The following is a 55,286-nucleotide window of genomic DNA, read 5'->3' as shown; positions in this document are numbered from 1 at the left end:
GTCTTCAGGACCGGCCCGTACGACACGCTCCCCAGCGGGCTCGTCCTGTACGCCGTCATGCGGATGACCGACGAGCAGATCAACGTGGACGCCCTCCTCACGGCCGCCCGGGACGGCGCCCTGCCCGGTCTCGCGGTCGCGCTGGTACCCGGCCTGATCGCCGCCCGCAGTGTGCTGCGCCCGGTACGGGAACTGCGCCGCGCGGCCAGGAGCATGGGCAGCGGCCGGCTCGACACCCGGATCGCGGTACGCGGCAACGACGAACTGGCGGACCTGGCCGACACCTTCAACGAGTCGGCGGCCCAACTGGAGGACTCGGTGCACGAACTGCGCGAGGCGGAGGCGCGCGCCCGCCGCTTCGCCTCCGACGTCTCGCACGAACTGCGCACCCCCCTCGCCGGAATGCTCGCCGTCACCGAGGTCCTGGACGAGGACGCGGACCACCTGGACTCCGACACCGCCCGCGCGGTCCGGCTGGTCAGCGCGGAGACCGGAAAGCTCGCCGTACTCGTCGAGGACCTGATGGAGATCTCCCGCTTCGACGCCCGCGCGGCCGAACTGAACGCCGACGAGGTCGATGTGGCCGAGACCATCCGCAAGACCCTCCAGAACCGGCACTGGACCGAGGACGACCGGGTCCACGCCGAACTCCCCACCGGCATCCGGGCCCGGCTCGACCCGCGCCGCTTCGACGTGGTGATCGCCAACCTGGTCGGCAACGCGCTGCGCCACGGCGGCGCGCCGGTCACGGTACGCCTGCGCACCGGCGAACGCCCGACAGGAACACCCGTACTGATAACGGAGGTCGCGGACCGGGGCCCCGGCATCCACCCCGATTCGATCCCCTACATCTTCGACCGCTTCTACAAGGCCGACGCGGCCCGTACCCGCTCGGCGGGCAGCGGCCTGGGACTGGCGATCACCCAGGAGAACGTACGCCTGCACGGCGGAACGATCCGCGCGGGGAACCTCCCCGAGGGCGGTGCGGTCTTCACCGTGGAGATCCCGCTCCACGCCGAGGAGGCCACCGCATGAGGCGCACGCGGCCACACCGACGCGCGGCGGCCCTCGCCGTCGCGGCCGCCGTACCGCTGCTGGGCGGCTGCGGCATCCAGGAGTCCGACGTCATCGAGGCGGGTGGCCCCGCGACCGTAGAGGCCTTCTACAACCGCAGTGAAGAGGTGATCCTCTTCTTCCGCACCCCCGACGGGCGCCTGAACCCCGTGATCCGGACGGTCGGTTCGTCACCCGGCTTCGGCGACGAATACACCGAACCGGGCCCCGCCGGCACAATCGGCCCCCCAACGACGGAAAAGGCCATCGCGGAACTGCTCACCGGCCCCCGCCCGAAAGACAGAGCCGCAGGCCTGACGACGGCCCTTCCCCCCACCCGCCCAGGCGCGACGATCAAGATCGACCCCACCTCCGGCTCCACGGTCACAACCCACCTCCCCTTCCCCCTGAAGGACCTGAACACCACTGCGCTACGCCAGCTGACCTGCACGATCGCCTACAGCAAGGACCCCGGCGGCCGCCTCACCGTGAAGCTGACAGGACAGGACGGAGGATCGCACTCAGACACCTGCGGCCTCCCCTCCGGCACACCTGGCTGACGAGCACCCGAACCAGCGCCCCGACCCCGGGAAGCAGTCCTCCACAGAGACCTCCACGACAGCCGCGTCCGTGACGCGCTCCAGGTCCACGATGTAAGGCCGGACGTCGGGAAGCGGGGTGCAGAAGGTGACGTTGGAGGTGAGGAGGCCCTCCTCGGTATCGGCGAAGGAGAGGGAGACATACGCCTTCACCTCGCCGTCACCGAACTCCTCCCGCGCTTCCCGGAGACAGGCGCACGCATACGCCAGACACCTCCGGACCAGCAGAGGCGTGCGCTCGCGCGGCGCGGCCGGGAGGTCGTAGTCGGTCATGCCCCTCCCGTTGACCGTCGTCTCCTCCGCGAGTCGGTCGAGGTACGTACCAGTGACTTCCGGCCGAAGCTCGGCCAGCACGCGGCCTCCGGCGGGAGTCACGGCCCACCCACGTCCGACGACTTCGCGAAAAGGGGGAGGGATGTCCTGATCGCTCAGTCCGGCGAAGTCTGTCGCCCGCAGGATTTCCCTCATCCAGGGATTGCTTCGCATACCTGTCCACCGCCGAGCTGGGCACGAATGGGGTGCGAGCGATGGGGCCATGGCTTCCACTCCAGAAAGGGAGAGGATTCAGTACAGCAGCTTCTGAAATGCATGCCGACGTATCTTACTACCCATCTCCGTTCTCGCTGGGGAGCCACGTGATGGACCATGAGGCCTCGTTGATGAATTCTCCCAAGTCGTCGCTGCTTTCCGCCCAATAGTCTCCGCATCCACGTGTGAAGTCCCGATCGTGCGCCAGCAGGATCAAGTAATTGGGGGGATCGTCCGGGAGTTCGTTGATTTTTACGAATCTGCCGCCCTCCTCTCCGCCCGAAATTGCACCAACCTTTCCGATCTGGATCATCAGTCTCTCCGATGGGTGAATGCGGTAGCGCTACTCGATGAGATCCAGGCGCGGGCCGATACCTGAGAGACCGTGTGCCTACGTAGCAGTTCGATGACGGCGTTCTTCAGTTCGTCGTCCGATAAATCTTCCGGCTCCTTGAACTGCGGGTCGATGGAATAGTCCTCCAGCAGCGAGAAGACACGATCGAGAAGAGTTTCCAACGGGTCGCGGACCCGCTCGCCCTGCTGCTGTGAACGGCGACGTGCATCCAGCCATCCGACGGCGAATTCTGCCCCCGTGCAGCGCCCGGCTGCTACATCTCTCATAAGTGCCAGCTGTTGTCCCGTGGCGGTGGCCTCAGGAACGTCCCTCGGGGACTTCCAGGCGATGTGTCCGGGAGGAAACGATCGCGCGGTCGACTCCAGAGCGGGCCATTTTCGTGCTGCTGCCCGTGCGTAACGGGCGAAGCGAGCCCGCGCTTGATCCACTCCCTCTGGCGCCGCTCCCGCGAGGAACACCGACGTGCCGGCGACCAAGGCGTAGCCCGGCCCGGAAAAGAGGACCGCGCCTTCCAGGTTCGCAGTGGCGAGCAGAAGAGGCGGGGGCAGTGCGACAAAGACGTGATCGGTCGGCGAAAGACTGTCTGCAGGGGCGGCTGCCCCGGCGGAGGGGCGCATCACCAGGACGGCGTCGGCTCCCGCGGTCCGGCATCCCTCGGTGATGCGCCTGCCGAGAGAGCCATCCGTGCGGTTGCCCGCCGGCACCGGGACGATCTTCTTCTCTCCTGCCGAGAGCCATTGTTCGCTGAAGGTGCCCTGCCCGTCGAGAACGGCCATGGCGTCCCCAACTCCACCCTCGTTCGACCCGATAATCATAGGAACCCTTTATGGGTGACGCTCTGAAATTGCTTGTCATTCTGCCAAGCGGTCGGCGTTCGTGTGCCATCAGTCCTCGTGCGGAGCCTCAAGCTTGTGCAGCCGTTCCCTGCCTCTGGGCCGCAGCGGCCGCATGCCTTCCGTCGCTCAGAGGGCATCTGCGGGTCGGTCGACCGTCGGCTCGCAATCGCCGGGGAGGTTGGCGACGATCGGGGCCACCGCCTCCTCCACTGATCGGGGTTCTCCCCGGATGGTGGGTAGTGGACGCACCTGCTGAAGTACAGGGTGCCGTGGCCGACCTTCGCGAAGATTTCCCGAAGCCGGAGGTCGTAATACGCGGTCCGGAGCATGGCGGAGTCGATCAGATAATCCCCCAGGCTGAAAGGCCCCCTCCACACCGCTGCGGCGATTTCTGTGGATGGCACCGGTTCTCCGTTGTTCGTCACCTGGAGCCTGGGCTCTCCCGTCGGGGGCACATGGCAGTGCGTGTGTCTTCGCCCATCTGGGCAGGTGCTGCGGTCACAGGTCGTCCGGGGTGCCGTCGACAGCAGGTCCGCAACCCTCGGGGAGCGTGGCGGCGATCAACTTGTATGCCTCGTCCATGGTGTCAACCTCGCCGAGGAGAGCCTTATCGGACTCGCGGCGCACCCGGTATCCGCCCCCACCTTGAGGGAAGGCTGTTCCGACATCACGGGACCAGGGATATCCGGTGCACCGGCTCAGATACAGGACACCGTGGCTGACCATAGGCCAGAGCACGCGCAGCGACGGGTGGCCATAAGCGGTTCGGGGAACGGCCGGATTGATGAGGTCCGTGCCGTAGGACAGGACAGCAGCCCACTCTGCTGCCACGACGTCAGCATCGTTTCGAGGCGCCTCATTGCTTGTCATGAAATGCTTCTACCTCAAATTTTCTGGGAGATTGGACAGGTCCGGCTTGATCTCAGGTATATCCGGCTTGGGCACGCTGACCTCCGTGTAGCCTCTGTTCTCCTCGTCCCGGGTGTACCAGTGGATCTCTTCCCACGGTCGACCTGGGCGTTCGTCGTCGGGGTCTCCCCAGGCGGCGGCTCCGTCGTAATTGCGTACGGCGTAGGCCACTTCGCTTGAGCTCGATCCGCTCGTCCAGGGTGGAGGCCCAGATGCGTCCGAACCACTGGCCGTAGCGATAACCGGAGAGATGGGTCCGGCGCAGGACGAGAGGAAGGACTCCGGGCAGGGCCAGGTCGCTCTGCGGCAGGGTCATCTCCCCGGTGGCGACGTCCACCGGGTCGTTCTCGCAGGTCTTCTTCTCCAGCGAGATGGCGTTACGTCGGGGCTCGTCCTTGGCGTTCTTCAGCGCGTCGGCCTTGGTGCGGGCGGAGTCCCGTGGCGCTTCGGGGCGAGGGCCGGGCTCCCCGTCCCCCTGACGCACCTTGATCCCCTTGGCCAGCCGTTCCTTGATGTCCAGGTCGATCTTCTTCTGGGTCTCGGCAGCGCCTCGCCGAGGTGATCGCCCATCGCCTTGTTGGCCTTGCCGAGAGCCTTCATCGCCTTGTCGATCACGGGGTCCAAGGCGCCGGCGATGTCGTCCCTGCCTCGGGTGCGCCCGTGGTGCGTCCTGGCCTTGGACAACTTGCCGGCGGTTTTGCCGTGCACGCCGACGCTGACCAGGTTCAGCTTGGTGCCGGCGCGCGTGTGCTCCGCGTGCTCGATGTGCACGCCCTTGCCGGCGGCGGGGCCCGGGCCGTCTGCCGAGGCGAGCTGGAGGGACTCCTTGGCCCCCGCCACTCCTTCGTTGAAGCCCTCCCTGCCTGACTGACCGACCTGGTTCATGTCGACGCCGTTCTGGAGTCCGAGCATGTTGGCGCCGATCTGCACCGCGAGGTCCGCAGCCATGTTCTCCAGCGCGGCGACGGCCGGTTCGGTCAGGGCGGAGACGATGTAGCCGACGACCTCTTCCAGGCATTCCTTGATGACCCGGCGGATGGCCTGCTGGGCAACTGCGATCGCGGCTCCGCCGATGAGCATGGACAGCCCGCCGGTCACTGGTATCAGCGCCATGGAGATGCCTGCCTTGCCGGCCACCACGCCCAGGTGGACGAGTGCCGCGTACTTCATGGCTTCGATCGCCGTGGCCGCGTTGTCCAGGGCACCGGCGATCGTGCGCGCACCACTGGCGAGGTCCTTCACGTGCTTGTTCTTGACCTTGCCCCAGTGCCCGTTGAGTGCGTCGAGGGCTTCACCGCTACCGGAAGACAGCAAACGTTGCACGTGTTGGTTGGCAAGGTGACCGTCGTCCTCGACGTCCTCAGCGAACTCCCGGAGGGCGTCGGCCATGTCCCGGTACGCGTCTTCGTCGACGTTCGGCCAGTTGATTCCGATGACGTCAAGCATGGTGTCGGCCCAATCGGGCACGGTTACAGCCATAGTTCGAAGTCCCCCCGCGCAAAGCTGCGTTCACTGAATGCAGATGCGAACAGGATCTCATTCCCGGGCTGCGTTACCGAGATCGTTCAGGTCGGCGTGACCTCTGGCGCGCGGTTCCCGACGCGAGATGAGGCGGCGCGGGGTGGCGAGGCGGTGGCAGGGGGTGACCCGCACCCTCCGCGGACCGCTGCTGGGGTTCCCCCGGTCGAGGTGGGCTGCCGGAGGGTCGCCGTGGGTGGCTGTCCGAGTCGTACGAGGGCCCCTGGCCTGGATCTGGTGCGCGACGCCTGGACCGGTCCGGACAACAAGTAAGGCCCGGGTCGATGACCTGGGCCTTAGTCGTGGAGCGGGTGACGAGAATCGAACTCGCGCTCTGAGCTTGGGAATCAACGGTTCTTGTGCTGCCGGAGGGGCTCTGAAGTGGGCTTTTGCAGCGGTCAGGTGGATGGGCCCCTGTCTCTGAGAGCCGTATCTGACCGCTGTTGTCCGCTCTGCTGGGCACGGGTGGGGCACGTCGACGACAGGTCGCCAGTCTGAGGTTCTGTGCTGGAGCGGGTGACGGAAAACGGAACGGGAGCCATCTGTGCTGCAGACGCTCCCTTGGCGCAGACGTCAGGCCCAGAAGGCTTCGGTGACGATGATCTGGGGATCGGCGTGGCGCCGCATGAAGGTGTAGATGAGCCAGCCGCGTCCGCCGGCCAGGTCCACGATGTGGGGGCCGCCGGGGCTTGTAGAGGCCAGAGGTCGGACGGTCATCCAGTGCGGGAGCGAGGCATCGGCGTCGATTCCCCGGAAGTACGGGTCTTCGGCCGTGATCAGTTCCGCACGGGCACTCATGACCAGGTCACCGCCTTCGGCGGGCATGTTCTGGAAATCGTGCTGCGCATGCTTCGTCCAGTCCATTTGCCAAGGCGGCCGGAGTGGTTCGTCGATCACTCTCCGGGCTTCCTCTCAGCGGCCTCGTGCCGTAGGCGGCTGTACTCCTCCAGAAGCCGGATGGACTCCTCGGGGTCCTCGGACTTGGCGGCGCGGGCTTCGAGGTCGCGAAGGTGCGAGTCGAGGACGGGATTCCGGGCGATGGCGTACTGCGTCCACCACAGGCGCATGAAGGCGGGCACAGGCGTGATGTTGAAGGCGTCGCCGATGACGCGTTTCCAGTGAGCCTCGAAGTCGGGGAGGAGGTGCGGAGCGTGTTCCTGAATGGCCAATCGGAGTGCTTGGGGCGTACGTTCGGGCATGGGAGGCAACCGCAGGGGTTCCCCCTCGTACCCATCGAAGTGGAGTGCGTGGGCGGGCATGGTTCGTGCTCCTTGGTGTGGAGGGTGGGTCAGGCCGCCTCGGGTCGGTCCTCGTGCGACTCGTGGCCGCGGGCCATCCGCTCGAACCATTCGGCCGGCACCAGGTAGGCGACTGTCTTTCCCTTGCGGGTGATGGCGGCGGCCTCGCCGGCGATCCGGGTCCGGTCCAGGATCTCGCCCATCGCCTTGCGCAGGTCGATGGTTGTGTACGTCTTCGTCTCCATATGCTGAAGGATATAGCAACTATCATAGTTGACATATTTGCCCGTGGGGTGCGACGGCGGGAGGAAGTCAACGAGCACGTCGGGTGCAGGGTGGGCGGGGTGCCTGATCGGGCTTGTGGCAACAAAGAAGCCCCGGGTTGCTGGCCTGGGGCTTCATGCAAGAGCGGGTGACGAGAATCGAACTCGCGCTCTGAGCTTGGGAATCAGCGGTGCTTGAGCCTCTGGAAGGGCTCTGACCTGCGCTTTCCTGCGAGGAAGCTGGGGTCGCCATGGTCTCTGGAGGCTGTACCTGACCGCTGTTGTCCGCTCTGCTGGGCACGGATGGGGCACGGCAGGGCGATACAGCGGACCCTGCCAGGGCGCGTGCTCGGGGTGGGCCGGTGTGTCAGAGAGCGATGATGCGGACCTGGTTTCCGCAGAGTTTGGTCATGTCGTCGCTGTCGTCGCTGTCGTCGCTGTCGTCGCTGTCGGAGGTCAGGAGGGCGACGGGTTTCGGCTGGCGGAGGGCGACCTCGGCGACTGTGGCGTCGATGGCGTACTTGTGCCCGTGCAGTCCGGCACCTTTGAGGAGTTCCGCTGCTGCTTTCGCCGCCTGCTCGGTGACGGGCTCCACCTTGACGCGGGACAGGGCCCAGTTCACGCGAGGCATGTTGGTGCGGGAGTGGCTGACTTCCACGATGGTGTTGGCCCCGATGACCAGGTCGGCTCCCATGTCGTGGAAGACCTGCAGCATCGCAAGAAGCTTGCGGTCCTGCGCGATCCAGGCGGAGAGCCCTTCCGAGTCCAGGACGACGGTTTCGATGCGTTCGCTCACGCGGCGTCCGCGTTCTTGGAGGTGCCGACGGCGCCAAAGATCTTCGAGTGAGCCTCGGCGAGCTCTTCCTCGGTGAAGCTTCCGTGCTCTTCTTCATGTCGCCGCAAGTCATCCCCGAGCAGCTGGTGCCGGATCTGGCGGGCCACGGCTTCCGCCACATAGCCGGAAACGTTGTCCGTGAGCTTGCGGAGCTCCGCCACCTGGTCGCTGGGGAGCGTAACGGTGATGCGAGTCGTTGAGGGCATAATCTCAGCATGCTGGAGTATGCGTTCTCTGGTTCGTGTTCCCTTGCTCCGGAAGGCCGGGACCCCATGCTCCGGGCGGGGAAGGATCCCCGAATTTGGCTGCCCGTGGAGGCCACGGTGTGTTGTCGCTGAGGGATAGGAGAAAAAGCCCCACCAGCTTACCGAGGCATCCATCACAGAGCGGGCGAGCAGACCCGAACCCACGTTCTGAGCGTGGGCATCACTTGGCGTTTGAGTGACCTGGTGGCCTATGGCTTAAGGAGGGTACGTGTGCAGGACTCCCGACGGTTACGCAGAGAGACGCAGTAGCACTTCTCTCAGGCTGGCAGGGTCTGACACGATGTGATCGACCACAGCCTGCCAAACCTCCGGTCGTTCGAGCTGCCGAATCACAACGTCGGCTGGCATGACACTGGCTTGGTTCGGGATTTATCTAGAGCCGATTGCGGATCGGTACTGGTGCGCGGTTACGCGCTTGCGGCCTTCGCCAGCCGCAGAGTCGACTGAACCAGAGTGCCAGTGCCACGTACTCCCGGGCGCGAGCTACTGAAAGCCCATAGCGAGTAGCGGCACGTTTGAAGGCGCCAGAGTGGTAAGCAGCCTCAGTGGGAAACTGGGCCAGCAGTGTGTCGCCCAGGGCGATCCGCCCGGCGGAGTCGAGATCGAAGCGGGACGGGCCGCGGAGTGTGTCGACTGGGCCACCGCCCGTCGGCCTGCGATCGGTGTCTTCGACGGCGACCGGCCCACCCGCGAGCGGTGGGTCCTGGCCCGCCGTGGCATCGCCCGCCCGGACACGGCATGTCACCCTCGCCATGCTTGCCCACGCGTTCCGGGCCACCGCGGCGGCCCGGACCCCGATCAGGGAAACCCGACGGGACCACCAGCACCATCCGCTTCACCGTCGCGGAAGTCCGCAGACTCCGGAACACCCTCCTTCCCCGCCGCGGACCCGTCACCCACGCCCTCAACTGGTCCCACTGGCGCAGACAACACCAAGTCACCGCCCGCCGTAGCCACTACCGAAGAAGAACCAGCTCAGGCAACGATTTCTCATTGGAGTACTAGCCGGACATCGCGATGTCCGTCACTTCTGCGGTGAGCTTGGAGCTGCTCTTGGCGGTGGACATGGCAACGGGTTGGTAGGAAAGGGAGGTCTGGTTGGTCAGCTCCATCGTCTGGATGACGGCCCCGTCCTCGCCCCCGCGCACCTCGTACGTGATCGAGTAGGTCTCGTCGGGGTCGAGCGGCAGCAGACCGAGGTAGGACAGGGTTGGCTCCACCGTGACGTTGCACCCGGCTGAGCCGAAACACTGCTTGGACTTGGTCTTCAGGTCGAGCAAGAAATCTGTACGGTCGGGAGCTGTGTTGTAGGTCTCTTCCGAGGGGGGCTCTTCGGTGGGTTCGTCTGCCACCTCCTCGACGGCCGTTGCCGTGGCCTCAGGAGCCGCCGGCGTCGGGCGGCCGCCGTTGTCCATAGCCAGGAAGAGTCCTGTACCAACCAGAGAGGACGCCAGGATCCCGACTGTCAACCCCTTCAGAAACGCGTGGCGATCCAAAGGCTTTGGAACCTTTGGGGAGGTATCAGGCATCGCAGGGGCGTCGGCGCTGATCTGTTCGTCCATGTGTGTTCTTCTCTTGTTTCCGTACATGCGGTCGGATACCACGAATGAGCCTGGTCCGACTGTATTTCAAACACCTGTGTTTGCACTGAAAGTTGGCCCTTCTCGCTACCTGTAACGGCCGACTGTGACGCGGACGAGAGGCCAGAGGCGATCGTCACCCAGCTCGCAGTTGTCGTGAGAGTGTCCACTCGCTGCGTCCGAGGCTCGGCAGCTCGACAAACTGGGCATGTTCGCCTCGAAGTGCACGAACGCGACCAGTGATGGCGTTCCACGGCAGATCTTCATCAGCGAGGCCGAGGCGCCGTCTCTCAAGGTCGCCGGGGACTCAACAGAGCTAGTTCGAGCCGCTTACAGGAAGGGCCGGGCCGGCCTTCTGGTGCGGATCTGGTGCGCGACGTCTGACGTGGTCCAGACAACAAGAAGGCCCCGGTTGCTGACCGGGGCCTTCATCAAAGAGCGGGTGACGAGAATCGAACTCGCGCTCTGAGCTTGGGAATCACCGTGTTTCTGGAGGTCCCTAGTGAGCTGACCAGCGGCAACAGGTACCAAGGCGAAGTCTGAAGCTCTCTCTGGCAGCCCCTGTTGACCGTGGTTTACCGCCCCGCCGGGCACGGATCGGGCACGAGGCTGACCACCGCTCATCCAAGCCGTCTGCTACCGCTGCCCTCGGGCCGGTGCGATGGCTGGGCAGGGGCTGGGTGACGCCTCCGCCGTTCGACGGAGGCGCGGTCGACTTGGTAGCGCTTGCGGGGGTGCAGGCGGCCCTTTGATCCGTAACTCCATCGGAGCGAGGTCGTGTCCTCGCCTGCTGGTCGGCCCTGGCTGTCAGTGGCAGGGAGTACCTTCCATTGCAGGCTAACGAGGGGGAGCTATGACGCATCCGAGCCTGACAGACAGGGAAGCCGTACTCCACGTCCTGAAGGTGTACCGCGAGGCTGGACGAGCGAGCTTCCTGCAAGATCAGGGTTTCAGTGAAGCAAGCCGATTCTATGTTCAGTTCGATGGTGGCCTGTATGACGCGAAGGCTATTGCCAATGCAGCCAACCGACATCAGCACGGAAGCCGTTCCCTCAGGGTTCTCAGTGGTGGGCTAGCGCACAGCAACCGAGTCTTGCAGCAACTGGGATTCACCATTGTTGATTCCAAACCAGCCACCGTCGATGGGGAATTGGCGTGGCGTCTCGCCGTATGGCGGCATTTGAACACGGCTCATGATGTTAGCCGCCTTCAGCCCCAGGTCCTCAGGGATTTTGGTGCTTACGGTGGCGGGCAGGGTATCTGGCTGGACTCTCGACGTACGGGGCTCATTCACTCAGGTGGTATCGCAATGGGTGTCTTGCATACAGGCGTGCACTATCCAGACGACCTCGGGGAACACGCAGTTCTCTACCACTATCCCAACACTGGCCGTCAGGTTGGGCGGGATGCTTCTGAAATTGCAGCGACAAAAGCAGCTGCGCTACTCAGGCTACCGATCTTCGTCATCGCCAAGCCGACACCAAGTTCCGCGGTGCGAAGCGTCCGCCTGGCATGGGTTGAAGGATGGGAGGATCAGAGTGAGCAGTTCCTTATCACGTACGGCGAGGAAGCCCCTCGGAGGGTTCTTGAGCGAGATGACTCGGATGGGGATCCTTTCGAGCCCATAGGGAACCGGCGTCGTCGTCGCCATCAGGAAGTGCAGGTGCGCCCCGACCAAGCTAGGTTTAAGCTGCGTGTTTTTCAAAGGTATGGGCCTAGGTGTCCACTGACAGGTATCTCGGTTCGGCCAATGATCGAGGCAGCACACCTGATCCCTGTTCAGTATGACGGGTCCGATGATCCTCGAAACGGTATCCCGATGAGCGCGGGACTTCATCGAGCTTTTGACGCTCACCTATTTGCCTTTGACCCCGATTCCCTTGAGGTGGTTATCCGGCCTGGAGGGCCATCGATCGCGGACCTGCGCATCGAAACACCCCACCTTCGTGATCTTGTGCGTAGGCCCCATCGGGAAGCTCTCGCTTGGAGGTACGAAAGCTGGTCAGCGAGGGTAGGGGTGACTTCGTAGGGTTACGCAAAATCTAATATTTCCATTGCCCTCTTGCAGTAACCAGCCACCCGAACCCGTTGGGTTGCGCTGCCGGATGCCCCTCCGGTGCCCTCCGTTGCTGTGTGTCTCGTAGACGGTTCAGGGCTCCCCGTTCGGGCATGGGTTCGATAAAGTGATACCCATCGAAGCGCCGAACCTTGCGAATGACGGTAGTTTGTCCATTTATGTACAGCTTTCGTCGCTCCCTCGGTGTGTCAACGTAGAAGTGGCTTGACGTACGGGACGTGCTACTCCGTGGGCGCCCGACTTTGCATGCGACCCTGACGAAGGCTTGGCCGACCAGCGCAGGGAGGTGTGGACAGTGAGTGATGCACTTGGCCTGCGCACTCCCACGCGGAAGGCTCATCGGGCACGAACTCGGGCAACTGACGGTATCCTGGTGGTCGTTGTGGCCAGCCGGCGTCAAGGAGACCGCGTGGGGGACCCTGCCACCTGGCAACAGGAGCAGATCAGCCTTGCCTATGTTCTGGCCGTGGCCACAGACGCGAACGCCACTGTCGCATCCTGGAATGTGGACAAGGATGGCGTCGATGCCACGCTGAAGCGGGATCACCGGCTCGTCGAGCTGCAGATGAAGTGCACCTTCGAGCCCCAGTACCTCGCCGATGACGAGACTCTCGCATACGACCTAGACGTCGCGACCTACGACAAGTTGCGAGGCCCGTACCGGACTGCTCCCGGTTACCTCGGCGTCGTGATCGTGCCTCGCGATGCCAGCACCTGGCTTACGCATGACCCGAAATCGCTATTGCTGCAGTGCTCAGGCGTCTACGTACAGGTGCAGGACCGGGATAAGGCTCGCGGCGAGGTCACGACGAGACTCCACCTCCCGAAGGCGCAGAGGCTAAACGCTGCCGGCCTCGACGTGATGTTTGATTTTGCTCATCAGAGACTTTTCGGAACGGATTCTGTGACCGGGGAGGGTATCGCGTGATTACCTCCGACGTTGGGCCCGAGGAGCTTTCCAGCTACCTAAGCCGTGCAGGTTGGGTCCGCGCCCGCTCTGGCGCCCTGGCTGAACTCTGGCAAGCGGGAGATGACGTGGGCGCGGCTGTGCTTGTTCCCAGGATCTCTGAAGCAGCCGACTTCAAGCGAACTGTCGAAATCCTGACAGCAGAGGTGGCCCGGCTGGAGCGGCGGGATCCAGTAGATGTCCTAAGGGATATCTCTAGGCAGTTCCTTGACGTGACTGACCTAAGAGCTCAAGACGACGATATCGATGAAGGTACGATCTCGTTGCAAGCTGGTCTTGGTCTCTTCAATGCTGCGAATCATCTGATGGTTTCTGCTGCAGCTGCGACCATTCATCGTCAAGGTTATTACGGAAGGGCAATTCCGAAAGCTGCGCACGCGCACGCTCGTCGACTCAGGTTGGGGCAAACGCGTCCAGGATCCTACGTATTGCCTGTGATCAGCAATGCTCGATTCGGTTCGACGGAGCGATACGGCGATGGCGTACCACGCCTAGATGTCCAATCCGAAGACACGTACTTCGATCGGCGAGTTCTCGCGACGCTGTCACGTTCTCTGGAAACGCTTGCCGAATTGACAATGCGTCGCGACCGAACGCCTACTCGTTCTGACATTCGAGACTCGGTAGGCGAGGGTGTTTCGAGTGAGCTTTGCGCTGCAGTTTTGGAGGTGATCGGAAAGGGGAAAGTTGAGACGTTTGATATTGCCTTCAATTGGGCCCCAGCGGCCCCCGTGCCGGATGATTTGCGGCGCCAAATCATCTTTTCGAGCGTAAATAGAGAAATACTAACGGAGGTTCAGAACGAGCTGAAGGAAGCAGATGAGCCATCCGAGACTGTTCTTTACGGAGTAATTAGGAGGATGTCCCTCAAGGCTAATGAGGAGAGTGGTCGTGTGACCCTCGAAACGCTCGTTGATGGTCGACCACGATCGGTTTCTTTCGACCTTGATCTAGTCACATATCGACGTGCCGCCCAATATCATGGAGAGCGTCGCCGAGTGGTCGTTACTGGCTTCCTCGATGCACCCCCGGGGCGGCCAGCGAAGATGACGGTTAGTACATTTGGTCCGGATCGTTCTATTGTCAGCTTTGATGAAATGGGATAGGTCTCGTTATCCTGTTTCATTTTGTGTACGACCTTCAAGGATTGGGTTGACGTGGGCAGCCGAGCTCTCGTTCAGTAATGCATCCAATCTGATCTGGCGCGCACCGACCTTCCCCACCACTCACCCCGGCTCCCATCCCGTCCGCCTTCGACCCACACGTCGTGGAGCGGTCGTGGTTCAGGGCGTCAAGGTGGAGCGCGCCACTGTACGAACGACCTTGACGCCCTGGGCCGCGACTGCTCGGCTCTGCCTGGGTCGAAGGTGGTCGGGATGGGAGCCCCACGACGCTCGCCCTACTCCGGCCGGCACTCGCGAACGGCGCCCCGTCCATCCCGGAGTCTGAGCGCCCCCGCCGGAGGCATCCTCTTGAAGCCGCGGGCTTGGTTCTCGACTCATGCCCCACGGGCCTATCCACTGCGGGCGCGCGTCGGCGGCGGCAGCGCCGAGCGGGCCGAAGGCAGGAGCGCGGGCGCAGCCAGAGCCGGGAAGCGCGCCCGGCGGAGCGAAGCGCAGCCGGGTGCCTTGATGAGGTAGAGAAACCTGTAACAACTCCAGGGAGGCGCAGAGCGTTAGGGTCCCGGCTGGGGGTGGATCGCCTGGGCGATGGATTGCATGGAGTCGGTTACCGCTTCTGCTTGGGCCTCGATGAAGAGCTGGTGCTTGTGCGGCTTGTTGGCGTACCCGATGGCCGTGCTGCCGATCGCGTGAGCGGCCTGGATGTCCGTCAGCGAGTCGCCAATTAGGGCGCACAGGGTCACGTCGACGTCCAAGGACTCGGCTGCCGTGATCAGGGAATGCGGGTTCGGCTTCATGAGCTCAGGATGCTGCTCAGGGCGCCCCACCACCGTGAGCACGTACTGCGACAGCTCATGCTGATCAAGAAACGTCCGGACGGACTCGGCAGAGTTATTGCTCACGACCGCGGCCCCCCTCCCTGACGCTCGCACCGCCTCCAGGGACGCAGCGGCTCCCGGAGTAGGGGCTCCCGCCATTCCTACCGCTTCGATCTCGGCTGCGGTGAGGGCTTTCTCGACTTCCAGACCCACGGCGTCATCGGCTTCGTGGGCCAGACGCAGGACTTCGAGAGGATCGTCGATTCCGGACAGCTTCTCTTCCAGCTCCGGGTTGCGCCTGGCTGCAAGTGCGGCAAGTTCCCTGGCGACTTGATCCGCCGGGCGGCCAGCGAACACGTCGCAGATGGGGCCGTCGAAGTCGAAAAGCACCACGGTAGTGCTGGCAAGCGCTGCGGCTAGGTCGTCAGTGTCCATCAAGGTCGAATCCCCTCGCGATGCTGTTCCACACGCTGTCGAACCACATGTCAGCCTGCTGGACCTGCTGCGTGCCGCTAGACGAGTCGCTGTCGTTGACGGAGTGATGGAAGAGGACAGTGTCCTTCCCCACCAGGTCGTAGATTTCGATGGGCTCGCCCTGCGCCACAACCTTGTTGGGCTTGATCGGGTAGTAGCCGAAGAAGGCGTCTGCTCCGTTGATCACGTACAGCTTGAAGAACTGAGTACCACTGTGGACTCGCACCTCAACGCTCGTCTCGGGGACCAAGCCCAGGTGGCTCAGCTCCGCCATTGAGTCACGGATGCTGCGGGCGTACCCGACCATGATGTCGTGCATGCGGGATCGGAGTCGTTCGTCATCGCCGCAGTCCTCACGGCGGACTGGAGCTGCCTGAGGGACAGCCATATCCGGAACTAGTATGCGGACCTTGATGCTTGCGGGCGTCAGCCTGCCGATCCGGATCTTGTCCAACGGCTCTTGCAGGGCTCCGTGCAGGGTTTCGCTGGAGAACCCGGCGAAGTCGATGGTGACGTCCGTGGCGGCAAAGGCCTGCTCTACGTAGGGACGTAGCCCCGCCGGCCGTTCCGTCCGGCTGCGGACGAAGACTCCGCTTCCTTTGCGGGAGACGACTAGCCCTTCGTCTTCGAGGTCCCGCAGTGCGCGTTGGATGGTCGCGCGCGCGAAGCCGTAGTGCTCCGTCAACTCTTTCTGCGATGGCAGCTTCTCCCCTGGTGCGATCTTCCTCGTCCGGACCGCTGCTCCGAGGCTGCTCGCAACCTGCTCGTAGGGCGGCCGGTCATCGTCTGGGTCGAGGGGATCGGGAACGAAGGTCATGGGGCGATGGTACGCGGCGACCCCGACATTAGGACAGCCAAGACAGTCAGGTGTTGACATGACTAGCCATGTTGCTTACGTTGGTCATGCAGCCAAGAAGGCTAGCCAAGTCAGTCACCTCTGTCTGAGGAGCAAGCTCATGCCGTCCTTCAAGATCGACACTTCTTCCGCTGTCGTGTTCGTGGCGACGCCTCCGACGCCGAAGCTCGTGAGCAAGCAGACCGGCGAGATTGCCATCGACCGTGAGACCGGGGCCCCGCTCGCGACGGTGGGTCTGCTGATCTCGGATGAGGGGGAGGGCAACCTGTACCAGGTGACCGTGCCGAGCACGGGTGTCCCGGAGGGCCTGACGCCGGGAACGGTGGTGCACGTGGTGGGTCTCAAGGCCCGGGACTGGGAGAACACGTTCAACGGTCAGACCCGGCACGGTATTTCGTTCCGCGCGGTGGCCATCACGGCGGGTGCCTGATCATGTCGGACCTGTCCACGGTGATCGAGGTTGCGGGGGCCTTATCGGCTGCCGGTGGCCTCGGTTACGCGAAGGCCCGGTCCCCGCGGGTGTTCTGGTCGCTGGTCGGTGCGCCGGTCGCGCGGGTGCGGTTCACGCTCACGTATCGGGCGACGATGGATGTGTGCGGGCTGACGGTCCAGCCGTCCCGCCTGCGGGCGTTCATGGTCCGCAACCTGGCCCGCCGCCAGGACGTCCAGCCGGTCCCCCCGCAGGTCCGCCGGGTCCGCTACTCCACCACCGGGATGCGGGCGATCCTCCGCCTTCCCGCCGGTCTGGAGCCCGCCGACGTGGCCGCCGCCTCGGAACGGTTGCGGCACGCCTGGGGTGTTCACTCGGTGCATGTGGTGGAGGTGAAGCCGGGGTTCGTGGAACTGCGGATGACCGGCTACGACGTGCTGCGCCGGGTGAAGATGCCCCGCCGCCTGCCCCGCAAGCTCCTGGCTGGCCCGCTGGTCGTGCCGGTGGCGCTGCGGGAGGACGGTACGGCCTTCGTCCGGGACTACCAGAAGATCCCGCACTCCCTGACGCTGGGTGCGAACCAGTCGGGCAAGTCGATGTATCAGCGCAACCTCGTCTCCGGCCTGGCCAAGCTCCCGGTCGGCCTGGTCGGCATCGACTGCAAGCGCGGGGTCGAGCAGCGTGGCTACGCGCCCCGTCTCTCCGCCCTCGCCATCACTCCCGACGAAGCGTCCGGGCTGCTGGAAGCCCTTGTGGGCGAGATGGAAGAGCGCTTCGACCTCCTCAGCGACCACGGCGTATCCGACCTGTGGGGGCTGCCTGCCGCGGTGCGGCCGGTGCCGCTGGTGGTCCTGGTGGACGAGGTCGCGGAACTGTTCCTCGTCTCGGCCAAGAAGGATGAGGACCGGCGGGACCGGATGGTGATGCACATGATCCGGCTCGCACAGATGGCCCGCGCGGTCGGCATCTATCTGGAGGTTTGTGGGCAGCGCTTCGGCTCCGACCTCGGCAAGGGCGCCACCATGCTCCGCGCCCAGCTCACCGGCCGCGTCGTCCACCGCGTCAACGACAAGCAGACCGCCGACATGGGCCTCGGGGACATCGCCCCCGACGCCGTGTTCGCCGTGACCACCATCGCCCCGGACCGCCCCGGTGTGGCGGTGGCTGGGGACTCCTCGGGCGGCTGGTCCCGGATCCGCACCCCCGCCATGACCCCGGCCGAAGCCGTCGCGGTCTGCCGGGAGTACGCGCACCTCACCCCGCACATTGCCGCTCTGGCACCGTTCCGGCCGGCCGTTTCCGCCGCCCCGGCCCCGGGCTCACCGCTCCTCAAGCCCCGCCCGGCAACCAGCTAACTCTCCACTCTGCAAGCCCAGTTGGCGTGACTGTCTCGCGCCAGGTCCCTACCCCGCCCATGCCCGGAACCGGAAGGAACCACCGCCATGGCCACCAAACGGACCACCACCAAACCCCCGAAGAACCCCGCCCCCGCCCCGGTCGAACCGGCGTCGTGCCAGCCGTGCGGCGGGACCGGAAACGTCGCGATCACGGTGCGGGTCGGTCGCAAGCGCCGCCCGGTCGGCCAGCAGGACGGGCTCTGCCTCAACTGCCTCGGCGAAGGCACCGCCCCCGACGCCTGACCCCCTCGCCCCGGTGCCGGGCGGTGAACCCTCGCGTCCCGCCCGGCCCCGGCCCCGCACCCTCGAAAGGAGGTGAACCCGTGTCCCGCATCCGAATCGACGCCGTACTCATCCAGGCCGTCATTGCCGGTGCCCTGTCTTTCGCTCACCTGCACGACCTGGCCGCAGCCGCCGGACAAGACGGCTGGAAAGCCTGGGCCTACCCCGTCAGCGTCGACCTGCTCCTCGTCGCTGCCTGGCGCCGCATGCGCACCACCGCGGACAACCGCGCCGCCTGGGCCTGGTTCATCATCGCCCTCGCCGCCTCGCTCGGCGCGAACGTCGCCACCGCCGGACTCCTCGACCTCGGCGACGTCCCGGCCTGGCTGCGCATCCTCGTCGCCGGATGGCCCGCCCTCGCCTTCCTCGGCGGAACCCTCCTCGTCCACAGCCCCGCCGCCGCGCCCACCGAGACCCAGCCCGTCACCGCGGCAACGCTGCCCGCCCCTTCCGAGCCCGAACCGGCCCCGGACGTGACAGTGGAGCGCCCCCCCGAACCGCCCCCCGAACTGCCCTCCGTGCCTGCTCCTGAGGAAGCCGCGGCACCTGCTCCGGCTCCGGTGACCGCTCCGACCGCGGCCGTTCCTCCGGCCCTTCTGGACCACGCCCGGAAGCTCGCCGACACCCACCACGCCACCACCGGAAGCCGGATCGACTCCGCCACCCTGCGCGCCCGCCTCGGCATCCCCGCACCCCTCGCAGACGCCATCACTGCCCAACTCACCTAACCCGTAAGGAGGTTCATGTCATGGCGCGCCCGAATCGCTTCACGAACGTGCTCCGCGTCGGCCCCGTTCAGGTCGGCACCCACCACGACGGCCGCGGCCGGACCAAGCACACCGCCGCCTGCACCGCCCCCGGCTGCAACTTCTCCGCCGACTACCTCAACCGCTCCGCCGCCGAACTCGCCGCCCGCACCCACCGCTGCAACCCCTGACAGGAGGCCTAACCGTGTTCACCCCGAAGATTCCGCCCCCGGACACCGCCCCCACCCCGGGCATGTCCCTCGTCCAGCCGCTCACCGGCATCACCCACGCCCCGGCCTGCACCTGCCACCACACCTCCGCCGCAGCCCAGGCGCCCGTCCCGGCTGCTCCGGTCTCCCGGCCGGCCGTTCAGCTCACCCCGGGATCGCTCCTGGTCGCCGCCGCGGGCGGCACCGCCATGGTCCTGATCATCGGCACGGTCCTCGTCTCCATGCTGCTCGCGACCGCGATCACCGCCGCGTCCGTCGCGATCTGCGCCGTGGTCCTGCGCTCGCTGCTCAACCGTCCGAACAACTGCTGACAGCACCCGGGGCGGCTTCCACCGCCAAGTTTCCGCCGCCCCGGGCGCCTACCACTTCCAGATCCAACGGACCCGAAAGGGAGCTCCCATCATGCCCCAGCACACCCCGCCCCGGCCGATCTGCGGCCACTGCGACGGCTTCCCCACCGTCACCATCACCACCGGCCAGACCACCCCCGACGGGCAGCGCAAGACCATCACCGCCCACTGCCCCGCCTGCCACGGCACCGGCCACACCCGGACCGTGTCCAAGGCGGTGGCCGCGTGAGGACCCTCACCGTCTCCGGGCACATCGACCCGAACACCGCCTTCCGCGTTCGCCCCTTCCCCAACCCGGCACACCCCTTCGTGAGCCTCGAAGTTGAGGGTGCTGACATCACGATCTCGCTGCTCGCCTCGACCGGCTCCGCTGAGGCCCTGCGCAGTCTCGCCGCCGCCGCGGCCGAAGCCGCCACCACCCTCGACGCCCTCACCGCGGACACCGGCACTCAGGCGGCCGACCATGGCTGACCTGACCCCCACCCCGGACCGCCCCGGCCTCCACGTCAGCAAGCCGTCCCCCAACACCCCCGCCACCGGCTCGGCCGTCTGCCACTGCGGAGCCTCCGCGACCGCGACCGGTGACAGCCAGGTTAAGGCCCTGGTTGAGGGCTACACCGCAAACCACGGGTCCGCGCACGGCCGGACGGGACGCTGACCATGACCACTACCGCTGCTGCGACTGCGGCGGGCCTGGACCCGGCCACCCTGGGCGATCTGCTCCGGGTGGCCGGGTCTCCCGGCTTCGACCGCCTCACCGAACAACTCCGCCGCACCGGCGGCTGCTCCCAGCCCATCCACCTCACCGGCGCCACCAAGACCATCGACAGGGCAACCGGCACCCTGCTGCACCACTACTCCACGGACACCGAGCCCGGCGGCCGGTTACGGATCGCCTGCGGCAACCGCCGCGCCTCCCGCTGCCCCGCCTGCGCCTGGACCTACGCAGGCGACACCTACCACCTCATCCGCGCCGGACTCACCGGCGACCCCGACAAAGGCACCCCTACGACCATCCGGGATCACCCCCGGGTCTTCGCCACCCTGACGGCCCCCTCGTTCGGTCCGGTCCACAACCGGCCCGGCAACCGCACCTGCCGCTGCGGCACCCCGCACCCCGAGGACGCCCCGGAACTGGGCACACCGCTCGACCCAGACACGTACGACTACGCGGGGGCAGTGCTGTGGAACAACCACGCCTCCGACCTCTGGCGCTACTTCACGATCTACCTCCGCCGCGAAATCGCCCGCAGCGCCGGACTCACCCAGAAAGCCGCCCGCGAACAGTCCAAAGTCTCCTTCGGCAAGGTCGCCGAGTACCAGAAGCGCGGAGCCGTCCACTTCCACGCGGTCATCCGCTTCGACGGACCCGAAGGCCCGGACACCCCGCCCCCGGCCTGGGCCACCCTCGACCTCCTGGACGACGCGATCCGCGCCGCCGCCGCCCGGGTCGAAGTGGTTGTGCCGGCCGTTCCGGAAGCCGGGATCAACGACGGCTGGACTCTTCGGTGGGGCACACAGCTCGACGTGCAGCCCATCGGCGCATTCGGCAACGGCGAAGACCTCACCGAACAGGCCGTCGCCTCCTACGTCGCCAAGTACGCCACCAAAGCCGCCGAGACCACCGGCACCGTCGATCACCGGATCGGCAACAAGGAAGCGCTCGTCCTCCTCGACGTGCCCGAGCACCCCCGGCGGCTGATCGAAGCGTGCCTGGACCTCCACCACGCCTACCCCGGACGCAAGCTCCGCGACTGGGCCCACATGCTCGGCTTCCGCGGCCACTTCTCCACCAAATCCCGCGCCTACTCCACCACCCTCGGCGCCCTCCGCCAGGTCCGCGCCGACTACCGCGCCGCCGAACAACGCGCCGCCCTCGGCCTCCCCGACCCCGACGACCACCCCGAGGCCACCACGCTCACGCTCGCGCACTGGGCTTACGCCGGAAACGGCCACACCCCCGGCGAATCCTGGCTCGCCGCCAACATCCACCGCGACATCCAACACAACCGCGAAACCGCCCGCGAACACCGCGCCGAACTCGAAGAGACAGGGGAATGCTGATCATGACGAACAGGCTGCTGACCGTTGAGCAGGTTGCCGAACTGCTCGGCACGACCGCTCGGTTCCCGCGCCGTTTGATCGCGGAAAGGCGCATTGAGTACGTGAAGGTGGGCCGACACGTCCGGATCGCGGAGCACGTGGTGGAGGCGTTCGTGGCCGCCCACACGGTCACGCCCGCGCGTCGTCTGCGGGGTGTCGCCTGATGGCGGGCAAGAAGCGGCAGTTCGGCCGTGTGCGCAAGCTCCCCTCGGGGCGGTATCAGGCTCGCTATCTGGGGCCGGACGGCATCGACCGCCCGGCGCCCGAGACGTTCCGGACCAAGCGGGATGCTGACGACTGGCTTGCCGACCGGCAGAGCGAGGTTCGGTCAGGAGACTGGCGCGACCCTGACGCCGGCAAGGTGAACTTTGCTGAGTACGCCCTTCGGTGGGTGGAGGAGCGTGACCTCGCCGCGACGACGGACGAGCTGTATCGCCGCCTGCTCCGGCTGCACCTCCTGCCGACCTTCGACGGGGTCGACCTCGACAAGATCACTCCGCCTGGCGTCCGGACCTGGCGCACCGAGAGGCTGAAGGTGACTGAGGCGCCGACAACGGTGGCCAAGTCGTACCGGCTCCTCAAGGCGATCATGGAGACCGCCGTGGACGATGAGCTGATCCGCCGCAATCCGTGCCGGATCAAGGGCGCGGGCAAGGAATCCGCGGAGGAGCGCCCGACGGCCACCGTCCCGCAGGTCGATGCCCTGGCCGACGCGATGGGTCCCCGGTGGCGGTTGATGGTCTACATCGCCGCTTACGGACCGGCCCGGCCCGAGGAACAGGCGGCGATGCGTCGGCCGGACGTGGACCTGGAGAACGTCGGCGTCTGGGTCCGTACGGCTGAACCTGAGCTGACCACGGGCCGTCGCGCTCCGGGAGACACCAAGTCGGCGGCCAGTCGGCGCTTCCTCGTGCTGCCGGCGTTCATGGCGACCGACCTGGAGCGCCATCTCGACTGGTACGCCGAGAAGAAGCCGGACGGGCTGCTGTTCGTGGGGGAGAGGGGCAAGCCGTTCCGCCGCTCCACCTTCGGCCGGAAGTGGCGCAAGGCGCGGGCCAAAGTCGGCTTGCCGGAGAACTTCCGCTTCTACGACCTCCGGCACACGGGGCACACCCTCTCGACCCGGTCCGGGGCGACCCTCAAGGACACGATGGTGCGGGCCGGCCAGTCCACCGAGCGGGCCGCGCTGATCTATCAGCACTCCGACACCGAGCGGCAGAAGGAGGTGGCCGACGGCATTGACGCTCACGTGCGCGCCGCACGACTCCGGGCACAGGAGGAGCAGGCCCAGCAGCGATCGGGCACGGAACGGGCACGCGACACCTGAGGTGGTCCAGACAACAAACAAGGCCCGGGTCGATGACCTGGGCCTTAGTCGTGGAGCGGGTGACGAGAATCGAACTCGCGCTCTGAGCTTGGGAAGCTCATGTTCTACCATTAAACTACACCCGCGAAGCGCGTCGATGATCGGCGCTGCATCGTCACACACTGTACCCCATGTCAGGCCCCCGGCGGATGAGCCGTGGGGCCTGTTCGGTGTGTGTCCCGTGCGGTGGGCCGAGTGGACGCGGTTGTGGTGGGCGGGAGTTGGGGGCGTAGCGTGAGTGGTCGGAGTGCCGCTTGTGGTGGCGTCCTGTTCATCCCCTAATGTGGCGGTCTCGTCCATATGCCGTTGGGGAAGGGACTTGATGGAGTCGATGGAGCGCACCGTCGTCCGCTGTGCCGAAGGGCACGTTTTTGCTACCTCGTCGTTCCCGATGCAGCAGCTCGGGGCCGACCGGATCGGGCCGGGGCGGTTGATCCGGTGCCCCCGGTGTGCACGGTTGCGGCAGGCCGTTCCTGTGGGGTTCGAGAAGCGGTAGTTGGGGACGTAGGGGCGGGGGCAGGGGTAGGGGGCCGTGCGGTGGTGGTGGCCGTTGCCTCTGCCTCTCCTCGCCCCTGCCCTCTGCCCTGCCCCCTGCCCTCTGCCTCTGCCCTACCCCCTGCCTCTGCTCTCCCAGGCTCCCCCCCCGCAGTCCGGTTTGCCCGGCCCCCGGGTGGTCCGGTTGGGGCGGGCTCGTGCCTTCTGCGTATCCTCGGGACGTGCTTCTCTCAGACAAGGACATCCGGGCCGAGATCGACGCCGGCCGAGTCCGCATTGATCCCTTCGACCCGTCGATGGTGCAGCCGTCGAGCATCGACGTGCGGCTGGACCGCTTCTTCCGGGTGTTCGAGAACCACCGGTACCCGCACATCGACCCCGCCGTCGAGCAGCCCGACCTGACGCGCACGGTCGAGCCGGAGGGGGACGAGGCGTTCATCCTGCACCCCGGGGAGTTCGTGCTGGCGTCCACGTACGAGGTGATCTCGCTCCCCGACGACCTGGCCTCGCGGCTGGAGGGGAAGAGTTCGCTCGGGCGGCTCGGGCTGGTGACGCACTCGACGGCCGGGTTCATCGATCCCGGGTTCTCCGGGCACGTGACCCTGGAGCTGTCGAACCTCGCGACCCTGCCCATAAAGCTCTGGCCGGGCATGAAGATCGGGCAGCTGTGCCTGTTCAGGCTGACCTCGCCCTCCGAGTTCCCGTACGGCTCCGAGCGGTACGAGTCGCGGTACCAGGGGCAGCGGGGTCCGACGGCCTCGCGGTCGTTCCAGAATTTCCATCGGACCCAGGTGTGATCGAACATGGCTAGTGACGTGCGGGAAAACCTCACATACGAGGGCTTCGGGCGGGCGGTGCGCGAGCTGGCGCAGGCCGTCGCCGACGACGGGTATGAGCCCGATGTCGTGCTGAGCATCGCTCGCGGTGGGGTCTTCGTCGCGGGCGGGCTCGCCTACGCGCTCGACTGCAAGAACATCCATCTGGTGAATGTGGAGTTCTACACGGGCGTCGGGACCACCCTGGAGATGCCCGTCATGCTGGCGCCCGTGCCCAACGCGATCGACTTCTCCGACAAGAAGGTTCTGATCGCCGACGACGTCGCCGACACCGGCAAGACGCTCAAGCTCGTCCACGACTTCTGCGTCGACCATGTCGCCGAGGTCCGCAGCGCCGTCATCTACGAGAAGTCCCACTCCCTCGTGAAGTGCGAGTACGTGTGGAAGAAGACCGATCAGTGGATCAACTTCCCCTGGAGCGTCGAGAAGCCCGTCGTGCGGCGGGCCGGGCAGGTTCTGGACGCGTAGCCCCGTACCGTACGGCGTCGGTAGGGATGTCGTACGGACGTCGTACGGACGTGGGTCGGCGCGCGCGTAGTACGTGAAAGGCCCCCGGGTGCGCAGGACGCGCGCCCGGGGGCCTTCTCGTGTGCTGTGCCCAGCCTCAGATCGTGCCCAGCTTGATGATCGACAGCAGCGCGATCAGCTGGATCCCCGACGCTCCCAGCGCCTTCGGCCACGGCAGGTCGTGCGACTTGCTCACCATCGACGTGAACAGCGCGCCGGCCGCCAGCCAGGTCAGCCAGCCCAGGATCTGGACCAGGGAGTTCTCGCCGCCGAGGAAGACGGCGAAGATCAGCCGCGGGGCGTCGGTGATCGACATGATCAGCATCGACAGGCCCACCGTCGGCTGCCACGAGCCCGTGCCGCCGAGCTGGCGGGCCAGGGTGTGGGTCACCGCGCCGAGGACCAGGCCGCCGATGACGAAGCCGACGCCGGTGAAGAGGACGTACGGGACGGCCGTCGCGACGGGGGCGCCGATCGCCTCGTCGCGCGCCTGGTCGAAGCCGAACAGGGCGAGCAGGCCGTAGAGGAACGTGACGATCAGCGCCGGGCCCCAGACGGGGTAGTCCCGCATCTGCCAGAACGTCGGGCCCGGGCGCGTGACGATGCCGGTCAGCAGCTGCTTCCAGGGCAGGCGCGGGCCGGCGGGCTGGGCGGGGGCGGAACCGGCGCGGTAGGTGTCGCCGTCGCCGTACGGGTCGTCGTTGATGCTGAACGCCTGTGTGTGACCCGGGTTGTTGGCGTACGGGTCATGGGGTGCGGGGTCGGCGTAGGGGTCGCCGAAGTACTCCGGCTCGCCGTGCCCGCCGCGGGTCCCGTGCGGGCCCTGTCCGTGCCCGCCGTGTCTGCCGTCGTGCCCGTTGCCCGCGTAGCCGCCGCCGGTGTACGGGGCGCCCTGGGGAGCTCCGTACGGCGGTGGCGCCGCGCCGTTGCCGTCGGCTCCTGCCGTCGGCCACGACGGAGCACCGTACGGCGGCTGTGGTGCTTGCCCTCCGTACGGCTGCTGCCGCTGCTGCTGCGGTTGTTGCGGGGTGCGGTTGTCCCGGCCGCGTCCGATCCTGAATCCAGCCACCCATCGAACGTACCTGGTCCTCGCAGGTGTGGTGCGGGGGGCGGGGGAACCCGGCCGCCATTGCGGCCGAGCTGTGACATCCCCTAGGGGGCGCCGGTAGGGGAGTTCAGGGGAGGAACACCGTTGTGGAGAAGGCCAGTACCGGGTCGTCCGTGGTGCCCGCCGCATACAGGGCGACCAGGTCCTGGCGTTCGCCGCGGTACGTCCGCACCACCGTGTCCGTCTTCTTGCCGCCGCCGTCACTGTCGCCGTCGGCACCGCCGAAGTCGCCGTGGGCGAGGAGCGCGGTGCGGGTGGCGCCCTTCGTGCGCAGAGGGGCCTCGGGGAGCTCCTCCGGCGCGAAGGTGTACGGGCCGCCGGGGCGCGCCGGGCCGTCCGCGGAGCCGAGCAGCAGGGTGCCCTTGGCCGCCTTTCCGGGCGTGCGCGGGCGTGCGGTGGCGACGAGGTCGTCGTAGCCGTCGCCGTCGGTGTCGGCCTCGGGCTCGGGGGCGTACAGGTACGGGCCGCCGTCCGGGAGCAGTTCCGCGCCGCTCGGGGCTCCGGCGCGGGTGAAGGGGCCGCGCAGGAAGGAGATCCGGCCGTCGCTCGCGGTGACCGCGAGGTCGGTGCTGCCGTCGCCGTCGAAGTCGCCGCAGACCGGGTGCTCGGGCCACTCCTTGCCGTACCGGGCCTGCGCCGGGATCCGCAGGGTGACTGCCTTGCCGGTGAGGCCCTCGGGGGAGCCGAAGAGGATCTGGAGGGGGACGGGCGGGGCGCCGACACCGTTGTACGGGGGGTCGGTGGAGACGACCAGGTCCGTGAAGCCGTCCCGGTCCAGGTCGCAGGCGGCCTCGGCGTCGAACGCGGCGGGGAGGGTGTCCCCGGACTTCGCCGCGTTCGCGCGGGCGTTCAGCAGCTGGCGTACGGCCGGGTCCAGGGGGCTGCCCTCGGTGCCGTACACGATGCCTATGCCTGCGTCGTCGCCGTGCAGGTCCTCGGGGGCCTTCACCAGGTCGTTGATGACGAGGTCCCGGTGGCCGTCGCCGTTGAAGTCGTACGGGACCCGGCTGCCCTCGCCGCGGGGGACGGGGGCGAGCGGGACCGGTGCGCGGTCGCCGTTCTTGGCGTCGGCGGTGGTGGCGGAGGCGGACGGGCCGGCGGCCGAGGAGCTGTCGCAGCCCGTGAGCACGAGCAGCAGACCGGCGCAGCCTGCGGCGAGGGCGGCTGCGGCCGTGGTGGTGGTCGTTGCCTGCGGGTGCGTGATGCGTGTGCGCACGGGCCCTCGTTCGTCGATCGGCGTATGGCGGCTGCTGCCGTCGGCGGGGTGCGTTTCCCGGTCCGGCGGTCGGTCTTCAGGGGCACATGATGCTCCAGATGCGTCCGCGCGTACATGTCGGAGCTCACATGCAGTCCGCGTCACCCACCCGTTCCCGTACGCACGGAAAACGTTCCGGTGCGCACGGAAAACGTTCCGGTGCGCACGGAAAACGTTCCGGTACGCACGGAAAAGCGGCCGGTCCTGCCCCCGAGGCAGGTCCGGCCGCTCTTCGCGTTGATGCGCTACGTCACTTTGCCGGTTCCGGCTCCGGTGCGTCCACCTGCTCCGGCTCGCCCGCCGGATCCGCGGGCGTCTTCACCGACTCCAGGAGGAGCTGGGAGACGTCCACGACCTGGATGGACTCCTTGGCCTGGCCGTCGTTCTTCTTGCCGTTGACGGAGTCGGTCAGCATGACGAGGCAGAACGGGCAGGCGGTGGAGACGATGTCCGGGTTGAGGGCGAGGGCTTCGTCGACGCGCTCGTTGTTGACGCGCTTGCCGATCCGTTCCTCCATCCACATCCGGGCGCCGCCGGCGCCGCAGCAGAAGCCGCGCTCCTTGTGGCGGTGCATCTCCTCGTTCCGCAGGCCCGGGACCTTCGCGATGATCTCGCGCGGCGGGGTGTAGATCTTGTTGTGACGGCCCAGGTAGCAGGGGTCGTGGTACGTGATCAGGCCCTCGACCGGGGTCACCGGGATCAGCTTGCCCTCGTCGATGAGGTGCTGGAGCAGCTGGGTGTGGTGGATGACCTCGTACTCGCCGCCGAGCTGCGGGTACTCGTTGGCGATGGTGTTGAAGCAGTGCGGGCAGGTCGCGACGATCTTCTTCGACGACTTGGGCTTCTTCGTCTCCGGCTCGACGTTGCCCTCGTCGTCGAAGGACTCGCCGTAGGCCATGTTCAGCATCGCGACGTTCTCCTGGCCGAGCTGCTGGAAGAGCGGCTCGTTGCCCAGGCGGCGGGCGGAGTCACCGGTGCACTTCTCGTCGCCGCCCATGATCGCGAACTTGACGCCCGCGATGTGGAGCAGCTCGGCGAAGGCCTTGGTGGTCTTCTTGGCCCGGTCCTCCAGGGCGCCGGCGCAGCCGACCCAGTAGAGGTAGTCGACCTCGGTGAGGTCCTCGATGTCCTTGCCGACGATCGGGACCTCGAAGTCGACCTCCTTGGTCCACTCGACGCGCGCCTTCTTGGCCAGCCCCCAGGGGTTGCCCTTCTTCTCCAGGTTCTTGAGCATCGTGCCCGCCTCGGACGGGAACGCGGACTCGATCATCACCTGGTAGCGGCGCATGTCGACGATGTGGTCGATGTGCTCGATGTCGACCGGGCACTGCTCGACGCAGGCGCCGCAGGTGGTGCAGGACCACAGGACGTCCGGGTCGATGACCCCGTTCTCCTCGGCGGTCCCGATCAGCGGGCGCTCGGCCTCGGCGAGGGCGGCCGCGGGGACGTCCTTGAGCTGCTCGGCGGTGGCCTTCTCGTTGCCCTCCATGTCCTTGCCGCCGCCGGCCAGGAGGTAGGGGGCCTTGGCGTGCGCGTGGTCGCGCAGCGACATGATCAGGAGCTTCGGGGAGAGCGGCTTGCCGGTGTTCCAGGCGGGGCACTGAGACTGGCAGCGGCCGCACTCGGTGCAGGTCGAGAAGTCGAGGATGCCCTTCCAGGAGAACTGCTCGACCTGGGAGACACCGAAGACCGCGTCCTCGGCCGGGTCCTCCCAGTCGATCTCCTTGCCGCCCGTCGTCATCGGCTGGAGCGCGCCGAGCGCGACCTCGCCGTCGGCGTTCCGCTTGAACCAGATGTTCGGGAAGCCGAGGAAACGGTGCCAGGCGACACCCATGTTCGTGTTCAGCCCGACCGTGATCGCCCAGATCATCGTCGTACCGAGCTTGATCATCGCGGCCAGGTAGACCAGGTTCTGCAGCGTCTCGACGCTCAGCCCCTTGAAGGCCAGGACCAGGGGGTACGAGGCGAAGTACGCGGGCCCGTAGCCGTCCACGTGGTGCAGCGCGCCCTCAAGACCGCGGAGCACCATGATCGCGGCGCCGATGATCAGGATGATCGCCTCGACGAAGTACGCCTGGCCCATCTTCGAGCCCGTGAAGCGCGACTTGCGCCCCGCCCGCGAGGGCAGGTTCAGCTGGCGGATCGCGATCAGGACGAGGATGCCGAGGGTCGTGCCGAGTGCGATGAACTCGATGTAGACCTCGTACGGCAGGAAGGTGCCGATGTACGGGAGCACCCAGTCGGCCTTGAACAGCTGGCCGTACGCCGTGACGATCGTCAGGCCCAGCGTCAGGAAGCCGACCGCGACGAACCAGTGGGCGACGCCCACGATTCCCCAGCGGTTCATGCGGGTATGGCCGACGAACTCCTTGATCAAGGTGATCGTCCGCTGCTTGGGGTCGTCGGTGCGGCTGCCGGCGGGTACCGCTTGTCCGAGACGGACGAAGCGGTAGATCTGCGCGACGGCTCGGGCGACGAGCGCAACGCCGACCACCGTCAGCACCAGCGACACGATGATCGCGGCGAGTTGCATGAGTAGGGCTCCTCGGGCCTGCGAGAGCGGGATCCAGTTACGACTGCCCACTACTACTAAGCAGTAACTTAATTAGTCTGTGCTGACACTATCCACTTAGTCCACCCGGCTGTAGCCGGGCAGGCGGTGATCTGTGTCGCTCAGGTGTGCCTTGGTTGACCGTGCCCTCCCGGTTGTCGTCCGCAGGGAGTTGCGTACGGCTTCCGTCAGAATCGCCAGGTCGAGCACGACTCCATGGTGCTCTGCGTAGTGCTGGTCCAGCAGGGCGGGGTCGTCCCACGGCATGCCGGAGCGGGCGCGCACCTGCGCCAGTCCGGTCAGTCCCGGCCGCAGCTCCTGCCGCCACTGCCGGGCCCCCGGCCATGCGGCGCGCGGGTCGCCCGGGGCCAGCGGGGCCGGTCCCACGAGGGAGAGGTCGCCCCGGACGACCTGGGGGAGCCGGGAGAGCAGGTCGAGCCGGAGCCGGCGGGTGCGCAGGGAGCGCAGCGTGAAGACCCGGCCGCCCAGACCCGTACGGGGAGTGCGCTCCCATACGTTGCCGGGGCCCCGCCGGACCGCGAGGGCGAGGGCCCCGAGGGCGACGGCGGGGGCGGTCGCGATCAGGAGGGCGGTGCCGAGGGTCAGGTCCAGCACCCGTTCGGCCGATGCGCGGGGGGCGAGGCGGTCCGCGAGGTGTCCGGCCCGGTCGGTGAGGCCGGCCAGGCGTGCGGCGGGGCGGGAGGGGAAGTGGCCTCTGGCGGTGCCGGTGGGGGGCTGGGGGTGGGGGTACGGCTGGGGTTGAGGCTGTCGCCGGGCCTGCACCTGCTGCATCTGCCGCACCTGCTGCATCTGGGCCTGCTCTGCTTGCATCTGCGGGGCCTGCTGCACGTGGTGCGTCTGCTGCCCCTGGGTCCGCTGGGGCTGCGGGGCCTGGGGCTGCTGGGGCTGCTGGAGCTGCTGGGGCTGCCGTGCTTGCGCCTGGCGCCTCTGTCTCTGCTGCTTCTTCCTCTGGTTCTTCTGCCGCACGCGCCGCTGTCTCGCGTTCCGCATCGCGCCCGCCCGGGGGTTCGGAGTCCGATGGAGTGGTGTGGAGTGGTGTGCCTGTACCAGCCGATCGATGACGTTTCTGACCGTCTCGCGGCATTTTGTGACAGAACGATCCCACGGTGGGATGGTGGGTTGGGCGGTGCGCGAGGGGTGTGGCGTACGTGGGTGTGCCCTGGGGGCGGGGGAGAAGCGCGACGGCGAAGGGTGTGTGCACTTAAGTTGAGTCGGCCCGACTCAGGTCTGTTGACTCTGGGGCGGGTGTCGTGCATTCTTGAGTCAGATCCACTCAAGTAGTCAGTTGGAGGAATTGAAATGGCACGTGCGGTCGGCATCGACCTGGGCACGACTAACTCCGTCGTCAGCGTTCTCGAAGGCGGCGAGCCCACCGTCATCACCAACGCCGAAGGCGCCAGGACCACGCCGTCCGTCGTCGCCTTCGCCAAGAACGGCGAGGTGCTCGTCGGCGAGGTGGCCAAGCGCCAGGCGGTCACCAACGTCGACAGGACCATCCGCTCCGTCAAGCGCCACATGGGCACTGACTGGAAGATCGAGATCGACGGCAAGGGCTTCAACCCGCAGCAGATGAGCGCCTTCATCCTGCAGAAGCTGAAGCGGGACGCCGAGTCCTACCTGGGCGAGAAGGTGGCCGACGCGGTCATCACCGTCCCGGCGTACTTCAACGACTCCGAGCGTCAGGCGACCAAGGAGGCCGGTGAGATCGCGGGCCTCAACGTCCTGCGTATCGTCAACGAGCCGACCGCCGCCGCCCTGGCGTACGGCCTGGACAAGGACGACCAGACGATCCTCGTCTTCGACCTCGGAGGCGGCACCTTCGACGTGTCGCTCCTGGAGATCGGTGACGGCGTCGTCGAGGTGAAGGCCACCAACGGTGACAACCACCTCGGTGGTGACGACTGGGACCAGCGCGTCGTCGACTACCTGGTGAAGCAGTTCGCCAACGGGCACGGCGTGGACCTGTCCAAGGACAAGATGGCTCTCCAGCGTCTCCGCGAGGCCGCGGAGAAGGCGAAGATCGAGCTCTCGTCCTCGACCGAGACCACGATCAACCTGCCCTACATCACGGCGTCCGCCGAGGGCCCGCTGCACCTGGACGAGAAGCTCACGCGCTCGCAGTTCCAGCAGCTGACCGCGGACCTCCTCGACCGCTGCAAGACCCCGTTCCACAACGTCATCAAGGACGCGGGCATCCAGCTCTCCGAGATCGACCACGTCGTTCTCGTCGGTGGCTCCACCCGTATGCCGGCCGTCGCCGAGCTCGTCAAGGAGCTGACCGGTGGCCAGGACGCCAACAAGGGTGTGAACCCGGACGAGGTCGTCGCCATCGGCGCCTCGCTCCAGGCCGGTGTCCTCAAGGGCGAGGTCAAGGACGTCCTGCTCCTCGACGTCACCCCGCTGTCCCTCGGTATCGAGACCAAGGGAGGGATCATGACGAAGCTCATCGAGCGCAACACCACGATCCCGACCAAGCGCTCCGAGATCTTCACGACGGCCGAGGACAACCAGCCGTCCGTGCAGATCCAGGTCTACCAGGGCGAGCGCGAGATCGCGGCGTACAACAAGAAGCTCGGGATGTTCGAGCTGACCGGTCTGCCGCCGGCCCCGCGCGGTGTGCCGCAGATCGAGGTCGCCTTCGACATCGACGCCAACGGCATCATGCACGTCGCTGCCAAGGACCTCGGCACCGGCAAGGAGCAGAAGATGACCGTCACCGGTGGCTCCTCGCTGCCGAAGGACGAGGTCAACCGGATGCGCGAAGAGGCCGAGAAGTACGCGGAGGAGGACCACGCCCGCCGCGAGGCCGCCGAGTCGCGCAACCAGGGCGAGCAGCTCGTCTACCAGACGGAGAAGTTCCTCAAGGACAACGAGGACAAGGTCCCCGGTGACGTGAAGACGGAGGTGGAGACCGCTGTCGGCGAGCTGAAGGAGAAGCTCAAGGGCGAGGACACCGCCGAGATCCGTACGGCCACCGAGAAGGTCGCGGCCGTCTCCCAGAAGCTGGGCCAGGCGATGTACGCCAACGCCCAGGCCGAGGGTGCGACGCCGGGTGCCGAGGCTCCGGGCGGCGCCCAGGGCAAGGCCGATGACGATGTCGTCGACGCCGAGATCGTGGACGACGAGAAGGACAGCAAGGGCGGTGCGGCGTGACCGAGGAGACTCCGGGCTTCGAGGAGAAGCCCGACGTCCCCTCCGGCGCCACCCCTGATGACGCCGAGCCGAAGGCTGCCGCACCCTCCGAGGAGGAGGCGGCGGCCCCGGCCGGGGACACCGACCCGACCGTCGGTCTGACCGCACAGCTGGACCAGGCCCGTATGGCGCTCAGCGAGCGCACCGCGGACCTCCAGCGGCTCCAGGCCGAGTACCAGAACTACCGCCGCCGCGTCGAGCGGGACCGGGTCACGGTCAAGGAGGTCGCCGTCGCGAACCTCCTGTCCGAGCTCCTTCCCGTGCTCGACGACGTCGGCCGCGCCAGGGAGCACGGCGAGCTCGTGGGCGGCTTCAAGTCGGTCGCCGAATCGCTGGAGACGGTTGTCGCGAAGCTGGGCCTCCAGCAGTTCGGCAAGGAGGGCGAGCCCTTCGACCCGACGATCCACGAGGCCCTGATGCACAGCTACGCGCCGGACGTCACCGAGACGACCTGCGTGGCGATCCTCCAGCCGGGGTATCGCATCGGCGAGCGCACCATCCGCCCCGCGCGGGTGGCCGTCGCCGAGCCGCAGCCGGGCGCCACGCCCGCGGCGGCCAAGGAAGAGAAGACAGACGACGAGGAGAGCGGTGGCACCGAGGAGGTCTGACGACACCACGTCCGACCACCAGGGTGCACACCGACCGGCCAGGCGGCCGGCCCACGGGCCGGCCGCCGCGCCGATCGTCCGGAAGGAGGGACGTCGATGAGCACGAAGGACTTCGTCGAGAAGGACTACTACAAGGTCCTCGGCGTCCCCAAGGACGCCACCGACGCCGAGATCAAGAAGGCGTACCGCAAGCTCGCCCGCGAGTTCCACCCGGACGCCAACAAGGGTGACGCCAAGGCGGAGGAGCGCTTCAAGGAGATCTCCGAGGCGAACGACGTCCTCGGCGACACCAAGCGGCGCAAGGAGTACGACGAGGCGCGCGCCCTCTTCGGCAACGGTGGCTTCCGCGCCGGCCCCGGCGGTGCGGGCGGCAACTTCAACTTCGACCTGGGCGACCTCTTCGGCGGGGGCGCACCGGGTGGCGGTCAGGCAGGCGGTGCGGGCGGCGGCTTCGGCGGCGGCGGGGGCGGTCTCGGCGACGTCTTCGGCGGACTGTTCAACCGCGGCGGCACGGGCACCCGCGTCCAGCCGCGGCGCGGCCAGGACATCGAGTCCGAGGTGACGCTCAGCTTCACCGAGGCGGTCGACGGGGCCACGGTCCCGCTGCGGATGTCCAGCCAGGCGCCCTGCAAGGCGTGTTCCGGCACCGGCGACAAGAACGGCACCCCCAGGGTCTGCCCGACCTGCGTCGGCACCGGCCAGGTCTCGCGCGGTACGGGCGGCGGCTTCTCGCTCACCGACCCCTGCGTGGACTGCAAGGGCCGGGGCCTCATCGCCCAGGACCCCTGCGAGGTCTGTCACGGCAGCGGCCGGGCGAAGTCGGCCCGCACCATGCAGGTCAGGATCCCGGCGGGCGTCTCGGACGGCCAGCGGATCCGGCTGCGCGGCAAGGGCGGCCCGGGCGAGCGCGGCGGTCCGGCCGGCGACCTCTACGTCGTCGTCCACGTCGGCGCCCACCCGGTCTTCGGCCGCAAGGGCGACAACCTCACGGTCACCGTGCCCGTCACCTTCCCGGAGGCGACGCTCGGCGGCGAGGTCAAGGTCCCCACGCTCGGCGGACCCCCGGTCACCCTGAAACTCCCCGCCGGCACCCCCAACGGGCGTACGATGCGCGCCCGGGGCAAGGGCGCGGTCCGCAAGGACGGCACCCGCGGCGACCTGCTGGTCACCGTGGAGGTGGCGGTCCCCACGGACCTCGGCCAGGAGGCCAGGGACGCGCTGGAGACCTACCGCAAGGCGACCGCGGACGAGGACCCGCGGGCGGAACTGTTCCAGGCCGCGAAGGGAGCTTGAGATGGACGGCCGTCGACGCAATCCGTACCAGCTGACCGATGAATCGCCGGTGTACGTGATCTCGATCGCGGCCCAGCTCTCGGGTCTCCACCCGCAGACGCTGCGCCAGTACGACCGTCTCGGCCTGGTCTCCCCGGACCGTACGGCCGGCCGCGGCCGCCGCTACTCGGCCCGTGACATCGAGCTGCTGCGCACCGTGCAGCAGCTGTCGCAGGACGAGGGCATCAACCTGGCAGGCATCAAGCGCATCATCGAGCTGGAGAACCAGGTCGCAGCCCTCCAGCAGCGCGTCTCCGAGCTCTCGGCGGCGGTGGACGGCGCGGCGGTGGCCATGCAGCAGCGCGAGGCCCAGGTGCACGCCTCGTACCGGCGCGATCTGGTGCCGTACCAGGATGTGCAGCAGACCAGTGCGCTGGTGGTCTGGCGGCCGAAGCCGAAGAGGCCGCCGACGGAGTAGCCGGATTCTGTGGTTCCGCGGGGCCGGGAGAGCGTTCATCCGCTCTCCCGGCCCCGTTGCGCGTGCCTGGGCCCCGGGGTCCCCGGGTTCCTGCTGACCGCCGCGTCGAGGGGCTCGACGGCGGCCCCCTCCCGCCACTCGCCGCTCCCCGCTGAGGGGGCGGTGCGATGCCGGGCGGTCTACGTCGGGGGTTCGTGCGGGCTGGTGATGCCGGATCGGGCGAGGAGGGTGCCGAGGTGGGTGCGGCTGGTGGCTCCGAGGGTCTGCATGAGTTTGGCGATGTGGGAGCGGCAGGTGCGGACGCTGATGCCCATCTTGCGGGCGACGACTTCGTCGACGTGGCCTTCGGTGAGGAGGCGGGCGATGCTGTGCTGGACGGCGGTGAGGGGGGTGCCGGGCAGGGCGGTCCGCAGTGGTTCGCCGAAGGGGGTGGCTCCGGCCCAGAGGACGTCGTACACGTGGATGAGGTAGCGGACGAGGGCGGGGTGCGTGATGCGGAGGGCCACGTCGCGTTGGGGCGAGGTCGGGATGTAGGCGATCCGGTCGAAGATGAAGAGGCGCTCGGCCGACTGCTCCATGGTGCGGATCTGCAGACCCTCGTACGGCAACCGGTCCACGTAGTGGTTCAGGGCCGGGCTGTAGCGCGCGGAGTGCTGGTAGAGGTGGCGTACGGAGACACCGCGCTGCAGGGGCGGCAACGCGTTCTTCCGCGCCCGTTCGAGGAGTTCGGCGGGGCGCTTGCTGCCCGGGTGCAGGGTCAGGATGTGTTCTTTCGCCCTGCGTCCGGCCTCCTCGATGGAGGACTGGATGGCGGGCTTTCCGCTGATGACGGTGATACCGGGTTCGGACGGGTCCGCGACGGCCGGGGGCGCCGCGGCGGGCGGTTCCAGCGAACCCAGCGCGTTGATCAGCGCGGTGGAGGAGGCCAGCCGCTCGAAGACGTCGTGGGCGAGCGGGCTCAACAGCTTGGTGAGTGCGGTGGTCGCCGGTACGGGCAGCAGCCGGCCGTCGTCGTGCGGGTCGGGGTGCAGCAGCGCCAGGCGCAGGAGGCAGGGCGCGTGAGCCAGCTCAGTCCTGGGGATTCCGCCTTCCCGGACGGCTGTCGCGTAGAACTGGACCGCAGGTTCGCAGAGCTCTTCCGCCGGGTGGGTTGTATGGCTCGACGCAGCCGGTCCCGTCTCCACCGTCATCTGCTTACCCCTCCGCCCCCGCGTGTCCCGCCCAGAGGCTAGTGCCCTACCGGGCAACGTCTGCTTTGTCGACGACGGTACGTAGGCGCTCACCGTCGGGAGCTTCAGGCGTCGCGTAGTGATTCACGTACTCCTGCAGTCGCGGTTCCAGCCGTTGCAGATCAGGGTCGTTGACCGCATGCCAGATGCGGTTCTCGATCCAGAACCGGTGGGCGAACTCCTCGAACGACGGTGCACACCACAGGATCGCGCTCCTCTGCTCCTGCGCATCGGCGAGATCGGGCTGTATCTCTTCCCCGTTGCGCTGCGCCTCGTACTCGAATTCGTAGTCGACGTCGGAGTGCACCACGAACGCCTCGCTCATGGGACGGAGGTAGAGGTACCAGATGACGCAGTCCTGCTGATCCCGGAAGAACCGCACCAGGAAGGCGCCAGGCTCGACCGGGCTCGGGAGCGGCGGCGAAAGATTCGTCCAACAACCGGTCACCGAGACCTCGTCCAGCGAGCCGTACAGATTCTCGCTGGTCTGGAACGTGACGAAATCCCGCGGCAAGGTGAGTCCCGTGGCGGAGAGTTCCTTCGCCAGGCCGTTGAGCTTCCTGACCTGCCGCGGGATGGGATCGCCGGCGCCGCCGAGCCACGTGAAGGCGCCTGTGAACTGGTCGGAGTCCAGCGGCGGCAGACTGTCGAGGGAGTAGCGCTCGTAGGTGTGACGGCAGGCCCGGTACGTGCCGAGGTCGGTGGCGCACCAAGCGGTGTCGAAGCCGGCCGAGGACAGGGCGGACCCTGACTGCTCACTCATCGGAACCCCCGGTTGATCACTGCGAGCGGAGTTGTCGGCGTCAGCATCGCATCGGCCACTGACAACGCCCGGGAGTGGCCGAGCGGTTTACGCCGGGGGTTCGTGCGGGCTGGTGCTGGTGATGCCGGATCGGGCGAGGAGGGTGCCGAGGTGGGTGCGGCTGGTGGCTCCGAGGGTCTGCATGAGTTTGGCTATGTGGGAGCGGCAGGTGCGGACGCTGATGCCCATCTTGCGGGCGACGACGTCGTCGACGTGGCCTTCGGTGAGGAGGCGGGCGATGCTGTGCTGGACGGCGGTGAGGGGGGTGCCGGGCGCTGTCGTCGGGAGCTGCTGCGTGTACGGGGTGGCCTGGGCCCAGAGGACCTCGTAGACGTGGACCAGGTAGCGCACTAGGGCGGGGTGGCGGATCTCCAGGGCGGTGTCGTTGCCGGGGGCGGCGGGGATGTACGCGACCTTCCGGTCGAAGACGATCAGGCGGTCGATGGCCTGTTCCATGGTGCGTACTTCCAGGTGGCCCGGGGGCAGTTGGTCCAGGTACTCCGTGAAGCGCGCGTTGTAGCGCACGGGGTGCTGGTAGAGGTGGCGCATACGGCCGCCGGCCGCGATCACCGCCCGGGCGTTCGTCAGCCCCTGCCGCATGTTGTGGGCCAGGCGGTTGCCGCCGGGCTGCGCGGTGAGGACTTCGTTCCTGGCGGCCCGGGAGGCGTCCCGGAGGGCCGAGATGACGCGCTCCTGCCCTTCGATGACGGTGATCGCGGGGGGCGGCTCACTACCGGCGATCGAGGTCAGCGGCATGAGGGCGTCGACGAGCGCGGCCGTGGTGCCGAGGCGTTCGAAGACCTCCTGGGCGAACGGCTTGAGCAGGCGTGTGAGCGCGGCCGACGCCGGAACGGGGCGCATCCACCGCTCGTCGTCCGGGTCCGGGTGGACCAGGCCCCGGTGGACGAGGCACGGCGCCAGGACGAGGTCCGTCCGCGGCAGGCGGCCCTCCCGCAGGGCTGTCGAGTAGAGGCTCATGGCCGGCTCGCAGAGCTCGTGGATGCTGTCCGCTCTGTTCGCGTCTGCCGTCGTGCACATGCGTCGGCCCCCCGCCGGTGTCGGCATGCCCCTGGACCGAGGCTAGTTCCTGTGGTCCGGAGGCACCGAATCCGTTCGGAGCGGCTGCTCGGCGGCCGTCGTTTCGACGATGCCCGACTCGACGAGCAGTGCCCCGAGGTGGGTGCGGCTGGTGGCTCCGAGGGTCTGCATGAGTTTGGCTATGTGGGAGCGGCAGGTGCGGACGCTGATGCCCATCTTGCGGGCGACGACTTCGTCGACGTGGCCTTCGGCGAGGAGGCGGGCGATGCTGTGCTGGACGGCGGTGACCGGGGCGTTCGGGGCGGTCGCCTGGTGGTTCTCGGCGAGCGGGACGGCCTGGGCCCAGAGGACCTCGTAGACCTGGATCAGGTACGAGACCAGAGCGGGGTGGCTGATCCGCAGGGCGGTGCTGCGGTCGGCCGAGGCGGGGATGTAGGCCACCGACCGGTCGATGATGATCAGCCGTTCGACGGTCAGCTCGGTTGTCCGTACCTGCAGGTTCTGGGCCGGGACCTGGGAGAGGTAGTCCCTGATGGAGCCGCTGTAGCGGGCCGGGTGCTGGTAGATGTGCCGGATCCTGGCTCCGCGCCGGATGGCGGTGTGGGCGTTGGCCAGAGCCTCCTGGAGTTTGCCGGCCGGGCGGTCGCTGCCGGGCTGGGCCGTGAGGATCTCGTCCCTGGCCGTGGTGGTGGCCTCGTTGATGGACGCCTGGATGGCCGGGACTCCCTCCAGCACGGTGATGGCGAGGTTGGGGTCGTCGTGGGCCACGGCGGTCAGGGGGAACAGGGACCGGCTCAGGGCGGTCGCCATACGCAGGCGTTCGTCGATCTCCCGGGAGACGGGCTGCAGCAGGTTGGCCAGAGCGGCCGACGGGGGAACGGGCCGCAACCATGCCTCGTCCCATGGGTCGGGATGGAGCAAGGCCAGTTCGAGGAGGCAGGGGGCGTCGGTGAGATCGGTGCGGGCTATCCGTCCTGCGTGAAGGGCCTTTTCGTACAGGCGGAGCGCCGGATCGCACAACTCGGAATTCCGATGCGGGCGATGTCCTAATCTGCCTTCATTGCTTCCCATTTGGGATCCCTCTGCTTTATGCAGTGCAACAAGTTGACGGTGGTGCCAGCCTAGTTCTGAGGGGAGTGTGGACGTGCCGGGGGAGCCGGGAACTCCCTCGGTGCGACCCGGGCGTTGATTGCCTTCTCCCCCGTTGCGCAGTCACGCCCGGGTTCCCCGACGGGGGGATCGGTCGCGCGGTCAGGAGTCCGATTCCAGGATTCCGGACCGCGCGATCAGATAACCGAGTTGTGCCCGGCTGTTGCTGCCGAGCGCGACGCTGAGCTTGGCGATGTGGGAGCGGCAGGTGCGTACGTTCATGCCGAGGCGGCGGGCAATGGCCTCATCGACGTGACCCTCGACCAGGAGCTTGGCAATGGAATGTCGGACTCCGGATATACCTTCCGGTACGGGGTCGTACGGAATCTGCTCCTGCAACGGGACCGCGCGGTGCCAGAACTGCTCGAAGACCTTGACGAGGTATTTGACGATGCCGGGATGCCGTAGCTCAAGGGCAATGGTCCGGTCGTCCGTGGCCGGGATGAACGCGACAGTGTGGTCGAAGATCATGAGGCGCTCGACGAGTTCTTCGAGGGTCCGGATCTCCATTTTGCTCTCCGCCATGCGTGCCGCGTAGTTGAGAGTTCCTTGGCTGTGACGGGCGGTGTGCTGGTACAGGGTGCGCATGCCCACCCCGCGCTGCATGAGCATGTTTCCGCGTTCCATGGCCATGTTCAGCGTGTCCTCGCTGCGGCCGCCTCCGGGCTGGATCGTGAGAACTTCGGAGTGGCACTCGGCCATGGCGAGTTTTATGGAAGCGTTGATGCGGCCGATGCCTTCGAGAACGGTGATGGCGTGGGTGATCGGCGGCGTCTGGGCGCTGACGGCCATGAACGGCTCGAACGCTTTGGTGAGTTCGATCGAGAGGCGCCTGCGCTCCTGGATCTCGCGCTCGATGGGATGGAGTCGTTGCGTGAGTGCCGCGAACGCCGGCACGGGCCTTAGCCAGGTGGGGTCGTCCGGGTCGGGGTGCAGTAGGGCGAACTCCAGCAGGCATGGAGCTGCACCCGCCTCGGCGCGGGCTATCCTCCCCACGCTCAGCGCGCTGGCGTAGAGCCGTGCCCCCTCGTCGCACAAAGTGCTGACAGAGTGGGGATGTGTCGTTTTTTTCCTATTCGTGGTCAATTCTCCACCCCCCAGGAACATGCATCAGCAGGAACATGATGCATCGTTTCTGTGGTTTGACGTGCCTCGATGGGCCATCGTCTTGTGATGCGGGGGAGAGGAAACCTTGGAAGTAAGGACGAAGCCCACCATGAGTAACAAAACGCTTCGCTCGGTGCTTGCTGTGGCCTTCTCCGCCGGGCTCGCACTCGGGGTGTTCGCTGCCTCGGACCTGACCCGGGGCGATGCACCTCATCGGGCAGTCGAAGCTTGGTCGCAGGCGCCAAAGCCAGGTGATGTCGTCTGGGATACGGCCCCTGCCGGTCAGGCCGCAGTGCGCGCAGAAGTGACACACCTTGCTGATGGGGTGCGGGACTTCGCCCCGACCGAAACGGACCGAGCATGACCACGCCGCCGGACGACCGAACCTTCCGGCGCGAGATGGCAACCGCCTATCGCTCAGGGTGGCATTTCATCGATCTGCTCACGGCACTCCCCCGCCGTGGCGACTCGTTGATGGTCACCCTGTTCGGAGAGCCGATCGTCGTCGTGATGGAAGAGGACGAAGACGTCCGCGCCTATCGCTGTCTCCGACGCCCCCGTGGCGCGCCGCAGCCCGTCCGCTGCGCCGTCAGGTACGGGATGATCTTTGTGAACCTCGATCAGCGTGACCATGAGCTGATCGCGTCAGAACCCCTTTCCGCCACCCCCCGCAGTGCCTGAGCGATTCCCCCGTCGTCACCTATCGCTCCGGCGCTTCCCCCACACAGCGGCGCCACCGTGACCTGAACACGGTGGCGCCGTTGTGCTGTTCCCGTCCAGGGGCGGACAGGGGCGGACCGGAGTGGCCAGGGCGCGGCCAGGGTGCGGTCAGGCGTTTCCGAGCGCCCGGTCGAGGGCGATCTCGATGACGATCCGCTCCGGGTTGGGCCTCGGTGTGCGCTCGTAGCGCTCCGCGTAACGGCTCACCGCGTCCGCGACGGCCTCCGGCTCCGTGCGGATGGTCGCGCGGCCCTCCAGCGTCGCCCAGCGGGCCTTGTGCATCTGGCAGACGGCGACCCGTGCCCCCTCCGGGCCGGCGGCCAGGATGTTGGCGACCTTGCGGGTGCCCTTGCCGGTGATCACGCGGGCCACCCCGGCCTCCGGGTCGTACGTCACGCCCACCGGCACCACGTGCGGTGTGCCGTCGGGGCGGAGCGTCGTCAAGGTGCACACGTGGCGCTCGCGCCAGAACGCGAGGTACTCGGGGGTGGGGTTCCGTACGTCTGCCATGGGTGAAGCGTAGGCGGCGGGGGGTGCCGGTGCGGTGGCGGGCGGGCCGGGCAGCCGGTTCACTCGGAAGGTCGGCCGGTCCACCCGGCCCGGGAGCCGCATAATGGGCGCCGAACCACCTTGAGTGGAATAGACTCAACTTTGTGCACGTTGAGTCCGTCAAGGATTCCGTCGGGAATGAGTTCCAGCTGCGAGGAGGAGTAAGCACACGTGGACGCCGAGCTGACCAACAAGAGCCGGGACGCCATCAACGCGGCCAGCGACCGGGCCGTGAAGGACGGGCACCCCGACCTCACCCCCGGGCACCTGCTGCTCGCACTCCTGGCGGGTGAGGACAACGAGAACATCGTCGACCTGCTGGCCGCCGTCGAGGCCGACCAGGCCGTGGTGCGCGCCGAGACCGAGAAGCTGCTCGGGACCCTGCCCAGCGTCACCGGCTCCACCGTCGCCCCGCCGCAGCCCAACCGTGAGCTGCTGGCCGTCATCCAGGACGCGGCGCAGCGGGCGAAGGAGCTGGGCGACGAGTACCTCTCCACCGAGCACCTGCTCATCGGGATCGCCGCGAAGGGCGGGCGCGCCGGTGAGATCCTCGACGGGCAAGGGGCCACGGCCAAGAAGCTGCTGGCCGCATTCGAGACGAGCAGGGGAGGGCGTCGCGTGACCACACCCGACCCGGAGGGCCAGTACAAGGCCCTGGAGAAGTTCGGCACCGACTTCACGGCCGCCGCGCGCGAGGGCAAGCTGGACCCGGTCATCGGCCGCGACCAGGAGATCCGCCGCGTCGTGCAGGTGCTGTCGCGCCGGACGAAGAACAACCCGGTGCTCATCGGTGAGCCCGGCGTCGGCAAGACCGCCGTCGTGGAAGGGCTCGCCCAGCGCATCGTCAAGGGCGATGTCCCGGAGAGCCTGAAGAACAAGCGGCTGGTCTCCCTCGACCTCGGCGCGATGGTCGCGGGCGCGAAGTACCGCGGCGAGTTCGAGGAGCGCCTGAAGACCGTCCTCTCCGAGATCAAGGAGAGCGACGGCCAGATCATCACCTTCATCGACGAGCTGCACACCGTCGTCGGCGCCGGCGCGGGCGGCGACTCCGCCATGGACGCGGGCAACATGCTCAAGCCGATGCTGGCCCGCGGCGAGCTCCGCATGGTCGGCGCGACCACGCTGGACGAGTACCGCGAGCGCATCGAGAAGGACCCCGCCCTGGAGCGCCGCTTCCAGCAGGTGCTGGTCGCCGAGCCGTCCGTCGAGGACACCATCGCGATCCTCCGCGGTCTCAAGGGCCGTTACGAGGCCCACCACAAGGTGCAGATCGCGGACTCGGCGCTGGTCGCCGCGGCCACCCTCTCCGACCGCTACATCACCTCCCGCTTCCTCCCCGACAAGGCCATCGACCTGGTCGACGAGGCCGCCTCCCGGCTCCGTATGGAGATCGACTCCTCACCCCTGGAGATCGATGAACTCCAGCGCTCCGTCGACCGGTTGCGCATGGAGGAGCTGGCGCTGAAGAACGAGTCCGACGCCGCCTCCAAGCAGCGTCTGGAGAAGCTGCGCCGCGACCTCGCCGACAAGGAGGAGGAGCTGCGCGGCCTCAACGCCCGCTGGGAGAAGGAGAAGCAGGGCCTCAACCGGGTCGGTGAGCTCAAGGAGCGCCTGGACGAGCTGCGCGGCCAGGCCGAACGAGCGCAACGCGACGGTGACTTCGACGCCGCCTCCAAGCTGCTGTACGGGGAGATCCCCGGCCTGGAGCGGGAGTTGGAGGAGGCCGCCGAGGCGGAGCAGGAAGCCTCCAAGGACACCATGGTCAAGGAGGAGGTCGGCCCGGACGACATCGCGGACGTCGTCGGCGCCTGGACCGGCATCCCGGCCGGGCGGCTGCTTGAGGGCGAGACCCAGAAGCTGCTGCGGATGGAGTCCGAGCTCGGCAAGCGGCTCATCGGCCAGAGCGAGGCGGTCCAGGCCGTCTCCGACGCCGTACGCCGTACGCGCGCCGGGATCGCCGACCCCGACCGGCCCACCGGGTCGTTCCTCTTCCTCGGCCCCACCGGCGTCGGCAAGACCGAGCTGGCCAAGGCGCTGGCGGACTTCCTCTTCGACGACGAGCGGGCCATGATCCGCATCGACATGAGCGAGTACGGCGAGAAGCACAGCGTCGCCCGCCTCGTCGGTGCCCCGCCCGGTTACGTCGGCTACGAGGAGGGCGGCCAGCTCACCGAGGCCGTCCGCCGCCGCCCGTACAGCGTCGTGCTCCTGGACGAGGTCGAGAAGGCCCACCCCGAGGTCTTCGACATCCTGCTCCAGGTCCTCGACGACGGCCGGCTCACCGACGGCCAGGGCCGCACGGTCGACTTCCGCAACACCATCCTCGTCCTCACCTCCAACCTCGGCAGCCAGTTCCTGATGGACCCCCTGGTCAAGCCCGAGGTCAAGAAGGAGCAGGTGCTGGACGTGGTGCGGGCCTCCTTCAAGCCGGAGTTCATCAACCGGCTGGACGACCTGGTGGTCTTCTCGGCGCTCTCCGGCGACGAGCTCGCGCACATCGCGAAGCTCCAGGTCGACCGCCTCGCGGCCCGGCTGGCCGACCGGCGGCTCACCCTCGACGTCACCCCCGAGGCGCTGGCCTGGCTCGCCGAGGAGGGCAACGATCCGGCGTACGGGGCGCGCCCGCTGCGCCGCCTCATCCAGACGGCGATCGGCGACCGGCTCGCCAAGGAGATCCTCTCCGGCGAGATCACGGACGGTGACACCGTGCGGGTGGACCGGGCCGAGGACGGACTGATCGTCGGCCCGGCCTCGTGATCGTAGGCCCGGCCTCGTAGAAGCGCCGGGCCCGTCCCGTAACACCTGGGCACGGCCCGTCACACACTGTGCGCATACGCCCGCCCGGCCCCTTCCCCACCGGCTCTCTGTCAGCTTGTGGCGGATAGGGACCGTGCGGGCTTGCCATGCCCCGCCCGCCATGGGAGAGGATGGCCGCAACCGCACGAAGGGAAATAACGGTGAGCATCGATCCGTCCTCGATTCCTAATTTCGGGGGCCAGCCCGAACCGCAGGCGGCAGGACCGGAGGGCCCCGTCGTCCCTGACCAGGACCTCGTCAAGCAGCTCCTCGACCAGATGGAGCTCAAGTACGTCGTCGACGACGAGGGCGACCTCGCCGCGCCGTGGGAAGAGTTCCGGACGTACTTCATGTTCCGGGGCGAGGACGAGCAGCAGGTCTTCTCGGTCCGTACGTTCTACGACCGCCCCCACGCGCTCGACCTGCGTCCCGTCCTCCTGGACGCCATCGACGACTGGAACCGCCGCACCCTGTGGCCGAAGGTCTACACCCACGCCCACGAGGGCGAGGAGGGCGAGGCGGGCTCCGTCCGGCTGATCGGTGAGGCGCAGATGCTCATCGGCACCGGCGTCAGCCTGGAGCACTTCGTCTCCTCGACGGTGAGCTGGGTGCGCGCCTCGATCGAGTTCGACAAGTGGCTCATCGAGCGCCTGGGCCTCGCGCCGGCCGAGGAGAAGACGGACCCCGAGGGCGCCTAGCCCCTCGATCCACCCACGGGAACGGCCCGGGCAGCGGTCACCACGAGACCGCCACCCGGGCCGTCGCCGTGCTCACGACCGCCACCCGGGCCGTTTCCGTGCTCACGACCGCCGTCCGGGCCGCCTCCGTGCTCACCCCAGCCGGCGCAGCCGCTCCACCGCCTCCTCCAGCACGTCCTCGCGCTTGCAGAACGTGAAGCGGACCTGGCTGCGGCCCGCCTCCGGGTCGTCGTAGAAGACCGAGACCGGCACGGCGGCGACCCCGCAGCGTTCCGGGAGGGCCCGGCAGAAGGCGTACGCGTCCTCCTCGCCGAACGGGGAGATGTCGGTGGTGATGAAGTACGTCCCCTCCGGCTCGTAGACCCGGAAGCCCGCGCTCCGCAAGCCCTCCGCGAGCAGGTCGCGCCGACGGCGCATGGACTCCCGGAACTCCGTGAAGAACGTGTCGGGCAGCCGCAGCGCCTCCGCGATGGCGTACTGGAACGGGCCGCCGCTCACGAACGTCAGATACTGCTTCGCCGAGCGCACCGCGGTCACCAGCGCCGAGTCGCCCGTCACCCAGCCGATCTTCCAGCCGGTGTACGAGAACGTCTTCCCGGCCGACGAGATGGAGACCGTGCGCTCGCGCATCCCGGGCAGGGCCGCGATCGGGTGGTGGGAGCCCTCGAAGACGAGGTGCTCGTACACCTCGTCGGTGACGACCAGCAGATCGTGCTCCACCGCCAGGGCCGCGATCCCGTTCAGCTCCTCGGGGGTGAGGACCGCGCCGGTCGGGTTGTGCGGCGAGTTGAGCAGCAGCAGGCGGGTCCGCGGGGTGATCAGGGCGCGCAGTTCGTCGAGGTCCGGGCGGAAGGAGGGGGCGCGCAGCGTGAGGGGGACGCGGACGCCGCCCGCCATGGCGATGCACGCGGCGTACGAGTCGTAGTACGGCTCGAACGCGATGACCTCGTCGCCCGGCTCCACCAGGGCGAGCAGGGAGGCGGCGATCGCCTCGGTGGCTCCGGCGGTGACCAGGACCTCGGTGTCCGGGGACCAGGCCAGTCCGTAGAACCGCTTCTGGTGGTCGGCGACGGCGGTGCGCAGTTCCGGGATGCCGGGGCCCGGCGGGTACTGGTTGCCGTGCCCGGCCCGCAGCGCCCGGACCGCCGCCTCCCTGATCTCCTCGGGGCCGTCGGTGTCGGGGAAGCCCTGGCCGAGGTTGATCGAGCCGGTCCGCGCGGCCAGCGCGGACATCTCGGCGAAGATCGTCGTACCGAACCCGGCGAGGCGGCGGTTGAGCAACGGTCGTCCCTGTGTCATGGGCGCCATCCTGTGCCCAAGCTCTGGAGTTGCTCAAGTCTGCTTTCGTTCGCGTGGGACGGGGGGATCCCCCTGTCACGAAGCAAGACCGAGAAACACGGAGAGATCCGGGAAGCGACGGGGGAACCGCGCTTCGGGGGAGAGAAAGGCGGGTGAGGGGCATGGGTGTCTTCATCACGGTGCTGATCGCTGTGGGTGTCCTGGTGGGTCTGGTGGTGTTCCTGGTGCGCGTGAGCAGCGTCGGGAGCGGTTCGTCCCGGCCGGGCGCCAAGCGCCGGTCCTCCGCGACCGCGACCGCGGGCGGGGGCGGCGGTGGTGGCGGTGGCGGCGGCTGGTGGAGCGGCGACAGCGGCTCGTCCGGCGACTCAGGCGGCCACTCCGGTGGTCACTCGTGCGGGGGCGGATCCTCGTCCTCCTCCTGCGGTGGTGGCGGCGGGTGCGGCGGGAGCAGCTGAGCCGGCCGCATCCGCCGCGGCGGAGAAGGAAACCGGCCGGTGACCGCCGTCGTCACCGACAGTGACTCGGGCACAGGGCGCCCGGAGGGTGAACTCCCTTCGGGCGCCCTGTCGTTGAGCCACGCAGACGAAAATGGTTGAACAGTTGAACCGGGCAGCCCCCGGGGGGATGGAAACCGCGTCAAGTTGGGTAAAAACGCTGCGAGTGCCGCGTACTTCGTGATTCCCTCGTTGAAGAGAACATTCAGCCCTCGGACCCCAGTTGGACCAGATCGGGCGCTCCCCTCCTCCCACGCGCATGTTCAGGGGACGTCGGCTGTCCATGTGTCCATGTGTGTTTGCGGAGCCGACCCATGCTCACCACCCTCCAGACGGCCTATTCCGATACCCGCGCCGCCGACCTGGCCTGGACCCTGGGCCGGGAGCCGCTTCCGGCCCTCGCCGTCCTCGACCTCCAGCTCGGCGGCGCCGAACTCCAGTTGAGGCTGCTCGGCGCCTCCCACCAGGTCCTCCTCCAGGAGGACCGCGGAGTCTGCTCCGAGACCGTTGCCTGCATGCCGGGCAGCAGCACCCCCCTTCCCCTCGGTGTCGCGAAGCGGCTCGGGGACTGGGAGTACGAATTCGCGGCGCGCGTCGAGACCCTGACCCAGGGGCAGTTCGCCGGCCGGGCGCAGGAGCTGCTCGCGCTCGTGAGCGACCACCCGCACGGCCTCGCGGGCACCTTTCCCGGCTCCCCGTACGCGTTCACCGCGATGCTCGCCCAGCGCATCGAGGGCCAGGTGCGGTGGCGTACCTGGCACGCGTACCCGCAGGAAGGGCAGTTGGTGGTCACCCGGACCCGGGTGGGGGTGCGCATCCCGGCGCCGGCGCTCTGAGGGGCGCGGCCGGGGGCGGGCGTCTCCCGGCCGCTCCACTTGCACCCTTGTGGGTGACAAGCGGCGACCGGGCGGTGACGTAGCGTTCGCAGCATGATCGACCAGCAGGTGTCGCTGCGAGGGGGCGCGGCGCGGCTTCCCGTACGGCCGAGGACCGGCCGGTTCCTCGTGCTGGCCGCCGTCTTCGTCTGCGCGGCCTGCGGCCTGGTGTACGAGCTGGAACTGGTCGCGCTCGCCTCCTACTTGATCGGTGACTCGGTCACCCAGGCCTCCGTCGTGCTCTCCGTGATGGTCTTCGCGATGGGCATCGGCTCGCTCCTCGCGAAACGTTTACGCTGCCACGCCGCCGTGGGTTTCGGCCTGATCGAGGCGGCCCTCGCACTGATCGGCGGCTCCTCGGCGCTCGTGCTGTACGCGTCGTTCGCCTGGCTCGGCGAGTCGCGCCACGCACTGGTCGGGTTCTCGCTGGCGATCGGGGTGCTGATCGGCGCGGAGATCCCCCTGCTGATGACCCTGATCCAGCGCGTCGACCGGCAGGACGCGGGCGGGGCGGTGGCGGACCTCTTCGCCGCCGATTACGTGGGCGCGCTCGTCGGCGGGCTGGCCTTCCCCTTCCTGCTGCTGCCGATGCTGGGGCAGCTCACCGGCGCGCTGTTCACCGGCGCGGTCAACGCGGCGGCCGGCGGGGCGCTGGTCCTGTGGGTGTTCCGGCGCGACCTCACCCCCCGCTCGCGCCGGCTCCTGGTCCTGGCCAACCTCTCGGTGATCGCCGTCCTGGCCACCGCCACGTTCCTGGTCGACGACTTCGAGCGGGCGGCGCGGCAGGCGGTCTACGGGGACCAGGTGCGGGTCGCCGTGCAGACCGGGGTGCAGGAGGTCGTCCTGACCGGCACCGACCGCGAATCCCTCGGCCTCTATCTGGACGGCCGGCTGCGGGTCAGCGCCCGCGACGAGCACCGCTACCACGAGGCGCTGGTCCACCCCGCGATGAACGGGCCCCGCGCCCGGGTCCTCGTCCTGGGCGGCGGCGACGGGCTCGCCGCCCGCGAGGTCCTCCGCTACCGGGACGTCCGCTCGGTCACCGTCGTCGAGATCGACCCCGCCGTCACCCGGCTGGCCCGCACCGACCCCGCCCTCTCCGGGCTCAACGGCCACGTCTACCGCGACCCGCGCCTCACCGCCGTCGGCGCGGACGCGTTCACCTGGCTGCGGGCCGACCGCCACCGCTACGACGTGGTGATCTCCGACCTGCCGGACCCGGGGGTCACGGCCAGTACGAAGCTGTACTCCGCCGAGTTCTACGGGCTGGTCGCCGAGGCCCTGGCCCCCCGTGGGCGGCTGGTGGTGCACGCGGGCCCGCCGGAGGCCCGGCCCCGGACCTTCTGGACCGTGGAGGCCTCGGTACGGGCCGGAGGCCTCGCGACCCGCCCGTACCGCATCCCGGGCCGCCCCTCCGGTTTCACCGCGAGCCCCGACCGGCTCGGCGGAGGCGGGGGCGGTGGCGGGGGCCCGGAGGACTGGGGCTTCGTCCTGGCGGGGGCGCGGGCCGTGGGGGAGCCGGGGCTGGGCGCCGGGGCGCCCGTGCCGCGCTCGCTGGGGGAGTCGGAGCTGCGCGACGGGGCCCGCGCGGCGGAGCGGCTGCGGCTGCCGGGGCAGGTGCCGTCCACGTTGATCCACCCGCGCTACTGGGAGGAGGCGTGAGGGGGCGGGCGTGCGGGCCGGGGGTGGGGAAGCCCTGACGTGCGGGCCTGGGGCGATTAGGCTCGGTCGGTATGGAGCATCAGGTGTTCGTTCCGGTCCCGGTCCCGGCCCTGCGGCACACGCTGGGCGATCCCGTCCGGGTCGCCCGCTGCGTACCGGGCATCCAGCAGGACGCCGACGCGTCGGCGTCACCCCTGGCGGGCCGGTTGAAGTTCCGGGCCGGCGGCCACACCATCACGTACCGGGGTGAGCTGGAGCTCTCCGGGTCCGGCCCCCACTTCTCGGTCACCGGGGAGGGCGTGGAGGCCCGGGGTGCCGGTGCGGTGAAGCTGGCCCTGACCATCGGCCTCACGGAGACGGACGGCGGGACGACCCTCGCCTACAGCGGTACGGCGAGCGGCGACGGCCGGCTGGCGGAGCTGGAGGAGGGCGCCGCGCTCGCGGCGGCCCAGCGGCTCCTGGACCGCTTCACCCAGCAACTGGTGACGGAGACGCTGGCCGCGCAGGAGGATGGCGGCGCGGAGGATGTCTCGGCCGAGGGGCTTGAGGGGGACGTCGAGGAGGCGTCCGGCGACATCCCGGGCGGGGAGCCGGTGGGTGACGGGCCGGTGGATGACGGGCCGACCGGGAAGGGGGCTTCTGCCGATGCGGACGCCGCCGCCGACCCCGCCGAACGTACCGAGCGTGCCGAGGCCGTGGAGCCCACCGAGCCCACCGAGCCCACCGAGCCCGCAGAGCCCGCCGAGACCGCGTCCGTGTTCGACTCGCCCGTGCCGCCGCCCGCGCTCGACCCCGTCGCCGGAGTGGAGTTCACCGTCCCGGACGAGCCGCCCGCCGAGGCCGCGCACGCCCGCCGGACCATGATCGGCCGCAGCGCGGAGGAGGTCGACCACGCGCCGCCGCGCGGCCGGTACGCCCCCGTGCCCTCGCCGGACGCGGGCGGAGCGGGCACCACCCTGCGCTGGGTCGCCCCGGCGGCCGCGCTCGCCCTCGCCTCCGCCGTGGTGCTGGGCCGGGCGTTGCGGCGCCGCAGGCCGTGAGCCGCCAGTAGGGTCGTCGGGTGAGCAGTAGCGAAGAGAGCGTCCGTGGCGGAGAAGAGCGCGCCCGGAACGAAGTGAGCGTCAGGCTGACCGCCGGGGACGCCGAGTTGACCGTCGACCCCGCCCACGGCTGCCGGATCAGCAGCTTGCGGATCGGCTCCACCGAACTGCTGCGCCAGGGCGAGCGGTACGGCTGCTTCCCGATGGTGCCCTGGTGCGGGCGCACCGGGTACGGGCAGTTCCGCAACGGCGACGCGTCCCACCAACTCCCCCTGAACTCCCCGCCGCACGCGATCCACGGCACCGGCCGGGACACCGCCTGGCGGACCGCCCACGCGGACAAGGCGCAGGCCGCCTTCTACTACGACCTCGCCGAGCCCTGGCCGTACGAGGGCCGGGTGACCCAGACCTTCGAGCTGACCGAGGACACGCTGACGCTCGGCCTCGCCGTCGAGACGTACGGCAACTCCTTCCCGGCCCAGGCGGGCTGGCACCCCTGGTTCCACCGCAGCCTCGGGGGCCGGGACGCCGAGCTCTCCTTCGACGCCGCCTGGCAGGAGGAGCGCGGCGAGGACCACCTGCCGACGGGCCGTCGCATCGACCCCGTACCCGGACCGTGGGACGACTGCTTCGGGATGCCCGACGGCGTCGATGTGAAGCTCACCTGGCCGGAGCAGCTGGAGCTGACGGTGAAGAGCCGCAGTGAGTGGGTCGTGATCTACGACGAGCAGGCCGAGGCGGTCTGTGTGGAGCCGCAGTCCGGGCCGCCGAACGGGCTCAACACCGCGCCCCGGCTGGTCACCCCGATCGACCCGCTGGAGATCACGACGACCTGGAGCTGGGCGCGGCTCTGAGGCGGGGCGTGCTCCGGGGGTTCCGGGCTGCGCTTACCCTCGTGTCCATGACTGACGTACGCGCTGACCTGCTCCAGCAGATCAAGGACAAGGCCGTGGTGCACGGCAAGGTGACCCTCTCCTCGGGTCTTGAAGCCGACTGGTACATCGACCTGCGCCGGATCACGCTGGACGGCAAGGCCGCGCCGCTGGTCGGCCAGGCCATGCTGGACGCCACCGCCGAGCTGGACTACGACTGCGTCGGCGGTCTGACCCTGGGCGCCGACCCGGTCGCCACCTCGATGCTGCACGCCTCCGCCGCACGCGGCGAGAGCCTGGACGCGTTCGTCGTCCGCAAGGCGCAGAAGGCGCACGGGATGCAGCGCCGGATCGAGGGCACCGACGTGAAGGGTCGCCGCTGCCTGGTGGTCGAGGACACCTCGACCACGGGCGGTTCCCCGCTCACCGCCGTCGAGGCCGTACGGGAGGCGGGCGGCGAGGTCGTCGCCGTCGCCGTGATCGTCGAGCGGGGTGCCGCACCGGCCATCGCCGAGGCCGGTCTGCCGTACGTACAGGTCTACTCGGTGGCCGACCTCGGTCTCGCCTGAGCCCTCGCCTGAGCCGAAAAGCGGACCCGGCGGACGTTTCACGTGAAACAGGGTCCGCCGAGTGGAGCCGGATGAGGAGTCTGGGAAGATGGGGGCGACGATGACGTCGCCCCCAGGTCAGGGACTCAAAGCCTGCACACCCGCACATCCCAAGGAGCGGTCAGATGCCCATCGCAACCCCCGAGGCTTACGCCGAGATGCTCGACCGGGCAAAGGCGGGCAAGTTCGCCTACCCGGCCATCAATGTCACCTCGACGCAGACCCTGCACGCGGCCCTGCGCGGCTTCGCGGAGGCCGAGAGCGACGGCATCGTCCAGATCTCCACGGGCGGTGCGGAGTTCCTGGGCGGCCAGTACAACAAGGACATGGTGACGGGCGCGGTCGCCCTGGCCGAGTTCGCGCACATCGTCGCGGCCAAGTACGACATCACCGTCGCGCTGCACACGGACCACTGCCCCAAGGACAAGCTGGACGGTTACGTACGTCCGCTGCTCGACGTCTCCGCCGAGCGCGTCGCCAAGGGTCTGAACCCGCTGTTCCAGTCCCACATGTGGGATGGCTCGGCCGAGACCCTCGCCGACAACCTGGCCATCGGCCAGGAGCTGCTGGCCAAGGCCGCCGCCGCCAAGATCATCCTTGAGGTCGAGATCACCCCGACCGGCGGTGAGGAGGACGGCGTCACGCACGAGATCAACGACGAGCTGTACACGACCGTCGATGACGCGCTGCGTACCGCCGAGGCGCTCGGCCTGGGCGAGAAGGGCCGCTACCTGCTGGCCGCCTCCTTCGGCAACGTCCACGGCGTCTACAAGCCGGGCAACGTCGTGCTCCGCCCCGAGCTGCTGAAGGACCTTCAGTCGGGCGTCTCCGCCAAGTACGGCAAGCCGGCCGGCAGCCAGCCGTTCGACTTCGTCTTCCACGGCGGTTCGGGCTCCACCGCCGAGGAGATCGCCACCGCGCTGGAGAACGGCGTCGTGAAGATGAACCTCGACACCGACACCCAGTACGCCTTCACCCGCCCGGTCGCGGACCACATGTTCCGCAACTACGACGGTGTCCTGAAGGTCGACGGCGAGGTCGGCAACAAGAAGACCTACGACCCGCGCACCTGGGGCAAGGCCGCCGAGGCCGGCATGGCCGTGCGCGTCACCGAGGCGTGCGCGAACCTGCGCTCCACGGGTACGAAGCTGAAGTAACCACGCGTCGGGGCTGAAGCAGCCACGCGTACGTACGGATGTACGGCCTCGGGCCCGGTCCTCCTTCCAGGGGGCCGGGCCCGTTGCTGTGCGGAGAGAACGAGAGCAAGGAGGGCCTCCCGTGGCCGCGCTGTATGACTTCGACACCGTCGTCGACCGCCGGGGCACCTGGTGCGTCCAGTGGGACGGGGTCGCGGACCGGTTCGGGGTCGACGGGCTGCTCCCGTTCACCATCTCCGACATGGACTTCGCCACCGCCCCCGAGGTGCTCGCCGCGCTGCGGGCCCGGCTGGACCACGGCGTCTTCGGCTACACCACCTGGCAGCAGGACGACTTCCGATCGGCCATCGCCCACTGGTACGCCACCCGGTACGGCACCGAGATCGACACCGGGCAGCTCGTGTACGGCCCGTCCGTCCTCAGCCAGCTCTCCCAGCTCCTCCAGATGTGGACGGAGCCGGGGGACGGGGTCGTCGTCCACACCCCCACGTACGACGGCTTCCGCAAGGCGATCACCGGGCTCGGGCGGGAGCTGCGCGGGGTGCCGGTGGGGGACGAGGCGGCGCTGGAGCGTGAGCTGTCCCGGGCGGACGCGAAGGTCCTGGTGCTCTGCTCGCCCCACAACCCGACCGGGCGGGTCTGGGCGGCCGACGAGCTGACCCGGATGGCGGAGCTGTCGGAGCGGTACGGGGTGGCGGTCGTCAGCGACGAGATCCATGCGGACTTCGTCCACGAGGGGTACGTCCATGTGCCGTGGACGCGGGTGGTGGGGGCCGGGGGCGGGGCCGGTCGCTGGGCGCTCATCTCGTCCGGGTCGAAGGCCTTCAACTTTCCGGCGCTGACCGGTGCGTACGGGCTGATCGGGGATCCGGCGGACCGGGCGGAGTATCTGCGGCGGATGGAGACGGCGGAGGGGCTGGCGTCCCCGGCGGTGCTGTCGCTGACCGCGCACATCGCGGCGTACCGGGAGGGCGGGCCGTGGCTGGACGCGGTGCGGGCGTATGTGGCGGGGAACCTCGGGTTCGTCGCGGAACGGCTCTCCGCGGTCCTTCCCGAGCTGGGGTGGGAGCCGCCGCAGGCCGGGTACCTGGCGTGGATCGACCTGCGGGCGACGGGGGTCGACGACGCGGAGTTGCAGCGGGTGCTGGTGGAGCGGGAGAGGGTGGCGGTCATGGGGGGTGCGGTTTACGGGGCGCCGGGGTTTGTTCGCCTGAACGTGGGGTGTCCTCGGGCGAAGGTGGTGCGGGGGGTGGAGGCGCTGGTGCGGGCGGTGGAGGCCGTGCGGTAGGTGGGCGGCCCGGAGGCGCTGCCCCCGGGCTCCCCGGCTCCTCGATCGCCGGAGGGGCTTGATGTGCGGGCCCCTGCCCGGTACGCGCCCGGACTTGACGGGTCGGCCCGACCGAGCTGGTCCGTCGAGTGCGGGATGGGGCGAACCGGGGGAAGCTGACCCCATGGCTGCTGCCCCCGCGCCCGGGGAGATCCGGGTCGCCTCGCCCGTCGGGCGCTGGGTCGTTCTGACCACCGTGCTCGGCTCCGGTATGGCGATGCTCGACTCGACCGTCATCAACGTCGCCCTGCCCCGCATCGGCGAGGACCTCGACACCGACCTGGCCGCGCTCCAGTGGACCGTCAACGCGTACATGCTCACGCTCGCCGGGCTGATCCTGCTGG

The 55,286-nt window shown here is 68.3% G+C and carries 59 protein-coding genes, 1 tRNA gene and 1 pseudogene (2 of these 61 cut by a window edge); 36 read left to right on the top strand and 25 right to left on the bottom strand.

Translation table 11 applies throughout. The features are described from left to right. A protein-coding gene (locus IE264_RS06370) for an ATP-binding protein (protein WP_032756124.1) crosses the window boundary here: on the top strand, positions 1–1,035 show its 3' portion. Its footprint begins 492 nt before the window's first position; 1,035 of the gene's 1,527 nt are visible here — the last part of the coding sequence; its start codon lies off the left edge, out of view; its stop codon occupies positions 1,033–1,035. Next, entirely contained in the window at positions 1,032–1,613 is a 582-nt protein-coding gene (locus tag IE264_RS06365; protein WP_032756126.1) for a hypothetical protein, read from the top strand. The genes IE264_RS06370 and IE264_RS06365 overlap by 4 nt, the downstream gene beginning before the upstream one ends. Here the strand turns inward: IE264_RS06365 and IE264_RS06360 are convergent. The 11 genes and pseudogenes from IE264_RS06360 to IE264_RS06310 all read right to left on the bottom strand — a co-directional run bounded on the left by IE264_RS06360 (position 1,575) and on the right by IE264_RS06310 (position 9,962). After that, a complete protein-coding gene (locus IE264_RS06360) occupies positions 1,575–2,120 on the bottom strand; it encodes a hypothetical protein (protein WP_229887424.1) in 546 nt (181 codons plus the stop codon). The two genes, IE264_RS06365 and IE264_RS06360, sit on opposite strands and share 39 nt — an antisense overlap. A 136-nt stretch (positions 2,121–2,256) precedes the next feature. Continuing rightward, entirely contained in the window at positions 2,257–2,493 is a 237-nt protein-coding gene (locus tag IE264_RS06355) for a hypothetical protein (RefSeq protein ID WP_078657423.1), read from the bottom strand. Further along, positions 2,493–3,311 (bottom strand): hypothetical protein, encoded by an 819-nt coding sequence (locus IE264_RS06350; RefSeq protein WP_229887422.1) that lies wholly within the window; start codon positions 3,309–3,311, stop codon positions 2,493–2,495. The genes IE264_RS06355 and IE264_RS06350 overlap by 1 nt, the downstream gene beginning before the upstream one ends. A 558-nt stretch (positions 3,312–3,869) precedes the next feature. Further along, complete coding sequence (locus IE264_RS06345) at positions 3,870–4,241, bottom strand: DUF6193 family natural product biosynthesis protein (protein WP_032756130.1); 372 nt, start codon at positions 4,239–4,241, stop codon at positions 3,870–3,872. Positions 4,242–4,446: 205 nt separating this feature from the next. Continuing rightward, a pseudogene (locus tag IE264_RS06340) lies at positions 4,447–5,759 on the bottom strand (DUF6531 domain-containing protein); the annotation flags it as partial. A 612-nt stretch (positions 5,760–6,371) separates the two neighbouring features. Beyond that, positions 6,372–6,695 carry a hypothetical protein gene (locus IE264_RS06335; RefSeq protein WP_032756135.1) on the bottom strand — a complete coding sequence of 108 codons (324 nt, stop codon included), beginning with the start codon at positions 6,693–6,695 and terminating at the stop codon, positions 6,372–6,374. Further along, entirely contained in the window at positions 6,692–7,057 is a 366-nt protein-coding gene (locus IE264_RS06330; protein ID WP_032756138.1) for a hypothetical protein, read from the bottom strand. Before IE264_RS06330 ends, IE264_RS06335 begins: the two co-directional genes overlap by 4 nt. A 29-nt stretch (positions 7,058–7,086) precedes the next feature. Beyond that, entirely contained in the window at positions 7,087–7,281 is a 195-nt protein-coding gene (locus IE264_RS06325; RefSeq protein WP_032756141.1) for a type II toxin-antitoxin system Phd/YefM family antitoxin, read from the bottom strand. A gap of 385 nt (positions 7,282–7,666) precedes the next feature. Beyond that, on the bottom strand, positions 7,667–8,095 hold the full coding sequence (locus IE264_RS06320) for a DNA-binding protein (protein ID WP_032756144.1): 429 nt from the start codon (positions 8,093–8,095) through the stop codon (positions 7,667–7,669). Beyond that, entirely contained in the window at positions 8,092–8,340 is a 249-nt protein-coding gene (locus IE264_RS06315) for a type II toxin-antitoxin system CcdA family antitoxin (RefSeq protein ID WP_032756146.1), read from the bottom strand. The genes IE264_RS06320 and IE264_RS06315 overlap by 4 nt, the downstream gene beginning before the upstream one ends. A gap of 1,061 nt (positions 8,341–9,401) precedes the next feature. After that, positions 9,402–9,962 carry a hypothetical protein gene (locus IE264_RS06310; protein ID WP_032756148.1) on the bottom strand — a complete coding sequence of 187 codons (561 nt, stop codon included), beginning with the start codon at positions 9,960–9,962 and terminating at the stop codon, positions 9,402–9,404. Positions 9,963–10,188: 226 nt separating this feature from the next. Here IE264_RS06310 and IE264_RS06305 point away from each other — a divergent pair, with 226 nt between their 5' ends. From IE264_RS06305 to IE264_RS06290, 4 genes are all read left to right on the top strand, one after another. Beyond that, on the top strand, positions 10,189–10,449 hold the full coding sequence (locus IE264_RS06305; protein ID WP_032756151.1) for a hypothetical protein: 261 nt from the start codon (positions 10,189–10,191) through the stop codon (positions 10,447–10,449). A 384-nt stretch (positions 10,450–10,833) separates the two neighbouring features. Continuing rightward, a complete protein-coding gene (locus tag IE264_RS38540) occupies positions 10,834–12,009 on the top strand; it encodes an HNH endonuclease (protein WP_078657426.1) in 1,176 nt (391 codons plus the stop codon). A 457-nt stretch (positions 12,010–12,466) separates the two neighbouring features. Then, positions 12,467–12,985: a DUF4365 domain-containing protein gene (locus IE264_RS06295; RefSeq protein WP_032756153.1), complete on the top strand. Its 519-nt coding sequence runs from the start codon at positions 12,467–12,469 to the stop codon at positions 12,983–12,985. Continuing rightward, positions 12,982–14,130, top strand: coding sequence for a hypothetical protein (locus tag IE264_RS06290; protein ID WP_158706522.1), 1,149 nt, complete (start codon positions 12,982–12,984; stop codon positions 14,128–14,130). Before IE264_RS06295 ends, IE264_RS06290 begins: the two co-directional genes overlap by 4 nt. Positions 14,131–14,699: 569 nt before the next feature. Here IE264_RS06290 and IE264_RS06285 read toward each other — a convergent pair. Next, the gene (locus IE264_RS06285; protein WP_032760383.1) at positions 14,700–15,398 is read right to left on the bottom strand and encodes an HAD family hydrolase; all 699 of its coding nucleotides are present in this window, start codon (positions 15,396–15,398) and stop codon (positions 14,700–14,702) included. Beyond that, positions 15,388–16,254, bottom strand: coding sequence for a GntR family transcriptional regulator (locus IE264_RS06280; RefSeq protein WP_032760384.1), 867 nt, complete (start codon positions 16,252–16,254; stop codon positions 15,388–15,390). Before IE264_RS06280 ends, IE264_RS06285 begins: the two co-directional genes overlap by 11 nt. A gap of 139 nt (positions 16,255–16,393) precedes the next feature. On the opposite strand from IE264_RS06280, the gene IE264_RS06275 reads away from it, so the two are divergent. The 12 genes from IE264_RS06275 to IE264_RS06220 all read left to right on the top strand — a co-directional run bounded on the left by IE264_RS06275 (position 16,394) and on the right by IE264_RS06220 (position 23,158). Next, positions 16,394–16,723 carry an SCO3933 family regulatory protein gene (locus IE264_RS06275; RefSeq protein ID WP_032760385.1) on the top strand — a complete coding sequence of 110 codons (330 nt, stop codon included), beginning with the start codon at positions 16,394–16,396 and terminating at the stop codon, positions 16,721–16,723. Positions 16,724–16,725: 2 nt separating this feature from the next. Further along, on the top strand, positions 16,726–18,078 hold the full coding sequence (locus IE264_RS06270) for an FtsK/SpoIIIE domain-containing protein (RefSeq protein WP_032760386.1): 1,353 nt from the start codon (positions 16,726–16,728) through the stop codon (positions 18,076–18,078). 87 nt (positions 18,079–18,165) lie between these two features. Further along, positions 18,166–18,363 (top strand): hypothetical protein, encoded by a 198-nt coding sequence (locus tag IE264_RS06265; protein ID WP_032760387.1) that lies wholly within the window; start codon positions 18,166–18,168, stop codon positions 18,361–18,363. An 80-nt stretch (positions 18,364–18,443) separates the two neighbouring features. After that, entirely contained in the window at positions 18,444–19,130 is a 687-nt protein-coding gene (locus IE264_RS06260) for a DUF2637 domain-containing protein (RefSeq protein ID WP_032760388.1), read from the top strand. 20 nt (positions 19,131–19,150) lie between these two features. After that, the gene (locus IE264_RS06255; RefSeq protein WP_030075804.1) at positions 19,151–19,339 is read left to right on the top strand and encodes a mobile element transfer protein; all 189 of its coding nucleotides are present in this window, start codon (positions 19,151–19,153) and stop codon (positions 19,337–19,339) included. A gap of 14 nt (positions 19,340–19,353) precedes the next feature. Next, on the top strand, positions 19,354–19,689 hold the full coding sequence (locus IE264_RS06250; RefSeq protein WP_032760389.1) for a hypothetical protein: 336 nt from the start codon (positions 19,354–19,356) through the stop codon (positions 19,687–19,689). A gap of 91 nt (positions 19,690–19,780) precedes the next feature. Beyond that, positions 19,781–19,957 (top strand): hypothetical protein, encoded by a 177-nt coding sequence (locus IE264_RS06245; RefSeq protein ID WP_190167592.1) that lies wholly within the window; start codon positions 19,781–19,783, stop codon positions 19,955–19,957. Next, positions 19,954–20,199: a hypothetical protein gene (locus tag IE264_RS06240; RefSeq protein ID WP_032760391.1), complete on the top strand. Its 246-nt coding sequence runs from the start codon at positions 19,954–19,956 to the stop codon at positions 20,197–20,199. The genes IE264_RS06245 and IE264_RS06240 overlap by 4 nt, the downstream gene beginning before the upstream one ends. Beyond that, a complete protein-coding gene (locus IE264_RS06235; RefSeq protein WP_032760392.1) occupies positions 20,192–20,386 on the top strand; it encodes a hypothetical protein in 195 nt (64 codons plus the stop codon). The genes IE264_RS06240 and IE264_RS06235 overlap by 8 nt, the downstream gene beginning before the upstream one ends. Positions 20,387–20,388: 2 nt before the next feature. Continuing rightward, positions 20,389–21,792: a replication initiator protein RepSA gene (gene repSA, locus IE264_RS06230; RefSeq protein WP_190167591.1), complete on the top strand. Its 1,404-nt coding sequence runs from the start codon at positions 20,389–20,391 to the stop codon at positions 21,790–21,792. Between the two features lie 2 nt (positions 21,793–21,794). Continuing rightward, on the top strand, positions 21,795–21,995 hold the full coding sequence (locus IE264_RS06225; RefSeq protein WP_030701141.1) for an excisionase family DNA-binding protein: 201 nt from the start codon (positions 21,795–21,797) through the stop codon (positions 21,993–21,995). Continuing rightward, complete coding sequence (locus IE264_RS06220; RefSeq protein WP_190167590.1) at positions 21,995–23,158, top strand: tyrosine-type recombinase/integrase; 1,164 nt, start codon at positions 21,995–21,997, stop codon at positions 23,156–23,158. The genes IE264_RS06225 and IE264_RS06220 overlap by 1 nt, the downstream gene beginning before the upstream one ends. Positions 23,159–23,209: 51 nt before the next feature. Here the strand turns inward: IE264_RS06220 and IE264_RS06215 are convergent. Beyond that, positions 23,210–23,283 (bottom strand) — tRNA-Gly (locus IE264_RS06215). 630 nt (positions 23,284–23,913) lie between these two features. Between IE264_RS06215 and dcd the strand changes: the two genes are divergently transcribed. Then, positions 23,914–24,489 (top strand): dCTP deaminase, encoded by a 576-nt coding sequence (gene dcd, locus IE264_RS06210; protein ID WP_015609586.1) that lies wholly within the window; start codon positions 23,914–23,916, stop codon positions 24,487–24,489. A gap of 6 nt (positions 24,490–24,495) precedes the next feature. Continuing rightward, complete coding sequence (locus tag IE264_RS06205) at positions 24,496–24,996, top strand: phosphoribosyltransferase (RefSeq protein WP_015609585.1); 501 nt, start codon at positions 24,496–24,498, stop codon at positions 24,994–24,996. Positions 24,997–25,132: 136 nt separating this feature from the next. On the opposite strand, the gene IE264_RS06200 is transcribed toward IE264_RS06205, so the two are convergent. From IE264_RS06200 to IE264_RS06185, 4 genes are all read right to left on the bottom strand, one after another. Beyond that, positions 25,133–26,104: a Yip1 family protein gene (locus IE264_RS06200; protein ID WP_031125437.1), complete on the bottom strand. Its 972-nt coding sequence runs from the start codon at positions 26,102–26,104 to the stop codon at positions 25,133–25,135. A gap of 106 nt (positions 26,105–26,210) precedes the next feature. Next, on the bottom strand, positions 26,211–27,359 hold the full coding sequence (locus tag IE264_RS06195; protein ID WP_032760400.1) for an FG-GAP repeat domain-containing protein: 1,149 nt from the start codon (positions 27,357–27,359) through the stop codon (positions 26,211–26,213). A 289-nt stretch (positions 27,360–27,648) separates the two neighbouring features. Then, positions 27,649–29,931, bottom strand: a complete 2,283-nt coding sequence (locus IE264_RS06190) for a (Fe-S)-binding protein (RefSeq protein WP_032760402.1) — start codon at positions 29,929–29,931, stop codon at positions 27,649–27,651. Between the two features lie 96 nt (positions 29,932–30,027). Further along, positions 30,028–30,741: a sugar transferase gene (locus IE264_RS06185; protein ID WP_229887452.1), complete on the bottom strand. Its 714-nt coding sequence runs from the start codon at positions 30,739–30,741 to the stop codon at positions 30,028–30,030. A 528-nt stretch (positions 30,742–31,269) separates the two neighbouring features. On the opposite strand from IE264_RS06185, the gene dnaK reads away from it, so the two are divergent. From dnaK to IE264_RS06165, 4 genes are all read left to right on the top strand, one after another. Further along, a complete protein-coding gene (gene dnaK / locus IE264_RS06180) occupies positions 31,270–33,123 on the top strand; it encodes a molecular chaperone DnaK (protein WP_015609580.1) in 1,854 nt (617 codons plus the stop codon). Continuing rightward, complete coding sequence (gene grpE / locus IE264_RS06175; protein ID WP_015609579.1) at positions 33,120–33,770, top strand: nucleotide exchange factor GrpE; 651 nt, start codon at positions 33,120–33,122, stop codon at positions 33,768–33,770. The genes dnaK and grpE overlap by 4 nt, the downstream gene beginning before the upstream one ends. A 96-nt stretch (positions 33,771–33,866) precedes the next feature. Further along, entirely contained in the window at positions 33,867–35,063 is a 1,197-nt protein-coding gene (gene dnaJ / locus IE264_RS06170) for a molecular chaperone DnaJ (RefSeq protein ID WP_032760406.1), read from the top strand. 1 nt (position 35,064) lies between these two features. Then, a complete protein-coding gene (locus IE264_RS06165; protein WP_032760407.1) occupies positions 35,065–35,520 on the top strand; it encodes a heat shock protein transcriptional repressor HspR in 456 nt (151 codons plus the stop codon). 179 nt (positions 35,521–35,699) lie between these two features. Here the strand turns inward: IE264_RS06165 and IE264_RS06160 are convergent, their stop codons facing one another. The 5 genes from IE264_RS06160 to IE264_RS06140 all read right to left on the bottom strand — a co-directional run bounded on the left by IE264_RS06160 (position 35,700) and on the right by IE264_RS06140 (position 40,845). Further along, on the bottom strand, positions 35,700–36,710 hold the full coding sequence (locus tag IE264_RS06160) for a helix-turn-helix transcriptional regulator (protein WP_032760409.1): 1,011 nt from the start codon (positions 36,708–36,710) through the stop codon (positions 35,700–35,702). A 46-nt stretch (positions 36,711–36,756) separates the two neighbouring features. Then, entirely contained in the window at positions 36,757–37,512 is a 756-nt protein-coding gene (locus IE264_RS06155; RefSeq protein WP_032760410.1) for a hypothetical protein, read from the bottom strand. Between the two features lie 87 nt (positions 37,513–37,599). Then, positions 37,600–38,589, bottom strand: a complete 990-nt coding sequence (locus IE264_RS06150; RefSeq protein WP_032760412.1) for a helix-turn-helix transcriptional regulator — start codon at positions 38,587–38,589, stop codon at positions 37,600–37,602. A gap of 42 nt (positions 38,590–38,631) precedes the next feature. After that, the gene (locus tag IE264_RS06145; RefSeq protein ID WP_051822071.1) at positions 38,632–39,660 is read right to left on the bottom strand and encodes a helix-turn-helix transcriptional regulator; all 1,029 of its coding nucleotides are present in this window, start codon (positions 39,658–39,660) and stop codon (positions 38,632–38,634) included. Between the two features lie 180 nt (positions 39,661–39,840). Beyond that, positions 39,841–40,845, bottom strand: a complete 1,005-nt coding sequence (locus tag IE264_RS06140) for a LuxR family transcriptional regulator (protein WP_015609573.1) — start codon at positions 40,843–40,845, stop codon at positions 39,841–39,843. Between the two features lie 360 nt (positions 40,846–41,205). Between IE264_RS06140 and IE264_RS06135 the strand changes: the two genes are divergently transcribed. After that, entirely contained in the window at positions 41,206–41,526 is a 321-nt protein-coding gene (locus IE264_RS06135; RefSeq protein WP_015609572.1) for a Rieske (2Fe-2S) protein, read from the top strand. A 147-nt stretch (positions 41,527–41,673) separates the two neighbouring features. On the opposite strand, the gene IE264_RS06130 is transcribed toward IE264_RS06135, so the two are convergent. Further along, on the bottom strand, positions 41,674–42,075 hold the full coding sequence (locus IE264_RS06130; RefSeq protein ID WP_032760474.1) for a pyridoxamine 5'-phosphate oxidase family protein: 402 nt from the start codon (positions 42,073–42,075) through the stop codon (positions 41,674–41,676). Positions 42,076–42,285: 210 nt separating this feature from the next. On the opposite strand from IE264_RS06130, the gene clpB reads away from it, so the two are divergent. Together clpB and IE264_RS06120 are read left to right on the top strand one after the other, a co-directional pair. After that, positions 42,286–44,871: an ATP-dependent chaperone ClpB gene (clpB, locus tag IE264_RS06125; protein WP_015609570.1), complete on the top strand. Its 2,586-nt coding sequence runs from the start codon at positions 42,286–42,288 to the stop codon at positions 44,869–44,871. A 200-nt stretch (positions 44,872–45,071) separates the two neighbouring features. After that, a complete protein-coding gene (locus IE264_RS06120; protein ID WP_015609569.1) occupies positions 45,072–45,608 on the top strand; it encodes a type III secretion system chaperone family protein in 537 nt (178 codons plus the stop codon). A 132-nt stretch (positions 45,609–45,740) separates the two neighbouring features. On the opposite strand, the gene IE264_RS06115 is transcribed toward IE264_RS06120, so the two are convergent. Next, complete coding sequence (locus IE264_RS06115) at positions 45,741–46,907, bottom strand: pyridoxal phosphate-dependent aminotransferase (RefSeq protein ID WP_032760413.1); 1,167 nt, start codon at positions 46,905–46,907, stop codon at positions 45,741–45,743. Between the two features lie 161 nt (positions 46,908–47,068). On the opposite strand from IE264_RS06115, the gene IE264_RS06110 reads away from it, so the two are divergent. The 9 genes from IE264_RS06110 to IE264_RS06070 form a co-directional block, all read left to right on the top strand. Continuing rightward, positions 47,069–47,362, top strand: a complete 294-nt coding sequence (locus tag IE264_RS06110; protein ID WP_032760415.1) for a hypothetical protein — start codon at positions 47,069–47,071, stop codon at positions 47,360–47,362. Positions 47,363–47,715: 353 nt separating this feature from the next. Then, complete coding sequence (locus IE264_RS06105) at positions 47,716–48,237, top strand: DUF2617 family protein (protein ID WP_015609566.1); 522 nt, start codon at positions 47,716–47,718, stop codon at positions 48,235–48,237. 93 nt (positions 48,238–48,330) lie between these two features. Further along, positions 48,331–49,938, top strand: coding sequence for a polyamine aminopropyltransferase (locus tag IE264_RS06100; protein WP_032760416.1), 1,608 nt, complete (start codon positions 48,331–48,333; stop codon positions 49,936–49,938). 71 nt (positions 49,939–50,009) lie between these two features. Then, on the top strand, positions 50,010–50,978 hold the full coding sequence (locus tag IE264_RS06095) for an SRPBCC family protein (protein WP_032760417.1): 969 nt from the start codon (positions 50,010–50,012) through the stop codon (positions 50,976–50,978). A 20-nt stretch (positions 50,979–50,998) separates the two neighbouring features. Beyond that, positions 50,999–51,832, top strand: coding sequence for an aldose epimerase family protein (locus IE264_RS06090; protein ID WP_015609563.1), 834 nt, complete (start codon positions 50,999–51,001; stop codon positions 51,830–51,832). A 47-nt stretch (positions 51,833–51,879) separates the two neighbouring features. Then, positions 51,880–52,419, top strand: coding sequence for an orotate phosphoribosyltransferase (gene pyrE / locus IE264_RS06085; RefSeq protein ID WP_031125422.1), 540 nt, complete (start codon positions 51,880–51,882; stop codon positions 52,417–52,419). Positions 52,420–52,583: 164 nt separating this feature from the next. Beyond that, entirely contained in the window at positions 52,584–53,615 is a 1,032-nt protein-coding gene (fbaA, locus tag IE264_RS06080) for a class II fructose-bisphosphate aldolase (protein WP_015609561.1), read from the top strand. A 121-nt stretch (positions 53,616–53,736) separates the two neighbouring features. Then, positions 53,737–54,903 (top strand): MalY/PatB family protein, encoded by a 1,167-nt coding sequence (locus IE264_RS06075; RefSeq protein ID WP_032760418.1) that lies wholly within the window; start codon positions 53,737–53,739, stop codon positions 54,901–54,903. A 163-nt stretch (positions 54,904–55,066) separates the two neighbouring features. Beyond that, on the top strand, positions 55,067–55,286 hold the beginning of the coding sequence (locus IE264_RS06070; protein ID WP_032760420.1) for a DHA2 family efflux MFS transporter permease subunit. 1,307 nt of this gene lie beyond the right edge of the window; the window shows 220 of its 1,527 coding nt (coding positions 1–220); it begins with the start codon at positions 55,067–55,069; the stop codon falls past the right edge of the window.

The sequence above is a fragment of the Streptomyces microflavus genome (genome assembly GCF_014650075.1).
In the GTDB taxonomy this organism is placed as follows: domain Bacteria; phylum Actinomycetota; class Actinomycetes; order Streptomycetales; family Streptomycetaceae; genus Streptomyces; species Streptomyces microflavus.
Note: the sequence above shows the minus strand (reverse complement) of the source record. Positions and strands in the feature narration are given on the sequence as shown.

Coding starts and splice junctions, on each gene's coding strand:
- IE264_RS06235 (WP_032760392.1), top strand. CDS start 20,192: ATGGCTGACCTGACCCCCACCCCGGACCGCCCCGGCCTCCACGTCAGC.
- IE264_RS06275 (WP_032760385.1), top strand. CDS start 16,394: ATGCCGTCCTTCAAGATCGACACTTCTTCCGCTGTCGTGTTCGTGGCG.
- IE264_RS06100 (WP_032760416.1), top strand. CDS start 48,331: ATGATCGACCAGCAGGTGTCGCTGCGAGGGGGCGCGGCGCGGCTTCCC.
- fbaA (WP_015609561.1), top strand. CDS start 52,584: ATGCCCATCGCAACCCCCGAGGCTTACGCCGAGATGCTCGACCGGGCA.
- IE264_RS06160 (WP_032760409.1), bottom strand. CDS start 36,710: ATGACGGTGGAGACGGGACCGGCTGCGTCGAGCCATACAACCCACCCG.
- IE264_RS06130 (WP_032760474.1), bottom strand. CDS start 42,075: ATGGCAGACGTACGGAACCCCACCCCCGAGTACCTCGCGTTCTGGCGC.
- IE264_RS06350 (WP_229887422.1), bottom strand. CDS start 3,311: ATGGCCGTTCTCGACGGGCAGGGCACCTTCAGCGAACAATGGCTCTCG.
- IE264_RS06265 (WP_032760387.1), top strand. CDS start 18,166: ATGGCCACCAAACGGACCACCACCAAACCCCCGAAGAACCCCGCCCCC.
- IE264_RS06115 (WP_032760413.1), bottom strand. CDS start 46,907: ATGACACAGGGACGACCGTTGCTCAACCGCCGCCTCGCCGGGTTCGGT.
- IE264_RS06365 (WP_032756126.1), top strand. CDS start 1,032: ATGAGGCGCACGCGGCCACACCGACGCGCGGCGGCCCTCGCCGTCGCG.
- IE264_RS06190 (WP_032760402.1), bottom strand. CDS start 29,931: ATGCAACTCGCCGCGATCATCGTGTCGCTGGTGCTGACGGTGGTCGGC.
- IE264_RS06185 (WP_229887452.1), bottom strand. CDS start 30,741: ATGCAGCAGGTGCAGGCCCGGCGACAGCCTCAACCCCAGCCGTACCCC.
- pyrE (WP_031125422.1), top strand. CDS start 51,880: ATGACTGACGTACGCGCTGACCTGCTCCAGCAGATCAAGGACAAGGCC.
- IE264_RS06145 (WP_051822071.1), bottom strand. CDS start 39,660: ATGGGAAGCAATGAAGGCAGATTAGGACATCGCCCGCATCGGAATTCC.
- IE264_RS06270 (WP_032760386.1), top strand. CDS start 16,726: ATGTCGGACCTGTCCACGGTGATCGAGGTTGCGGGGGCCTTATCGGCT.
- IE264_RS38540 (WP_078657426.1), top strand. CDS start 10,834: ATGACGCATCCGAGCCTGACAGACAGGGAAGCCGTACTCCACGTCCTG.
- IE264_RS06245 (WP_190167592.1), top strand. CDS start 19,781: ATGCCCCAGCACACCCCGCCCCGGCCGATCTGCGGCCACTGCGACGGC.
- IE264_RS06150 (WP_032760412.1), bottom strand. CDS start 38,589: ATGTGCACGACGGCAGACGCGAACAGAGCGGACAGCATCCACGAGCTC.
- IE264_RS06155 (WP_032760410.1), bottom strand. CDS start 37,512: ATGAGTGAGCAGTCAGGGTCCGCCCTGTCCTCGGCCGGCTTCGACACC.
- IE264_RS06345 (WP_032756130.1), bottom strand. CDS start 4,241: ATGACAAGCAATGAGGCGCCTCGAAACGATGCTGACGTCGTGGCAGCA.
- IE264_RS06225 (WP_030701141.1), top strand. CDS start 21,795: ATGACGAACAGGCTGCTGACCGTTGAGCAGGTTGCCGAACTGCTCGGC.
- IE264_RS06280 (WP_032760384.1), bottom strand. CDS start 16,254: ATGACCTTCGTTCCCGATCCCCTCGACCCAGACGATGACCGGCCGCCC.
- IE264_RS06095 (WP_032760417.1), top strand. CDS start 50,010: ATGGAGCATCAGGTGTTCGTTCCGGTCCCGGTCCCGGCCCTGCGGCAC.
- IE264_RS06105 (WP_015609566.1), top strand. CDS start 47,716: ATGCTCACCACCCTCCAGACGGCCTATTCCGATACCCGCGCCGCCGAC.
- IE264_RS06305 (WP_032756151.1), top strand. CDS start 10,189: ATGTTCGCCTCGAAGTGCACGAACGCGACCAGTGATGGCGTTCCACGG.
- IE264_RS06135 (WP_015609572.1), top strand. CDS start 41,206: ATGACCACGCCGCCGGACGACCGAACCTTCCGGCGCGAGATGGCAACC.
- IE264_RS06255 (WP_030075804.1), top strand. CDS start 19,151: ATGGCGCGCCCGAATCGCTTCACGAACGTGCTCCGCGTCGGCCCCGTT.
- IE264_RS06110 (WP_032760415.1), top strand. CDS start 47,069: ATGGGTGTCTTCATCACGGTGCTGATCGCTGTGGGTGTCCTGGTGGGT.
- IE264_RS06330 (WP_032756138.1), bottom strand. CDS start 7,057: ATGCCCGCCCACGCACTCCACTTCGATGGGTACGAGGGGGAACCCCTG.
- IE264_RS06220 (WP_190167590.1), top strand. CDS start 21,995: ATGGCGGGCAAGAAGCGGCAGTTCGGCCGTGTGCGCAAGCTCCCCTCG.
- IE264_RS06325 (WP_032756141.1), bottom strand. CDS start 7,281: ATGGAGACGAAGACGTACACAACCATCGACCTGCGCAAGGCGATGGGC.
- IE264_RS06310 (WP_032756148.1), bottom strand. CDS start 9,962: ATGGACGAACAGATCAGCGCCGACGCCCCTGCGATGCCTGATACCTCC.
- dnaK (WP_015609580.1), top strand. CDS start 31,270: ATGGCACGTGCGGTCGGCATCGACCTGGGCACGACTAACTCCGTCGTC.
- dnaJ (WP_032760406.1), top strand. CDS start 33,867: ATGAGCACGAAGGACTTCGTCGAGAAGGACTACTACAAGGTCCTCGGC.
- IE264_RS06315 (WP_032756146.1), bottom strand. CDS start 8,340: ATGCCCTCAACGACTCGCATCACCGTTACGCTCCCCAGCGACCAGGTG.
- IE264_RS06140 (WP_015609573.1), bottom strand. CDS start 40,845: ATGTTCCTGGGGGGTGGAGAATTGACCACGAATAGGAAAAAAACGACA.
- IE264_RS06165 (WP_032760407.1), top strand. CDS start 35,065: ATGGACGGCCGTCGACGCAATCCGTACCAGCTGACCGATGAATCGCCG.
- IE264_RS06205 (WP_015609585.1), top strand. CDS start 24,496: ATGGCTAGTGACGTGCGGGAAAACCTCACATACGAGGGCTTCGGGCGG.
- IE264_RS06355 (WP_078657423.1), bottom strand. CDS start 2,493: ATGATCCAGATCGGAAAGGTTGGTGCAATTTCGGGCGGAGAGGAGGGC.
- IE264_RS06285 (WP_032760383.1), bottom strand. CDS start 15,398: ATGGACACTGACGACCTAGCCGCAGCGCTTGCCAGCACTACCGTGGTG.
- repSA (WP_190167591.1), top strand. CDS start 20,389: ATGACCACTACCGCTGCTGCGACTGCGGCGGGCCTGGACCCGGCCACC.
- IE264_RS06360 (WP_229887424.1), bottom strand. CDS start 2,120: ATGAGGGAAATCCTGCGGGCGACAGACTTCGCCGGACTGAGCGATCAG.